Genomic DNA, 57,671 nt, shown 5'->3' on the forward strand with positions numbered 1-57,671 from the left:
CCACCACTCACAAGCTCCTGCCCAACAACCTGCTGGACCAGGACGTTCAAACGGTAGAAAACTTCCAAATACAGGAACTGCAAGTAACCAATTTGCTGGTCTTGGATTAGGAGTAGCTGCCTTGGCAACTGCCTCTCTTCTTGGCAAGAAGAAGAAATCAGCAGCTTCTGAAATGGATTTAGAAGACTAAGTCCCAAAAATCGACTAAAATGAAATTGTTGATATCATTTTAGCGATGAAAACAAGAACCCCAGATGGCCTAAGGCTATCTGGGGTTTTTGGCTCTTTGTCAACTGTAGAGGGCGAGATCTAACTAAGCATGAGAGAGAGTCAGATTGGTTCTCTCTTTTCTAACATTCAAAGTAACGAGAATTATCACTCTAAATTTTTGAAAATCAAATACCAGACATCTTATATTCTTGCTGATTGCTTCCAACTTAGTATTGAAATGAAGGGATTCAAGGATATTATTGATATAGGATTTAGATTTAAGAAAAGTTTGAAATAGCGTCTGAAAAGGAGTGGATGCCCCATCAATTTTATTTTTGATGGATTTCCATTTCTAAACCTCCCAAAGAACTTAATGATGTCTTACTGGTTATTAATCACTACCAAAGAGAATATCCGAATCACAAAACAGCTTTTAAAGCACTTAGGAATAAGAGGTAAAAATATTACACTACGCATTGCATATCCCTAACGAAATAGATAAAAATCTAAAATTTGTAGAGAAAATAATATAATTCCGACCTTTTGTGACAGGAATTGCTTGACTAAATAAAACCAAAGCTGTATAATAAGACAAAACTTTAAAACAGGAGGTTCTGGAAATGAAAAAGTCTAAGGCCAAGTATCTGACACTGGCAGGTGTCGTGTTAAGCGCAGGTATCCTATTGAGCGCATGTGGGAACTCAGCAAGTTCATCTAAAACATATAACTATGTCTATTCTAGTGATCCATCTAGTTTGAACTATCTAGCAGAGAACCGTGCAACAACCAATGATATTGTTACCAATTTGGTTGATGGTTTGATGGAAAATGACCAATACGGTAACTATGTTCCATCATTGGCAGAGGATTGGACCGTTTCTAAGGACGGTTTGACTTATACCTACAAACTTCGTAAAGATGCCAAGTGGTATACATACGAAGGTGAAGAATACGCCCCTGTAACTGCTCAAGACTTTGTGACAGGTTTGAAATATGCGGCAGATAAAAAATCTGAAGCCTTGTACTTGGTTCAAGATTCTGTAGCAGGTTTGGATGACTATATCAACGGAAAAACAACTGACTTTTCAACTGTCGGTGTTAAGGCGATTGATGACCAAACAGTTCAGTACACTTTGACTCGACCAGAACCGTATTGGAATTCTAAAACTACGTCCACTATTCTCTTCCCTGTCAATGCTGATTTCTTGAAATCAAAAGGAGATGACTTTGGTAAGGTGGATCCTTCTAGTATTTTGTACAGTGGACCTTTCTTGATGAAATCCTTTGTTTCAAAATCTGTTATCGAATACAAGAAAAATCCGAATTACTGGGATGCTAAAAATGTCTTTGTGGACGATGTGAAATTGACCTACTATGATGGAAGTGACCAAGATGCCCTAGCACGTAACTTTACAGAAGGAGTATACAGCTATGCACGTCTCTATCCAAATAGCTCAAGTTTTGAAGGGATTAAAGAGAAGAATAAAGACAATATCATCTACAGCATGCAAGATGCCACTTCTTTCTACTTGAATTTTAACCTGGATAGAAAATCTTATAATTTCACTTCTAAAACGACTGACATCGAAAAGAAATCAACCCAAGAAGCAGTTCTGAATAAAAACTTCCGCCAAGCTATCAATTTTGCCTATAACCGTACGGCCTATGGGGCACAATCTCAAGGGGAAGACGGAGCAACGAAGATTATTCGTAACCTGGTTGTACCTCCTACATTTGTAAGCATCAACGGAAAAGACTTTGGTGATGTTGTTTCAGAAAAGATGGTTAACTATGGCCAAGAATGGCAAGGAATCAACTTTGCGGATGCGCAAGACCCATACTACAATCCTGACAAGGCTAAAGCTAAGTTTGCGGAAGCTAAGAAAGAACTAGAAACCAAAGGTGTTCAGTTCCCGATTCACTTGGATAAGACTGTAGAAATGACCAATAAGACAGAAATTCAAGAAATTAGCTCAATGAAGCAATCCATCGAATCTGTTCTTGGAACTGAGAACGTGGTTATCGATATCCAACAACTGTCAACAGAGGATTATGATAGCTCTGGTTATTTAGCTCAGACAGCAGCCCAGAAGGATTTTGACCTTTACAATGGTGGTTGGAGTGCGGACTACTTGGATCCATCAAGCTATCTTGATATCTTAAATGTCAATAACGGTGGTATGTTGCAAAACCTTGGTCTAGAACCAGGTGAAGTCAATGACAAGGCCAAGGCAGTTGGACTTGATACCTACACTCAAATGTTGGAAGAAGCGAACAAGGAGCAAGATCCAGCAAAACGTTATGAAAAATATGCTGAAGTTCAAGCTTGGCTCGTTGATAGCGCCCTTGCAATTCCAAACGTTTCTAAGGGTGGAACACCTAGCCTGAGAAAGATAGTTCCATTCTCAGCACCATTCTCACAAGCCGGAAATAAGGGTGTCGAATCATACAAGTACCTCAAGTTGCAAGATAAGACTGTAACGACTGATGAGTATGAAAAAGCTAAAGAAAAATGGCTGAAAGAAAAAGAAGAATCCAGTAAAAAAGTCCAAGAAGAATTGGCAAAACACGTTAAATAATCAGTCTATTCAACAGGAAAAACGATAGTTTCTCAAGGAACTATCGTTTTTATATAGTTTGAAACTATAGCTAGCTCTTGAAAACAAGAAAATGAGTTAGTGAAAATAAGTGGTACAATAGTTACTATAGATTTGGAGGTATTGTATGAGTAAAGAACTACACATCAACACAATTTTGGCTCAGGCGGGAATCAAGTCAGATAAGGCAACAGGTGCCTTGGTAACGCCGCTTCATTTTTCAACAACTTATCAGCATCCAGAGTTCGGTCAGTCTACTGGATTTGACTACACGCGCACTAAAAACCCAACTCGCAGTAAAGCGGAGGAAGTCTTGGCAGCAATCGAATCAGCAGACTATGCCCTAGCGACGAGCTCAGGTATGGCTGCGATTGTACTGGCTTTTAGTGTTTTTCCAGTAGGAAGTAAAGTCTTGGCTGTGCGAGATCTTTATGGGGGTTCTTTCCGATGGTTCAACCAAGTGGAGCAAGAAGGCCGTTTCCATTTTACCTATGCCAATACGGAAGCAGAGTTGATTGCTGAGCTGGAAAATGATGTGGATGTTCTCTACATCGAAACGCCAACCAATCCTTTGATGTTGGAATTTGATATTGCAAAACTAGCCAAACTAGCTCATGACAAGGGTGCTAAAGTAGTCGTAGACAATACCTTCTACAGTCCGATTTACCAACGACCAATCGAAGATGGTGCGGATATTGTCCTTCATTCGGCAACCAAGTACCTTGCAGGGCACAATGATGTCTTAGCTGGGGTAGTTGTGACTAATAGTTTAGAACTATATGAACAACTATTCTACAATCTTAATACGACAGGGGCGGTCTTGTCACCGTTTGATAGTTATCAGTTGATTCGTGGTCTTAAGACCTTGTCTCTTCGTATGGAGCGTTCTACAGCCAATGCCCAAGAAGTGGTTGCCTTTTTGAAGGCTTCACCTGCTGTCAAGGAAGTGCTCTATACAGGACGTGGGGGTATGATTTCCTTTAAAGTAGTGGATGAGAAACGTATTCCTCACATATTGAACAGCCTCAAGGTCTTCTCTTTTGCAGAAAGTTTGGGTGGGGTAGAAAGTCTCATTACTTATCCAACGACGCAGACCCATGCGGATATTCCAGCAGAAGTGCGCCATTCTTATGGCTTAACAGATGACCTCCTGCGCTTGTCTATTGGGATTGAGGATGCTAGAGATTTGATTGCGGACTTGCGCCAAGCTTTGGAAGGATAAGATAGATATGGGAAAATATGATTTTACAAGCCTGCCCAATCGTTTTGGGCACCATACCTATAAATGGAAAGAATCAGAAGCTGATCGCGAAGTTCTACCAGCCTGGATAGCGGATATGGACTTTGTGGTTTTGCCTGAGGTTCGACAAGCTGTACAAGCCTACGCAGATCAGTTGGTCTATGGCTATACCTATGCTAGCGATGCTTTGATTGAATCGGTTCAGGAATGGGAAGCCAGTCAACACGAGTATCACTTTGACAAGGATGCCCTCGTATTTATCGAGGGAGTGGTACCAGCTATTTCAACAGCTATTCAAGCCTTTACAAAAGAAGGAGAGGCTGTTCTGATTAACACACCGGTCTATCCACCTTTTGCCCGCAGTGTCAAACTGAACAATCGCCGATTGATTACCAATCCTTTGGTGGAAAAGGATGGGCTGTTTGAGATTGACTTTGATCAGCTGGAGAAGGATATAGTAGAAGAGGATGTGAAACTTTATATCCTATGCAATCCCCACAATCCTGGGGGCCGTGTTTGGGAAAAGGAAGTATTGGAAAAGATTGGTTATCTCTGCCAAAAACATGGTGTATTGCTGGTTTCGGATGAGATTCACCAAGATTTGGCCCTCTTTGGTCACAAACACCAGTCTTTTAATACCGTAAATCCAGACTTCAAAAACTTTGCTCTTGTTTTGAGCAGTGCTACCAAGACTTTTAATATTGCTGGAACGAAAAATTCCTATGCAGTTATTGAAAATCCAAAGCTTCGTGTGGCTTTCCAAAAACGCCAGTTGGCCAATAACCAACATGAAATCTCAGGCTTGGGTTATTTGGCGACAGAAGCTGCCTACCGTTATGGCAAGGACTGGTTAGGAGAGTTAAAAGAAGTCATCGAAGACCATATTAACTATGTAGTGGATGTTTTGGGCAACGAAACCAAGATTAAGGTCATGAAACCGCAAGGTACCTACTTGATTTGGCTGGATTTTTCAGCCTATAACCTAACGGATGAGCGCTTGCAAGAGCTTTTGAGAAATGAAGCTAAGGTTATCTTGAACAGAGGTTTGGACTTTGGGGAGGAGGGAACTCTTCATGCCCGCCTCAATGTAGCCATGCCGAAGTCAGTGCTAGAAGAAGTTTGCCAACGCATCGTGACTACTTTTGCTACACTTTAAAAATCGAGCCTTCTAGGAGAAAAGTCTTCCTAGAAGGCTATTTTCGTAGGGGAAAATGTGGTATAATGAAAAGATAAGATAAAGGGGTAACTATGGCTAAATTGATTCCGGGAAAGTTGCGCATGGAGGGGGTTGCACTCTATGAAACAGGCAACATTGAGATTATCAAGGAAAAAGGGAATCGCCTCTATACTCGTGTGGCGGGAGAAGACTTGCGCTACAGTTTAGAGGATGATCTGGTTTTTTGTACTTGCGATTTTTTCCAAAAAAGAGGTTACTGTGTTCACCTCGCAGCGCTCGAGCATTATTTGAAGAACGACGAAGAAGGCCAGGTGATTTTACAAGCCTTAGAAAAAGGACATGAAGAGCAAGAAGAGGTCGAAACCAAGGTTGGTTTTGGTGGTAGTTTTTTGGAGCGTATCCAACCTCAGAAGAGAGAAAAAATCTACACTTTGTCGGCTCAAGGTCAGGTGGAAGCTGGAACCAATCGCCTCCTTTGGACTCTCCGAATCGGTTTAGTTAATAGTCAAAAATATTATGTCATTCGTGACATCCCACTCTTTTTGAAGGTCTTAGTCCATCGAAAACCATATATGATTGGGAAACACTATGAGAATGATTTGTCTTGGGATGCTTTTGATACAGCTAGTCAAGATGTTCTTACTTTTTTACGGGGCTTGATTGAGGAGGGACTGAGTCAAGACCTCTTTTTCCCCAATCAAGGTCGTCACCTCTTTTTCCCTCTGACCTTTTTTGAGCAGGGAGTGGAGTTGCTGATGAACTTGGAAGATTTTCATTTTGAGCACCAGATCGATAGTTATGAAAATCTTCTCTTTCATGATTTAGAACCTGATGCAGAATTGTTCTCTTTTTCCGTGCAGGAGTATCCCGATTATTTTGAGATGGAGATTTCTGAAAGTGAGCGAGTTAACGTATTCTATGGGGGAGCGGTTCTCTTTCGTAAGGGGAATCTTTATCTCTTAAAGCCTAAACAAATCAGCTTACTAAAGGAAATCAAGGAGCTTCCTCAGGAGGAAAGAGGGAGAAAATGCCTCCAGTTTGACAACAGTGATCGTGACCGTCTGGCTGCCTGTCTGCCTTTGTTTGGACTGCTAGGAACAGTGTCTGCCTCCGAGCGTTTGCAAATCAGACCCTTTTCACCAATCTTTTACTTTGATAGGGAGGATGACGGCCGCATCCGTTTGGATATCCAGTTTGACTATGGAGATGTTAAGGTGATTAGTCATCAACAGCTGGAACAATTACCATTTTCAAGCGATGCCGTCTTGGAAAACCAGCTATTTCAAGTCTGTTTAGGGGCTGGGTTTGAGGCTGATTTTCAGTCTTGGAGACAGGCTTTGAAGCCAGAAGCAGTTTATTCTTTCTTCCATCATACGATTCCAGCTTTTGAGAAGTTGGGTCAGGTTTTCTTGTCTGATGAGATGAATCAGCTCTACAGTGTCCAAGCTCCTCAGGTTCAGATTGAGTCCAAGAGAGGACTGTTGGAGATTCAGTTTGATTTCCAAGGGATTGCCCAAGAAGAGATTGATCAAGCTCTTAAAGCCCTGACCAGCAATCAGGATTTCTATATCAGTTCTTCTGACCAAGTGTACTTTTTTGATGAGGAAACCAAGCAGATTCGTCAAAATTTGCAGGAACTGGGGGTTGAGCTAAAAGATGGTTCTTTTCAAGCGCGAAAATCTCTGGCTTATAGCCTTTCTCAGCTTTTTGAAGGTCGAGACAGGATTTCCTTCTCGGAAGAATTTCAGCATTTAGCTCATGATTTGACCCATCCAGAGGATTTTCCTTTGGGAGATATACGGGTGCAGGCGAGTTTGAGGGACTATCAGGAAAAGGGTGTCCGTTGGCTCCAGATGCTTCATCACTATGGCTTTGGTGGCATCCTAGCCGATGATATGGGACTGGGAAAAACACTGCAAACTATCGCTTTTTTGACTAGTCAGGTGACCGAAGAAAGTCGGGTCTTGATTTTGGCTCCGTCAGGTTTGATCTACAATTGGGCAGATGAATTCAGGAAATTTGCCCCACAGTTGGATTTGGCTGTCGTGCATGGTTTGAAAGCGAATCGAGAAGCGATTCTTTCTGAAAATCACCAAATCTATGTAACCAGTTATGCTACCTTTCGTCAAGACAGCGAGCTTTATCAAGAGATGGCTTTTGATTTTCTCTTTTTAGATGAAGCCCAGGTCATGAAAAATGCTCAGACTAAGATTGCTCAGAGTTTGCGCCAGTTTGTGGTGCCTGCAGTCTTTGCTTTGTCAGGTACGCCTATCGAAAACCATTTAGGAGAGTTGTGGTCTATCTTCCAAATTGTGCTTCCGGGGCTCTTGCCAAGTAAAAAGGAATTTATGAAATTACCGGCTGACCGAGTAGCGCAATTTATCAAGCCCTTCGTCATGAGGCGTAAGAAAGAAGAAGTCCTAACAGAACTACCTGATCTAATCGAAGTCGTCTATAAAAATGAACTGGAAGACCAGCAGAAGGCCATCTATCTAGCCCAGTTGCAACAGATGCGAGACCGCCTAGCTCAAGTGACAGATCAAGAATTCCAGAGAAGTCGGGTAGAAATCTTATCTGGTCTCATGCGTTTGCGCCAGATCTGCGATACGCCAACCCTCTTCATGGACGATTACCAAGGATCCAGTGGTAAATTGGATAGTCTCCGAGATTTATTGCTACAAGTGGCTGCTGGTGGGCATCGGGTCTTGATTTTCTCCCAGTTTAAAGGAATGTTGGAAAAAATCGAGCAAGAACTACCAGACTTGGGCTTGACTTCCTTCAAAATCACGGGCTCAACTCCTGCTCAAGACAGACAAGAGATGACCAAGGCCTTTAATCAGGGAGAAAGAGACGCCTTTCTCATCTCTCTGAAGGCGGGTGGTGTTGGTCTCAATCTAACGGGAGCTGATACCGTTATCCTAGTGGACCTCTGGTGGAATCCTGCGGTTGAAGCCCAAGCTATCGGACGTGCCCATCGTATGGGACAGGAGCAGAAGGTAGAGGTTTATCGCTTGATTACCAAAGGAACCATTGAAGAGAAAATCCAAGAACTTCAAGAACAAAAGAAACATTTGGTTTCCCAAGTTTTAGATGGTACAGAGTCTCGTGCGAGTCTCAGTCTGGCAGAAATTCGTGAAATTTTGGGAATTTCTGAAGCCAGCACTTGAAAAATCAAGACAATACGTTATAATGAAGTGTTGAAAGGAAATACAAAATGAAACAAGATCGATTTCCATTGGTGTCAGATGATGAGATCATGCTGACCAAAATGCCAGTCATGGAATTGTACGATGAGTCAGACTTTATTAGCAATATCAAAGGTGATTACCGCGATAAGAACTATTTGGAATGGTCTCCTATCAATGAGGAAGAAACCGTAGTTTCTCCAGTGGTTAATAAGGAGTCAAAGCCGAGCCCAGAACCTAAAAAGGTTGAAAAAACGTATGCTGAATTGGCTCGAGAAGAGGCGCGTGCGGATCTGAAGAAGAAACGTTCAGCCAAGTATTTGACTCAGGATGTTAGTCATACCAGACGACACAATGGTTCAACACTTGTTCGTCAAGGAAACCAACCAACAGCACCATTTCAAAAGGAAAATCCTGGTGAGTTTACCAAATTTAGTAAAAACTTGAGCCAGTCTCACTATATCTTAGCTGAGGAGGTTGGCCAAGTGGCGAATCCAACTCCAAAAACCCAAACGGAGAAAACTAAAAAGAACAACTATGATTTTCTAAAGAAGAGTCAAATCTATAATAAAAAGAATAAGCAAACAGAACAGGAACGTCAGGTTGCCCAAGAGTTGAATCTGACAAGAATTACTGAGTAGGGGAGAAAAGCATGTCAAAAACATATCATTTTATTGGAATCAAGGGATCAGGGATGAGTGCCTTGGCCTTGATGTTGCACCAAATGGGACATAAGGTTCAAGGTTCAGACGTTGAAAAATACTACTTTACTCAACGTGGACTAGAGCAGGCAGGGATTGCGATTCTTCCTTTTGATGAAAAGAACCTACAAGGTGATGTGGAGATTATCGCTGGAAATGCCTTCCGTCCAGATAACAACGTTGAAATCGCCTATGCAGATCAAAATGGTATCAGCTACAAACGTTACCACGAATTCCTAGGTAGCTTTATGCGCGACTTTGTCAGCATAGGAGTGGCAGGAGCACATGGGAAAACTTCAACGACCGGTATGTTGTCACACGTCTTGTCTCACATCACAGACACCAGTTTCTTGATTGGTGACGGGACAGGTCGTGGTTCAGCCAATGCCAAATATTTTGTCTTTGAATCAGACGAATATGAGCGTCACTTCATGCCTTACCATCCAGAATACTCTATCATCACCAACATTGACTTTGACCATCCAGACTACTTTACAAGTCTAGAGGATGTTTTCAATGCCTTTAACGACTATGCCAAACAAATTACCAAAGGTTTGTTTGTATACGGTGAGGATGCTGAGTTGCGTAAGATCACAGCCAATGCGCCAATATATTACTATGGGTTTGAAGCTGAGGACAATGACTTTGTAGCTAGTGATCTCCTTCGATCTACGACTGGATCAACCTTTACAGTTCATTTCCGTGGACAAGAATTGGGTCAATTCCACATTCCAACCTTTGGTCGTCACAATATCATGAATGCGACAGCTGTTATTGGTCTTCTTTACGCAGCAGGTTTTGATTTGAACTTGGTTCGTGAACACTTGAAAACTTTTGCTGGTGTTAAGCGTCGTTTCACTGAGAAAATCGTCAATGATACAGTGATTATTGATGACTTTGCCCACCATCCAACAGAAATCATTGCGACCTTGGATGCGGCTCGTCAAAAATATCCAAGCAAGGAAATCGTGGCAGTCTTCCAACCGCATACCTTTACAAGAACCATTGCCTTGTTGGACGAATTTGCCCACGCTTTGAATCAAGCAGACGCCGTTTACCTAGCACAAATCTATGGATCGGCCCGTGAAGTGGACCATGGTGATGTCAAAGTAGAAGACTTAGCCAATAAAATCAACAAGAAACACCAGGTTATCACTGTTGAAAATGTTTCTCCACTCCTAGACCATGACAATGCTGTTTACGTCTTTATGGGTGCTGGAGACATCCAAACCTATGAATATTCATTTGAACGTCTCTTGTCTAACTTGACAAGCAACGTCCAATAAGGAAAGCCAGATGGAAATTCCAATCACTATAAGGCAAGCTACCCTATCAGATTTAGAAGAAATGTTGGCGATTGAAGAAGCCAATCCTTCATCAGAAGAGACACTTAGCCGCCAATCCTTAGAAGAGAGTATCCGCAAGTCTGCGGGTACCTTTCTTGTAGCTTGGGATGAAAATCAGCTCCTAGGCTATGTTTTGGGAGAAGCTCAGTATCTTCATCCCAAATGGATAGAAGTAAAATCATTGACTATTCATCCGAATCATTGGGGACAAGGTTTGGGAACTCTTCTTCTTGCAGCCTTGAAACAGGTGACAGTCGAATTAAATCACCAAGGTATTCTTTTGAAAAGTCCTGATGAACTACTATCATATTTTGAAATGAATGGCTTTGTTGAAGAAGAAGTGACCGAGAGTCATTATGGCAGTGGTTCTTGTTGGTATCTGACTTGGGCTAATCCTTTTTATCAGGAGGAAATATGAAAATCAGACAAGCAAGATTTTCGGATTTAGATCGGATTATAGAGATAGAGCTGGAGAATTTCTCCCTTGAGGAAGCCATTCCTCGTTCGGTCTTTGAGGCGCATTTACGTGAAATTCAGACCAGCTTTCTCGTCGCTGAAAAAGAGGGACGTATCCTTGGCTACATTGAAGGTCCGGTCGTCCCACATCGTCATCTACAAGATCAGTCCTTTACAGAAGAAATAAAAGACTATAGCCATCAACCTGGAGGTTATATTTCTGTGACCTGTCTCTCCATAGCTAAGGAAGCGCAAGCTTTGGGAGTGGGCAAAAAATTGCTGACTGCCCTAAAAGAAGTCGCTTTAGAACATGAACGAGAGGGCATTAACCTGACTTGTCATGATTATCTTATCTCATATTACGAGAAACATGGTTTTGTCAATGAAGGACTATCCCAATCTACCTATGCAGGTGAGACCTGGTATAACATGGTTTGGAAGCCTTGAAAACAAGAAATATAGTTGGAGAAAGGTATATTTTGTTGCTTTTCTGCGACTTTTAAGATATAATGTTATGGATTGCCAACAAGGAGGTAAAGCTTTTGAGCGAGAAATCAAGAGAAGAAACGTTAAGCTTTAAAGAACAGATTTTACGCGATTTAGAGAGAGTCAGAGAGAGAGAAAGAAAGGGGAAAGAAGAGGAAAGTCCGACCACCCCAACTCCATCTTCTCAAGTAACTCCACCCGCTCCTTCTGAACAAGAACCAAATCTTGCCACAGAAGGTTTAATGGTAGACTCTCTGTCAACTGTGGATGAAATCCTAAAAAATGCCCCAAGTGTACCATCACGTCCAAGTTTTGAATCAAGCGAAGTGACAGGACCAGAGCCAGAAGAGTCAAAACTAGAAGAGTCTGCACCAGCCAAGATTGATGCTGTAGAGCCTAAAAAGGAAGACAAAGAGTTTAACACTACTCCAACTAAAGTGGCTGTTTCCTATAAAACGGATGATAATAAAGAAGAATCAGTCCCTCCTGTTGTGGAGAATGTAGTCCCTGCTCCAGTTGAGAAAGTTGATAACCTAGCGGATGCTCCACGACGCAGTCGTCGTGAAGGAACAAAGCCAGCTAAGAAAAAGAAGAAATCAAAAGCTAAAGGCTGTTTGCTAACTTTCCTAGTTCTCCTAGTGCTCGTAAGTATTGGTGGCTTCTTTGGTTATGGATACGTTCAAGAATCCTTGAAACCTGTTGATGCAAGTTCTAAGGACTATGTAACGGTTCAAATCCCAGAAGGTTCAAATATTCAAGAAATTGGGAGCACTTTGGAAAAATTTGGTTTGGTTAAACATGGACTTATCTTTAGCTTTTATGCTAAATATAAGGGCGCAGACTTAAAATCAGGTTATTATAACTTGAAGAAGAGCATGAGTACGGATGAGTTGATTCAAGAATTGCAAAAAGGTGGGACTCCTGAAGCTCAGGCACCTGTTCTTGCAAACTTGACAATTCCAGAAGGTTATACATTGGAGCAAATTGCTCAAACAGTAGGACAACTTCAAGGTGACTTTAAAGAACCTCTTACTGCGGATGCCTTTTTAGAAAAAGTTCAAGACGAGACCTTTATCTCACAATTAGTGACGAAGTATCCAAACCTTCTTGGAAGCCTTCCAACAAAAGATAGTGGCGTTCGTTATCGTCTTGAAGGCTACCTTTTCCCAGCGACTTATACAATCAAAGATAGCACAACTGTTGAGAGTTTGATTGATGAGATGGTGGCTGCGATGGATAAGACCATGTCATCATATTACGCCTCAATTAAAGAAAAGAATCTGACAGTTAATGAATTGCTCAGCATTGCTTCTCTTGTCGAAAAAGAAGGTGCTAAGACCGAAGACCGCAAGAAGATTGCAGGTGTTTTCTATAACCGCTTGAATCTCGGTATGCCACTTCAAAGTAATATCGCTATCCTATATGCTCAAGGAAAACTTGGTCAAAAGATTAGTTTAGCAGATGACGCTGGAATTGATACAACGATTGATTCACCATACAACGTTTACACACACCTTGGGCTGATGCCTGGACCAGTTGATAGTCCAAGTTTAGATGCTATTGAAGCAAGTGTAAACCAGACAAAGAGTGACTACTTGTACTTTGTAGCCAATGTTGAAGATGGTAAAGTATACTTCGCAACGACCAAAGAAGAACACGATCAAAACGTTGCAGAACATATCAATAGCAAATTAACACAATCAAGTAGTTCAAACTAAAATTATGTGGTTTTCCACATAATTTTGTTTTAAAAACAAATTAAGAAAAGAAAGTTGAGAAAAATGGCAGAAAAAACTTACCCAATGACCCTTGAAGAAAAGGAAAAACTAGAAAAAGAATTAGAGGAGTTGAAACTCGTTCGTCGTCCTGAAGTGGTAGAACGTATCAAAATTGCTCGTTCATACGGAGACCTTTCAGAGAACAGCGAGTACGAAGCAGCCAAGGATGAGCAAGCTTTTGTTGAAGGACAAATTTCAAGTCTAGAAACAAAAATCCGCTATGCTGAAATAGTTAATAGCGATGCAGTTGCCCAAGATGAAGTGGCTATCGGTAAGACCGTAACCATCCAAGAAATCGGGGAAGATGACGAAGAAGTCTATATCATCGTCGGTTCTGCAGGTGCAGATGCTTTCGCTGGTAAAGTATCAAATGAAAGTCCGATTGGACAAGCCTTGATCGGTAAAAAGACTGGTGATACAGCGACCATCGAGACACCAGTTGGTAGCTACGATGTCAAAATCTTAAAGGTTGAAAAAACAGCCTAAATAGAATGAAAATGGAGTAGTGGAGGTCTTGACTTGCTCAACTCCTTTTTGGTTTTTTGGATAAAATAGGAGATTATATGAGTTCAAATAAGAAGAAAAATAAAATGGAGCGTGGTCTAACCAATCGCCATGTTCAGGTGATGGCCATTGCTGGAACAATCGGAACAGGACTTTTCCTAGGTGCTGGGCGTTCTATCAGCCTTACAGGACCTTCTATCATCCTGATTTATATGATTACAGGAGCCTTTATGTTTTTGATGATGAGGGCTGTTGGGGAGATGCTCTACCAGGATCCAGAACAACATACTTTTATCAACTTTATCACCCGTCATTTGGGGAAAGGCTGGGGTTATTTCTCAGTTTGGTCTTATTGGTTGTCTGTCGTCTTTATCGGTATGGCAGAAATCACTGCGATCTCGCATTATGTTCAGTTTTGGTTTCCTAGCTGGCCTAGTTGGCTGATTCAGATTGTCTTTTTAACGATTTTGGCCTTGGTCAATCTGATTGCGGTTAAGCTCTTTGGAGAAGTCGAGTTTTGGTTTGCTATGGTTAAAATTGTGGCTATTTTAGCTATGATTGCAACAGGGGTCTTTATGGTCTTAACTGGATTTGAGACACCGCATGGTGCTGCAAGTTTGGCAAATATCAGCAATCAGTTCTCTCTTTTCCCAAACGGTGTTATGAACTTTGTCATGGCCTTTCAAATGGTATTTTTTGCCTATCTGATGATTGAGTTTATCGGGGTGACAACTTCTGAAACAAAGAATCCTCGTCAGGTTTTGCCAAAAGCAGTTAAGGAAATTCCTCTCCGAATTGTCTTCTTCTATGGTGGAGCTCTATTGGCCATTATGTCTATCATTCCCTGGAGAGAACTTGCTTCTTCGGATTCACCATTTGTAACGGTTTTTGAACTGGCAGGTATCAAGTGGGCAGCGGCTTTGATTAACTTTGTCGTTTTGACGTCGGCAGCATCTGCTCTTAATTCAACCCTCTACTCAACAGGTCGGCATTTGTACCAGATTGCTCATGACTCGCCCAATCGCTTCTTAAAAGCTATTAAGGCAGATACCCTTTCTCGTCACAATGTTCCACAAAATGCCATCATTGCTTCAGCAATTTTAATTGCTCTGGCGGCCTTTATCAACGTTTTGCCAGGTGTTTCCGATGCTTTTGCTTTGATTACGGCGTCCTCGTCAGGTGTTTACATCGCGATTTATATTTTGATCATGGTGGCTCATCTCAAATACCGCAAGTCACAAGACTTCATGGCTGATGGCTACCTCATGCCTCAGTATCGCTTGCTTAATCCCCTAACCATGCTCTTCTTTATCTTTGTCTTTGTAACCCTCTTTTTACAAGAATCTACCTTCATGGGGGCGGTTGGTTCTGCCATCTGGATTATCGGTTTCGGAATTTATAGTCAGTGGAAATTTAGAAAATAACTCATGAACTCATCAACTCTGCTTGGTGAGTTTTTTCTAGTTTGACAGTCTATTGAAATAAGATTATAATCAAACTGTAGCAGTTTATTAGGAGGTTTGGATGCACGTTAGATTGGAAAATAAGGAATCTCATAAAGCGCAAGAAATAGGGGATTTGATTCGTGCTTATAATCGTTCTAAAAGAGAAGAGGCTGAAAGCGAGCCACTGAACCTTTATGTTGAAGATGAAAAGGGCAATCTCTTGGCGGGCTTAGTAGCAGAGACTTTCGGAAATTGGTTGGAAATTGAGTATTTGTTTGTAACAGAGGAACTGCGAGGGCAAGGAATCGGTTCAAAACTATTGGAGCAAGCTGAAAATGAAGCTAAGAAACGAAACTGTCAGTTTGCTTTCGTGAATACTTACCAGTTTCAAGCTCCAGATTTTTATAAAAGGCATGGCTACAAGGAAGTCTTTACCTTGCAAGACTATCCCTATACAGGACAAAGATATTATTACCAAAAGGATTTATAAGCTGAATATGAAAGTATAAAGCAAAGAGGGATTTTTCACATCACTATGGAGGCGGGCAAATGGACATAATATTGGATATGGGTAACGTTTTATTAGAATGGAACAAGGATAAGATTTTGCAAGGTATTTCGGAGATAAAGAAAGATTATCTGATTTTAGATAAGACTATTTTTCAGTCGGGGCTTTGGGAGAGATTAGATCTTGGTATCATGACGAGAGAAGAATTAGTGCTTAAAGTTGTCTCCATGATTGGAAGGACCTATCAAAAGAAGGTCGAAGAAGTTATCTGGAACTGGCCTAGCTACATTGACATTTATACGGAAGTCTTTCCTGTCTTGTCAGAACTAAAGAAAAAGGGGCATCGCATCTTTGTCTTGTCCAATACCTCAAAGGTATTTTATGACTTGCTGGAAGAGCAGCTATCTCCCATAAAAGAACTTTTAGATGGCTTTGTCCTATCCTGTGATATAAAAGCTATAAAGCCTGATTTGGCAATGTTTAAGGAGATTCTCGATAAATACCAGCTAGATCCTACAAATTGTGTCTTTCTAGATGATATTGAGGACAATACAATGGCAGCTGAGAAATTGGGCATCAAGGCCTATCAGGTCAAGAAAAGAAGCGATGTCGTCGATATTTTGAAATCCTATATTTAAATTCAAAACTCTCTATTTTTTGTGGTAGAGAGTTTTTTCGTTAACAAAATGTTACAAAATGACATTTATATGTTGCATTAAGTTAGATATATGGTATAATGTTTTTAAAAGAAGCGCAACTTTTTAAAAATGTGAAGGAGGACGCTAGTGGCTAAAAATTTAAAATTAAAATTAGCTCGGGTGGAGCGTGATTTAACACAAGGGGATTTGGCAGAGGCTGTAGGGGTTACGCGCCAGACTATAGGCTTGATTGAAGCTGGGAAATACAATCCTAGTCTCTCCCTCTGTCAGTCCATTTGCAGATGCTTAGGCAAAACTTTAGATCAATTATTTTGGGAGGAAGAAGATGAAAAATAGAAAAAAACTTGTGATCAAAGATGAACGTACGGAAAAATTGGATGGAAAGATTTCAGGAGAAATTCTCTTGGGAATGTGCCTATTTTTGGCACTGGAAATTTTTGCCAAAGTTTATATTTTTAATTTAACACTTCTGTCCTACTTGCCAGAATTACTTTTATTGATCGGAGTTGGTTTGTATGCCATTATTCGCCGCATGTATGTAGGAATTGATATTCGAGATATTGTTGAGGATACTGGAAAAGAAAGAATTTTATCTGCTTTGGGATTTTCTATAGTGATTTTACTGATTGATATCGTAGGTAATCGCGAGGAACTGGTCAGTCTATTGACTTGGAAGTACTCCCTAAAAGTGCTCCTAGCAGTTGTCATCTATCTCGTTGGGAGTTATTCTATGGATAGAGTTATCCTATACTTGAATCGCAGAAATCAGCAAGTTTGGGAGGAAGAAGATGAAAAATAGATTTTTTTATTATCAATTACTAGACGAAAGGGAAGAGCAACTGATTAACAAAGCTGGGACAGAGTCTTTTATTTGAAAAAAAGACAGTAAAAAAGCGCAAAAAATCACTTCCTGTGCGATACTGTAATTGAATTTTTTAAGTTTAGGCGTTAGAACTATTTCCTCAGTCCTAGCGCCTTTTCTTTTTGATAAGTCTGCTTGGTGGAGAGTAGTTTGTAAATGATTCTGAGAATCTTATGAGCACAAGCAATAATCGCCTTCATCTTGCTTCCTCTTTGGGAAATTTGATTGTAACAAGAAGAAAAAGCTGGATCCTTAGAATGTGCTGCGATCAATCCCGACGTGGTCAAAGCCTGTTTGATATATCGATTTCCTTGCGTGATGTGTGAGGATTTTTTAATGCCAGCACTTTCATAAGACCCTGGGCAGAGTCCAGTCCATGATGCTAAGTGTGCATCGGATGGAAAGGCTGTAACAGTTGGTCCAATCTCAGCTAAAATAGTTCAGCACAGTTTTCGTTCACACCAGGAATAGTTTGAAGCATCCTAAGAGCTAGGAATGTAAGATGGCTCAATCAGTCCACAACGACCAAGTTGAGCAATCCATTCAGCGTCCTTCACATCTGTCTTACGACCGGGTACATTCTTGATATGTTGAGGATTGGCAAGTACTAAGACTAGATTAGAATCTGAAAAGATATTCAAAAAAGGGAGCCAATATCGCCCAGTACTTTCAAAAAAGACATGTGTGACATGATTTTCTACCACCCAATCTAAGGCATTGTGAAGAGCTACAGTAGTTGTCTCAAATTTCTTCTGAATTTTCTTTGGTTTATTGCTATCTAGTGAGCCATCTAGAATACAATAAACAATGGATTTTGGGTGAACATCAATGCCACAACATGTTTCAATCATAACTTCCATTATAAAAACCTCTTGTTAACTATTTGAAAAATAGAACAAGAGGTTAATTGTAATTTTATTTTCACGTTCAAGACATATTCGAGTTATCTCATGACTCTTGTTCATCCAGTTTTATGTACAGGCTAGGAAAAGTCCTATTAAAGACCACGGATTAGCATTGTTCAGCTTAATTATAAGCTAAACTTCTTTTTCTGTCATGAGTTAGCAGGCTCTGCCTGCTTAGAGTTTTATGTTGAAATTCCTGAAAGTACTTTCTGGCGACTTAAAATATTAAATTATTCTTAAAAGTAAAATCTATTCTATATCAATTTAGCTATAAAGTTCAAAGTTTATTGTATAATGAGGGAAAGGTATTATGCGAAAGGAGGAAACTTTCCGCTGTTTGGTCAGAGAGTAAGAGCAGTGGACGTTTGAAGAATGGGAGGTCTCATTCAGTCGGTTACTTTCTTTTTACTTGTTTAGTTGGAGGAACTAAAAATTTTTAAAGAAAAAAGAAAGCGCTTTATTTATAGAGAATATGAAAGGTAAAAAAATGAAGTATAGGGATTTTGATCGAAAACGACGATATGGCATTAGAAAATTTGCAGTTGGAACAGCTTCTGTACTAATTGGTACAGTTGTATTTGGAGTTTCGCCAGTTTTAGCCCAAGAACAGGGAAATGTAGTAGCACCAAGTACTGAAAATGTGGAAAAAGGCAAAGACCAATCATCAGAAGAGGTGCCCAAAGAAGCTGTAGTAGCAAATGCATCCGATGCTGATAAGAATGTAGTTGGGACTGAACTTGATCAAGATAAGCTCAAGAAGCAAGTAGAAGAAAAGACAGAAAATGCAACGGAAACAACTTTAAAAGAAGAGGAAGAATCAGCAGATGAGAATGCTATTCCTCGTGATTATTATTCAAGAGATTTAAAAAATGCTAATCCTGTCCTTGAAAAAGAAGATGTTGAAACCAATGCGGCAAATGGTCAGAGAGTCGATTTATCAAGTGAACTAGACAAACTAAAGAAACTTCAAAATGCTACAGTTCACATGGAGTTCAAACCAGATGCATCAGCTCCACGCTTTTACAATCTCTTTTCGGTATCCAGTGACACCAAGGAAAATGAGTACTTTACTATGTCGGTCCTTGATAATACAGCTCTTATTGAAGGGCGTGGCGCTAACGGGGAGCAGTTCTATGATAAGTATACAGATGCTCCTTTGAAAGTTCGTCCTGGACAATGGAATTCTGTGACCTTTACTGTCGAACAACCGACAGCAGAGTTACCTCATGGTCGAGTTCGTCTCTATGTGAACGGTGTCTTATCTCGAACAAGTCTCAAATCTGGTAACTTCATTAAAGATATGCCAGATGTTAATCAAGCTCAACTTGGAGCAACCAAACGGGGCAATAAAACAGTTTGGGCATCAAACTTACAAGTACGAAACCTAACTGTTTACGATCGTGCTTTAAGCCCAGATGAAGTTCAAACACGAAGTCAATTATTTGAAAGAGGTGAATTGGAACAGAAACTTCCTGAGGGAGCAAAAGTCACTGAGAAAGAAGATGTCTTTGAAGGTGGTAGGAATAATCAACCAAATAAAGATGGTATCAAGAGTTATCGTATCCCAGCTCTTCTCAAGACAGATAAAGGAACACTGATTGCTGGAACGGATGAAAGACGTTTGCACCATTCTGACTGGGGAGATATTGGGATGGTTGTTCGTCGTAGCTCAGATAATGGAAAAACATGGGGAGATCGAATTGTAATCTCAAATCCTCGTGACAATGAGCACGCTAAACATGCAGATTGGCCATCTCCAGTTAATATTGATATGGCCTTGGTGCAAGACCCTGAAACAAAGAGAATTTTTGCAATTTATGACATGTTCCTTGAAAGTAAGGCAGTATTTTCATTGCCGGGACAAGCTCCGAAAGCTTATGAACAAGTGGGAGATAAAGTTTATCAAGTTTTATATAAGCAAGGAGAATCAGGTCGCTATACGATTCGAGAAAACGGAGAGGTTTTCGACCCTCAAAATAGAAAGACAGATTATCGCGTCGTCGTTGACCCTAAAAAACCAGCCTACAGCGATAAGGGGGATTTGTATAAAGGGAATGAGCTAATCGGAAATATTTATTTTGAGTATAGCGAGAAGAATATTTTTAGAGTTTCCAATACCAACTACCTATGGATGTCCTACAGTGATGACGATGGGAAGACTTGGTCTGCACCAAAAGATATTACTCATGGGATTCGGAAAGATTGGATGCACTTCCTAGGAACTGGACCTGGTACGGGGATTGCCTTGCGTACAGGACCTCATAAGGGAAGACTGGTGATTCCAGTTTATACAACAAACAACGTTTCCTACCTAAGTGGTTCTCAATCATCTCGTGTAATTTACTCGGATGATCATGGTGAAACATGGCAAGCAGGGGAAGCAGTTAATGATAACCGTCCAGTAGGCAACCAAACCATTCACTCTTCAACCATGAATAATCCAGGTGCCCAAAATACGGAGTCGACTGTTGTTCAGTTGAATAATGGGGATCTCAAGCTCTTTATGCGTGGGTTGACTGGTGATCTTCAGGTTGCGACCAGTCATGATGGGGGAGCAACGTGGGATAAGGAAATCAAACGTTATCCTCAAGTAAAAGACGTTTATGTTCAAATGTCCGCTATTCACACCATGCATGAAGGAAAGGAATACATTCTACTCAGCAATGCTGGTGGTCCTGGACGCAATAATGGTTTGGTTCACCTGGCTCGTGTTGAGGAGAATGGTGAGTTGACATGGCTGAAACACAATCCTATACAAAGTGGTAAGTTTGCTTACAACTCACTCCAAGAACTCGGAAATGGCGAATATGGTTTGCTTTATGAGCATGCGGATGGCAATCAAAACGATTATACTTTATCCTATAAAAAATTCAACTGGGATTTCTTGACCAAGGATTGGATTTCTCCTAAAGAAGCAAAAGTGAAATATGCGATTGAAAAATGGCCAGGCATCCTTGCTATGGAGTTTGATTCGGAAGTATTGGTCAACAAGGCACCAACCCTTCAATTGGCAAACGGTAAAACAGCACGCTTCATGACCCAGTATGACACAAAAACCCTCCTATTTACGGTGGATTCAGAGGATATGGGTCAAAAAGTTACAGGTCTGGCAGAAGGTGCTATTGAAAGTATGCATAATTTACCAGTCTCTGTAGCGGGCACTAAGCTTTCGAATGGAATGAACGGAAGTGAAGCTGCTGTTCATGAAGTGCCAGAATATACAGGTCCACTAGGGACAGCGGGTGAAGAGGCAACTCCGACAGTCGAGAAGCCAGAATATACAGGCCCACTAGGGACAGCGGGTGAGGAACCAGCACCAACAGTTGAAAAACCAGAATTTACAGGCGGTGTGAATGGTGAAGAGGCCGCAGTTCATGAAGTACCAGAGTACACAGGCCCACTAGGGACAGCGGGTGAGGAACCAGCACCAACAGTTGAAAAACCAGAATTTACAGGCGGTGTGAATGGTGAAGAGGCCGCAGTTCATGAAGTACCAGAGTACACAGGCCCACTAGGGACAGCGGGTGAGAAATCAGCACCAACAGTTGAAAAGCCAGAATTTACAGGCGGTGTGAATGCTGTCGAAGTAGCTGTCCATGAACTTCCAGAGTACACAGGCCCACTAGGTACAGCGGGCGAAGAGGCAGCTCCAACAGTCGAGAAACCAGAATTTACAGGCGGAGTTAATGCTGTTGAGGCCGCAGTTCATGAAGTACCAGAGTATACAGACACATTAGGTACAGCGGGTGAAGAGGTAGCTTCAACAGTTGAGAAGCCAGAGTTTACAGGCGGTGTGAATGCTGTTGAAGCAGCAGTCCATGAAGCCCCTGAGTACAAAGGTGGCGTGAATGCAGCCGATGCAGCTGTACATGAACTCGCAGAATATAAGGGAGCTAATTCGCTTGTGAATCTTGCTACAGAAGATTATACTTACAAAGCTCCTCTTGCTCAGCAGACACTTCCTAATACAGGGAACAAGGAGAGTGGAATCCTTGCCTCACTAGGACTCACAGCTTTCTTCCTTGGCTTGTTTGCAATGGGGAAAAAGAAAGAAGAATAAGAGAATAATTTTAATCATTTGGCTTTGTAAAAATAGAAGGAGATAGTAGGTTTTTCAGCCTGCTATCTTTTTCTTTCGGCTCAAGGTGTGCTAATAAGAAATTCTAAGATGTCTGAAACTACTTTCAGGATAGTCTGTTCTATAAAATAGTTTTGAAACTGAAATCTATTCTACCATAAACTATTGAAAGCGCTTAACAAATAATATATAATAAGCCCATAGAAGAAAGAAAGGGAGGAAAGAGGATGCCACAGATCAGCAAAGAAGCCTTGATTGAACAAATCAAAGATGGAATCATTGTCTCTTGCCAGGCACTTCCTCACGAACCGCTTTATACAGAAGCGGGAGGGGTTATCCCCTTGCTAGTCAAAGCGGCTGAGCAAGGTGGAGCAGTCGGTATCCGAGCAAACAGTGTTCGCGATATCAAGGAAATCAAGGAGGTTACGAAACTTCCAATTATCGGAATCATCAAACGTGACTATCCGCCACAGGAGCCCTTCATTACAGCTACGATGAGAGAAGTTGATGAACTGGCTGAACTAGACATAGAGGTCATTGCTCTGGATTGTACCAAACGTGAACGTTACGACGGTTTGGAAATCCAGGACTTTATCCGACAAGTCAAAGAAAAATATCCTCATCAACTCTTAATGGCTGATACCAGTACTTTTGAAGAAGGGCTAGCAGCAGTCGAAGCGGGAATTGATTTTGTTGGAACAACCTTATCAGGTTATACTTCTTACAGTCCAAAAGTAGATGGTCCAGACTTTGAACTGATCAAAAAACTTTGTGAAGCAGGGGTGGATGTCATCGCTGAAGGGAAAATTCATACACCAGAACAAGCCAAACAAATCCTTGAATATGGGGTGCGAGGCATCGTTGTCGGTGGAGCTATTACTAGACCAAAAGAGATTACGGAGCGCTTTGTTGCCGGTCTTAAATAACACAATCTCAAAAAAGAGGAGAGTGGTCGATGCGTCGGATAAAATGAAAACGTATACAAATAGAAGCTTACTCACTATCCAATATGGACACGCTTATTAATTAGGAGAATACAAATGAAATTTAGAAAACTAGCTTGTACAGTACTTGCAGGTGCTGCGATTCTTGGCCTTGCGGCTTGTGGGAATTCTGGTGGAAGTAAAGATGCTGGAAAATCTGGTAGCGATAGCGGAAAAACAGAAATCACTTGGTGGGCATTCCCAGTCTTCACACAAGAAAAAACTGGCGATGGTGTTGGAACTTATGAAAAATCAATCATCGAAGCTTTTGAAAAAGCAAATCCAGATGTAAAAGTGAAATTGGAAACCATTGACTTCAAGTCGGGTCCTGAAAAGATCACAACAGCCATCGAAGCAGGAACAGCGCCAGACGTACTCTTTGACGCACCAGGACGTATCATCCAATACGGCAAAAATGGTAAATTGGCTGAGTTGAACGACCTCTTCACAGACGAATTCGTCAAAGATGTCAATAATGAAAACATCGTACAAGCAAGTAAGGCTGGTGACAAAGCTTACATGTATCCAATCAGTTCAGCTCCATTCTACATGGCCATGAACAAGAAAATGTTGGAAGATGCAGGAGTTGCAAACCTTGTCAAAGAAGGTTGGACAACTGATGACTTTGAAAAAGTTTTGAAAGCGCTTAAAGATAAAGGATATACACCAGGTTCATTGTTCAGTTCTGGTCAAGGGGGAGACCAAGGAACACGTGCCTTCATCGCAAACCTTTATGGCGGTTCTGTAACAGACAAAGATGTAACTAAATATACAACTGACGATCCTAAATTCGTCAAAGGTCTTGAAAAAGCTGCTAGCTGGATTAAAGACGGTTTGTTGAACAATGGTTCACAATTTGACGGTGGAGCAGACATCCAAAACTTTGCGAATGGTCAAACTTCATACACAATCCTTTGGGCACCAGCTCAAAACGGTATCCAAGCGAAACTCTTGGAAGCAAGTAAGGTAGACGTGGTAGAAGTACCATTCCCATCAGACTCTGGTAAACCATCTCTTGAATACCTTGTAAATGGATTTGCAGTATTTAACAACAAGGACGACAAAAAAGTCGCAGCTGCTAAGAAATTCGTTCAATTCATCGCAGATGACAAAGAATGGGGTCCTAAAGACGTAGTTCGTACAGGTGCCTTCCCAGTTCGTACATCATTTGGCAAACTTTATGAAGACAAACGTATGGAAACAATCAGTGGCTGGACTAAATACTACTCACCATACTACAACACTATCGATGGATTTGCTGAAATGAGAACTCTTTGGTTCCCAATGTTGCAATCTGTATCAAATGGTGACGAAAAACCAGCGGATGCTTTGAAAGCCTTCACTGAAAAAGCTAACGAAACAATCAAAAAAGCTACAAAACAATAAGCACTAAGTCAGATTGATTCCCCCTTTTCCCTGAGCACTACGGTGTAAGAAAAGGGGGACTTTTGTTTGAAATGTAAGGAACTGTCACGAAATTAAAATGAAGTTCTTACATAAGCGAATCTTAAAAAATTTCATTTTGATTTTAAAACAGTTCAAGAAAATCAAAAACTATTCTATTTGAAAGAGAGGTGCCGACTGTGAAAGTTAATAAAATTCGTATGCGGGAAACAGTGATTTCCTACGCTTTCCTAGCACCAGTATTGTTCTTCTTTGTTATCTTTGTCTTGGCTCCTATGATTATGGGATTCATTACAAGTTTCTTTAACTACTCCATGACCAGCTTTGAGTTTGTTGGTTTGGATAACTACATTCGTATGTTTAAAGACCCTGTCTTTACCAAGTCTTTGATCAATACCGTTATCCTAGTTATTGGATCAGTACCGATTGTGGTTCTCTTCTCGCTCTTTGTAGCATCTCAAACCTATCATCAAAATGCGATTGCTCGTTCTTTCTATCGTTTCGTCTTCTTCCTTCCTGTAGTTACAGGTAGTGTTGCCGTAACGGTTGTATGGAAATGGATCTATGACCCCCTATCAGGGATTCTAAACTTTGTCCTTAAGTCAAGCCATATCATCAGCCAAAACATTTCTTGGCTGGGTGACAAAAACTGGGCTTTGCTAGCGATTATGATTATCCTTTTGACAACATCTGTTGGTCAACCGATTATCCTTTATATCGCTGCCATGGGGAATATTGATAACTCACTTGTTGAAGCAGCGCGTGTTGACGGTGCGACTGAATTTCAAGTCTTCTGGAAGATCAAATGGCCTAGCCTTCTTCCAACAACTCTTTACATCGCGATCATCACAACCATCAACTCATTCCAATGTTTTGCTTTGATTCAGCTCTTGACTTCTGGTGGTCCAAACTACTCAACAAGTACCTTGATGTACTACCTTTACGAAAAAGCCTTCCAATTGACAGAGTACGGCTATGCCAATACTATTGGTGTCTTCTTGGCAGTGATGATTGCCATTGTCAGCTTTGCTCAATTCAAGATCCTCGGAAACGATGTAGAATACTAAGGAAAGGAGACAGTTATGCAACCTACACAAAAGAAACCCTTAACAGCTTTCACTGTTATTTCAACGATTATCTTGCTCTTGTTGACCGTACTGTTCATCTTTCCATTCTACTGGATCTTGACAGGGGCCTTCAAATCACAGCCTGATACCATTATGATTCCGCCACAGTGGTTCCCTAAAATGCCAACCATGGAGAACTTCCAACAACTCATGGTGCAAAACCCTGCTATGCAGTGGATGTGGAACTCTGTATTTATCTCACTGGTAACCATGTTCCTAGTCTGTGCTACCTCTTCTCTAGCAGGTTATGTCTTGGCTAAAAAACGTTTCTATGGTCAACGCATCCTCTTTGCAGTTTTTATCGCTGCCATGGCACTTCCAAAACAAGTTGTCCTTGTACCATTGGTACGTATCGTCAACTTCATGGGAATTCACGATACTCTCTGGGCAGTTATCTTGCCTTTGATCGGATGGCCATTTGGGGTCTTCCTTATGAAACAATTTAGTGAAAATATCCCGACAGAATTGCTTGAATCAGCTAAAATCGACGGTTGTGGTGAGATCCGTACTTTCTGGAGCGTAGCCTTCCCTATCGTGAAACCAGGATTTGCAGCTCTTGCAATCTTTACCTTCATCAATACTTGGAACGACTACTTCATGCAGTTGGTTATGTTGACTTCACGTCAAAACTTGACTATCTCACTCGGGGTTGCGACCATGCAGGCCGAAATGGCAACCAACTACGGTTTGATCATGGCGGGTGCAGCTCTCGCAGCAGTGCCAATCGTAACCGTCTTCCTTGTCTTCCAAAAATCCTTCACTCAGGGTATCACTATGGGAGCTGTCAAAGGTTAAGACCTTGCGAAAATCGAATTTAAACTACGTCAGCGTTACCTTGCCATACTTAAGTTTTGCCAGCGGTTAGCTTCCTAGTTTGTTCTTCGATTTTCATTGAGTATAAGAGAATACAGAGTTATAAGTGTCTACAAAATGGAGAGTATGCAGTTACTTCGTGAAGTTTTGTCAGACACTTATAAACTTAATTTATGATTTTAGTTAACTATCAGAAACGAAGGAAACAGTATGATTTTTGACGATTTGAAAAACATCGCCTTTTACAAGGGGATTCATCCCAATCTAGACAAGGCTATCGACTATCTCTATCAGCACCGTAAGGATTCTTTCGAACTCGGTAAGTATGAGATTGACGGGGACAAGGTCTTTCTAGTTGTTCAGGAAAATGTCCTCAATCAAGCTGAAAATGATCAATTTGAACACCATAAACACTATGCAGACTTGCATTTGTTGGTAGAAGGACATGAATATTCGAGCTACGGTTCACGTATCAAAGACGAGGCGGTAGCATTCGATGAAGCGAGCGACATTGGTTTTGTATATTGTTATGAACGCTACCCACTATTGCTGGGCTATTACAATTTTGCGATTTTCTTCCCAGGAGAACCGCACCAGCCAAATGGCTATGCAGGTATGGAAGAGAAGGTTCGCAAATATCTCTTTAAAATTTTGATTGATTAGAAGAATCAGGAGGAGCAAACATGGCACAAAAAGGAGTAAGCCTAATCAAGGCAGCATTTGATACAGATAATTTTCTCATGCGTTTCAGTGAGAAGGTCTTGGATATCGTGGCAGCCAATCTTCTTTTTGTCGTCTCTTGTTTGCCTATCGTCACGATTGGAGTGGCGAAAATCAGCCTCTATGAGACTATGTTTGAGATTAAGAGAAGCAGACGGGTACCAGTCTTTAGAACTTATCTAAGAGCTTTCAAGCAAAATCTGAAACTGGGGCTTCAGTTAGGTCTGTTAGAGTTGGGCATTGTGTCATTAAGCCTTCTAGACCTCTATCTCTTCTGGGGACAGACTGCTTTGCCTTTCCAGATTGTGAAAGCTATATGTTTGGGGATTCTCATCTTCCTCACTCTGGTGATGTTGGCTAGTTATCCCATCGCTGCACGCTATGATTTGTCTTGGAAAGAAGTGCTGCAAAAAGGGCTTATCTTGGCAAGTTTTAACTTTCCTTGGTTCTTCCTCATGTTAGCCATTCTCTTTCTCATAGTGATGGTTCTTTATCTATCCGCCTTCACTCTCCTTTTGGGTGGGTCAGCTTTTATCCTCTTTGGTTTTGGTTTGCTAGTCTTTCTCCAAACAGGATTGATGGAGAAAATCTTCGCCAAATACCAGTAGGATGAGGTGTTTCTGAAACTACTTTCAATCGTTACAGTTTCTAAAATACAGGTAGAAACTAAAATCTAAGTGTATACAAGATATTGAAAGCGATTTTCACAAGGTGTATACTAAACTTGTAAAAAAATAGAACTGCTCTCAGCAGAAAAAAGAAATCTTAGGAGAAAATCTATGTCAGATTTGAAAAAATACGAAGGTGTCATTCCAGCCTTCTACGCATGTTATGATGATCAAGGAGAAGTCAGTCCAGAGCGTACGCGTGCCTTGGTCCAATACTTCATTGATAAAGGTGTTCAAGGTCTCTATGTCAATGGTTCTTCTGGTGAGTGTATCTACCAAAGTGTGGCAGACCGCAAGTTGATTTTGGAAGAAGTTATGGCCGTTGCCAAAGGAAAATTGACTATCATTGCTCACGTTGCTTGCAATAATACAAAGGATAGTATGGAACTTGCTCGCCACGCAGAAAGCTTGGGTGTAGATGCCATTGCAACCATTCCACCGATTTACTTCCGTTTGCCAGAATACTCAGTTGCCAAATACTGGAATGACATTAGTGCTGCAGCTCCAAACACGGACTACGTGATTTACAACATTCCTCAATTGGCAGGTGTTGCTTTGACTCCAAGTCTCTACACTGAAATGTTGAAGAATCCTCGTGTTATCGGTGTTAAGAACTCTTCTATGCCAGTTCAAGATATTCAAACTTTTGTGAGCCTCGGTGGAGAAGACCACATCGTATTCAATGGTCCAGATGAACAATTCCTTGGTGGTCGCCTCATGGGTGCCAAAGCTGGTATCGGTGGTACTTACGGTGCTATGCCAGAACTCTTCTTGAAACTCAATCAGTTGATTGCTGAGAAAGACTTGGAAACAGCGCGTGAATTGCAATACGCTATCAACGCAATCATTGGTAAATTGACTGCTGCACATGGAAATATGTACGGTGTCATCAAAGAAGTATTGAAAATCAATGAAGGTTTAAACATTGGTTCAGTTCGTTCACCATTGACGCCAGTAATCGAAGAAGATCGTCCAGTTGTAGAAGCAGCAGCAGCCTTGATTCGTGAAACCAAGGAGCGCTTCCTCTAATCCATAAGGAGGTATTTATGACACACTACGTTGCAATTGATATTGGTGGAACCAACATCAAATATGGTTTGATTGACCAAGAAGGCCAACTTGTTGAATCGCATGAAATGCCAACAGAGGCGCATAAGGGCGGCCCTCATATCTTACAAAAGACCAAAGATATCGTTTCCAGCTATTTAGAAAAAGGCCCAGTAGCAGGTGTTGCTATTTCTTCTGCAGGAATGGTAGATCCTGACAAAGGTGAGATTTTCTATGCCGGCCCGCAAATTCCTAACTACGCAGGAACCCAGTTCAAGAAGGAAATCGAGACGAACTTTTCTATTCCTTGCGAAATTGAAAATGATGTCAACTGTGCAGGTCTTGCTGAGGCAGTATCTGGTTCAGGAAAGGGAGCGAGTGTGACACTTTGCTTGACCATTGGAACAGGTATCGGTGGTTGCTTGATTATGGATGGGAAAGTCTTCCATGGTTTTAGCAATTCAGCCTGTGAAGTCGGTTATATGCACATGCAGGATGGAGCTTTCCAAGACTTAGCTTCTACGACAGCCTTGGTAGAATATGTGGCAGCAGCTCATAGAGATTCAGTTGACCAGTGGAATGGCCGACGCATCTTTAAGGAAGCTACTGAAGGAAACAAGATCTGTATGGCTGGCATTGACCGCATGGTAGATTACCTTGGGAAAGGTCTGGCAAATATTTGCTACGTTGCCAATCCAGAAGTAGTCATTCTCGGTGGTGGTATCATGGGACAAGAGGCTATTCTCAAACCAAAGATTCGCACAGCCTTGAAGGCGGCCTTGGAGCCAAGTCTAGCTGAAAAAACACGATTGGAATTTGCCCATCACCAAAATACAGCAGGGATGTTGGGAGCTTATTACCATTTTATACTCAATGAAAATCAAAGAGCAAAGTAGGAAGCTAGCCGTAGGCAGTACTTGAGTACGGAAAGGTGAAGCTGACGTGGTTTGAATTTGATTTTCGAAGAGTATTAAAACAAAACAATCCTAGTTTGGAACTATAGAATTAAGAAGAACACTTAATCACTACTTGAGTGAAAAATGTTTTCCTTAATTCTTTTTTTATTGAAAAATTTGAGCGAAAGGAGGTAATCGTGAGAAACTAGGAGAAAATAACCGCCTTGCATGAGAAGTTAAGCCGAGATGATGAACTACAAGGCGAGAGCAATTCTATCATCAATTGAAATGATATTTAGCTTGAGTAAATGAGAAAATGTGGAAAAATGATATAATGAAATGGACGAGAAATTGACAAATTAGAATTTGTAAAGGTGAGAAAAATGCAATGGCAACATATTCACCTTAAATCGAAATAATATAAAATTACGAGGAGATGATAAGATGGACAATTATATAAAATTAAATGAAGATAGGTGGAATAATGTAAAAAATGACTATACTGAGCCATTGACACATGAAGAATTAGAAGAAGTTAGAAAACATCCAATTTCTGTTGCCTTAACTGTTGGGAAAAAAGTTCCAAAAGAATGGTTTGAAAAAGCCAAGGGAAAAAAGATATTAGGTTTAGCTTGTGGAGGCGGACAGCAGGGTCCAGTTTTTGCTGCAAAAGGTTATGATGTCACCATAATGGATTTTTCTAAATCACAATTAGAAAGAGATGAGATGGTTGCTAAAAGAGAAGGCTTAAAAATCAATACAGTTCAAGGCGATATGACAAAACCATTTCCATTTGAAAATGAAACCTTTGATATTATTTTTAATCCGGTGTCAAATGTATATATAGAAGATTTAGAAAACATGTATAAAGAAGCCTCTCGAGTATTGAAAAAGGGCGGTTTGTTAATGGTCGGATTCATGAATCCTTGGATATACATGTATGATGCAGACACTGTATGGGACAAACCCGATGAGGAATTACTTTTAAAGTTTTCACTACCTTTTAATTCAAGAGAGCTTGAAGAGGAAGGCAAAATAACCATAAATCCAGAATATGGATATGAATTTAGCCATACCTTAGAAACTCAGATTAGAGGACAACTTAAAAATGGTCTCGCTATGATCGATTTTTATGAATCGTGTGATAAAAGACATCGATTATCACGTTATGGAAATGACTACATCGCTACACTCTGCATTAAACTATGATATTATAGAACGTACTTCTGAAGAATAGCTCATTTTATTTTACGATTAGAATTTCCCATACCCAAAATACCGCAGGGATGTTGGGTGCCTATTATCATTTTATACTCAATGAAAACCAAAGAGCAAAGTAGGGAGCGAGCCATAGGTTGCTCAAAGCACAGCTTTGAGGTTGTAGATAAGACTGACGAAGTCAGTTACCTATACGTACGGCAAGGTGAAGCTGACGTGGTTTGAAGAGATTTTTGAAGAGTATTAAAACAAAACAATCCTAGTTTGGTTCAACCAAACTAGGATTTTCTAACGCGTTTTTGTCTACGATAGCCATTGAGCTTTTTATTTTCCCAATAGCTGTTAAAGATTTTTTCCTTGCTCTCGCGATTGATTTCTAAAAAGTAGGCATAAATCAAATCTATTAAGATGAGCATAGGGAGCTGAGCGGAAATACGCTGGATGTAAGAAGATTGGCTATGATTTGCGACGAGGACTGTTTCGGTATAAGCCTGACTATTTTTGTTTGGAGCGCTGGTAAAGAGAATGGTCTTAGCCCCCATTTCTTTGGCATCCAACAAACTATCGAGGACGGATTGGGTAGTGCCTGATAGGGAAAAGCCAAGTACCAAACAGTTTTCATCCATGATACTGGTCGTCCATGCAAAGCCATCCTGATCGGTCAAAGCTTCACAGACAACACCTAGACGCATAAAACGGAGTTTCATCTCACGGGCAATCAGACCAGAACTTCCCGTTCCAAAAAAGTAAACTCGTTCAGCGTCATCGATTAGCTGGGCAACTCGTTCCAGTTGTTCTTCGTCAATTAAATCCTGTGTTTGTTCCCGTAGGTTGCTGTAGCTTCGAAGTACACGTTTGGTCAAAGGACTATGTTTGTGGGAATGGGTGTCCTGTTTATTGGCCTGGTGTTGGTATTGAAAAACAAATTCTCGATAGCCAGTAAAGCCACACTTTTTGGCAAAACGAGTAAGAGCAGCTTGGGAAACATGCAGTTTTTGAGTAACCTGTTGCGATGATAGATCATCCACGATTGTATCTACCTGCAAGAAATAACGAGCGATTTCCTGCTCTAACTCTGTTAATTCTTCAAAATGAAGATCAATAATAGTTGCGATATCCTGCTTTTTCATGGAGCTCCTTTTCATGAGTCAAAGTCTTAAAAGTTGACGATTGCCTGCTTATTAACATCATTATATCATAGAAGTTAGGATAACCAAATAAAAAGGCATTTTCAGTTAAAAGTCAAAAAATGCTTCGACTTTTCCAAGAGTTTCTCCGTAAAATATGGTACAATGAAAAGTACCGAGCTTCACCCGTTTGCTCTATTATTTTAGCTGAAAATGAAGGTGAAAATCGGGAATTTTTCTAGAAAAGAGTCTTAGTTGTATGAGAAAATTTAATAGCCATTCGATTCCGATTCGGCTTAATTTACTGTTTGCCATTGTTATCCTGCTCTTTATGGCCATTATTGGTCGACTCTTATACATGCAGGTACTGAATAAAGATTTCTATGAAACTAAGTTGGCTTCAGCCAGCCAGACTAGGGTGACAACCAGTTCAGCTCGAGGGCAGATTTATGATGCAACAGGGAAACCCTTGGTAGAAAACACACTCAAGCAAGTTGTTTCTTTCACACGAAATAATAAAATGACAGCAGCTGAATTGAAGGAGACGGCTAAAAAACTGCTGACTTACGTGAATGTCACTTCCCCTGAACTCACAGACCGTCAGATTGCAGACTACTACTTGGCGGACCAGGACGTATACAAAAAAACAGTCGAATCCTTACCAAGTGATAAACGCCTGGATTCAGATGGGAACCGCTTATCAGAAGCGACACTTTACAATAATGCGGTTGAAAGTGTTGACGTGAGTCAGCTTAACTATACAGATGATCAGAAAAAGGAAATCTATCTCTTTAGTCAGCTCAATGCAGTTGAAAATTTTGCGACGGGCACCATTTCAACAGATGCCTTGGATGATACTCAGGTCGCTCTTGTGGCTTCTGCATCCAAGGAATTACCGGGCATCAGTATCTCAACCTCATGGGACCGAAAAGTACTAGACACTTCTCTATCGTCTATCGTCGGTAGCGTTTCAAGTGAAAAGTCAGGTCTTCCAGCTGAGGAAGTTGACGCTTATCTCAAGAAAGGATACTCTCTCAATGACCGAGTGGGAACTTCTTATCTTGAAAAGCAATATGAAGATGTCCTCCAAGGCAAACGCTCCGTCAAGGAAATCCATCTCGACAAACATGGAAACATGGAAAGTGTGGAAAATGTCGAGGAAGGAAGCAAAGGAAACAATATCAAACTAACGATTGACCTAGCTTTCCAAAATGGAGTGGATGACCTGCTTAAGAGCTACTTCAACTCCGAGTTGAGTAATGGTGGCGCTAAATATTCGGAAGGAGTCTACGCAGTCGCTCTCAATCCTAAAACCGGTGCAGTTCTGGCGATGTCAGGTGTCAAGCATGATGTTGAATCTGGTAAATTAAGTTCAGATTCGCTTGGAACGATAACCAACGTCTTTGTGCCAGGATCTGTTGTTAAGGCAGCGACCATCAGCTCTGGTTGGGAAAATGGAGTCTTGTCAGGTAATCAAACCTTGACAGACCAGCCGATTGTTTTCCAGGGTTCGGCCCCTATCAATTCATGGTACACCTTGTCCTATGGCTCTTTCCCTATCACAGCAGTTGAGGCTCTAGAGTACTCTTCTAATACCTACATGGTTCAAACCGCGCTAGGAATCATGGGACAAACCTACACACCAAATATGACAGTCGCAACGGGACAGTTAGAGACTGCAATGGGCAAATTGCGATCAACCTTTGGGGAATATGGACTCGGAGCTTCAACAGGGATTGACCTCCCAGATGAATCTACAGGATTTACACCAAAAGAATTTGATTTGGCCAACTATCTAAATAATGCTTTTGGTCAGTTTGACAACTACACACCTATGCAGTTAGCCCAGTATGTCGCAACCATTGCAAACAATGGCGTACGTTTGGCTCCTCACATCGTTGAAGGCGTTTATGGAAACAATGACCAAGGTGGCTTAGGCAGTCTGGTTCAAGAAACAGCCACCAAGGAAATGAACAAGGTTAATATCTCAGAAGCAGATATGGCTATCTTGCAACAAGGTTTCTATCAAGTTTCGCATGGAACGAGCGCTCTGACAACTGGTCGTGCCTTTTCAAATGGCGCAGCCGTTTCCATAAGCGGGAAAACGGGAACGGCCGAAAGTTATGTTAATGGCGGTCAAAAGGCCAATAATACCAACGCAGTTGCTTATGCTCCGTCCGATAATCCTCAAATCGCGGTCGCAGTTGTCTTTCCTCATAACACCAACCTAACAAATGGTGTCGGACCTTCAATTGCGCGTGATATCATCAATCTTTATAACCAACAACATCCAATGAATTAGAAAGGAACTTATGCTGTATCCAACACCTATTGCCAAGTTAATTGATAGCTATTCGAAGCTTCCAGGTATCGGGATCAAAACGGCTACTCGTCTCGCCTTCTATACCATTGGAATGTCTGATGACGATGTCAATGAATTTGCAAAAAACCTTCTATCTGCCAAGCGGGAATTGACCTATTGTTCCATCTGTGGTCGCTTGACCGATGATGACCCTTGCTCGATCTGTACAGATCCAACTCGAGACCAGACAACCATCTTGGTGCTAGAGGATAGTCGCGATGTGGCTGCCATGGAAAATATCCAAGAATACCACGGACTCTATCATGTCTTGCACGGCCTCATTTCTCCGATGAATGGCATCAGTCCAGACGATATCAATCTCAAGAGTCTTATGACCCGTCTCATGGATAGTGAGGTTTTAGAGGTGATCGTGGCAACCAATGCGACGGCAGATGGGGAAGCGACCTCCATGTACCTATCTCGTCTCCTCAAACCAGCTGGTATCAAGGTCACTCGTCTAGCACGAGGCCTGGCCGTGGGAGCAGATATCGAGTATGCGGATGAAGTCACACTCTTACGAGCCATTGAAAATCGGACAGAGTTGTAGGAGTAAACAAATTTACGAACTCAATTCATTTATACAAGAACGGGGAGACCGAGTTTGTCGTTATCGGTCTCTTTTTATATTTCTTTACTACCAGTACCATGTTCAAGTTTCAAAAAAGAAGCAAATATGATATACTAAGGTGCGAGTATTCTATTAGAAAATAGGACAGTAATATGAAACAAACGATTATTCTTTTATACGGTGGGCGGAGTGCAGAGCGTGAAGTCTCTGTCCTATCAGCTGAGAGTGTCATGCGTGCGGTCAACTACGATCGTTTCACAGTCAAGACTTTCTTTATTAGTCAGTCAGGTGACTTTATCAAAACGCAAGAATTTAGCCAGACTCCAGGTCAAGAGGATCGTCTCATGACTAATGAGACCATTGACTGGGACAAGAAAATTGCGCCAAGTGCTATCTATGAAGAAGGTGCTGTAGTCTTTCCAGTTCTTCATGGTCCGATGGGTGAAGATGGCTCTGTCCAAGGATTTCTTGAAGTTTTGAAAATGCCTTATGTCGGTTGCAATATCTTGTCATCCAGCCTTGCCATGGATAAAATTACGACCAAGCGTGTTCTAGAATCTGTCGGGATTGCCCAAGTTCCTTATGTGGCCATAGTCGAAGGAGATGATGTGACTGCTAAAATCGCTGAAGTTGAAGAAAAATTGACTTATCCAGTCTTCACGAAGCCGTCAAACATGGGTTCAAGTGTCGGTATTTCTAAGTCTGAAAACCAAGAGGAACTCCGTCAAGCTCTAGAACTTGCCTTCCAATATGACAGCCGTGTCTTGGTAGAGCAAGGGGTGAATGCTCGTGAAATCGAGGTCGGTCTTTTGGGCAACTACGATGTGAAGAGCACGCTTCCTGGTGAAGTGGTCAAGGATGTTGCCTTTTATGACTATGATGCCAAGTATATCGATAACAAGATTACCATGGATATCCCAGCTAGAATCAGTGATGATGTGGTAGCTGTCATGCGTCAAAATGCAGAAACAGCCTTCCGTGCGATTGGTGGTCTCGGTCTGTCTCGTTGTGATTTCTTCTATACAGATAAGGGCGAGATTTTCCTAAACGAGCTCAATACCATGCCAGGTTTCACCCAGTGGTCCATGTATCCACTACTTTGGGACAATATGGGAATCAGCTACCCAGAACTAATCGAGCGTTTGGTTGACCTTGCCAAGGAAAGTTTTGACAAGCGCGAAGCGCATTTGCTATAAAAATGAAAGAGAGGGGTAGGAGCCAGAACTGTCACTGCTAGGTGATTAGAGTTCTCGGACTTCAACCCTTTTTAAAGGAGTAGAAATGAAATTAACGATCCATGAAGTTGCGCAAGCTGTTGGAGCTAAAAATGATGTTAGTCTTTTTGCGGACGCTCAGTTAGAAAAGGCTGAGTTTGACAGTCGTTTAATCACTGCTGGAGATTTGTTTGTTCCGCTCAAGGGTGCACGTGATGGTCACGACTTTATCGAAACAGCTTTTAAAAATGGTGCAGTAGTAACCTTATCCGAGAAAAAGGTTGCAAATCATCCCTACATTCTAGTAGACGACGTCTTGACTGCCTTTCAAACTCTCGCAGCCTACTATCTTGAAAAAACGGGTGTTGATGTCTTTGCTGTTACAGGTTCAAATGGCAAGACAACGACCAAGGATATGTTAGCGCACTTGCTATCAACAACCTACAAGACCTACAAGACACAAGGCAATTACAATAACGAAATTGGCCTTCCCTACACAGTTCTCCACATGCCTGAAGGGACAGAAAAGTTGGTCTTGGAGATGGGGCAGGATCACTTGGGAGATATTCATCTCTTGTCTGAATTGGCTCATCCAAAAACAGCCATCGTGACCTTGGTTGGAGAGGCTCATTTGGCCTTTTTCAAAGACCGTTCGGAGATTGCTAAAGGGAAGATGCAAATTGCTGATGGTATGGCACCAGGTTCTTTGCTTTTGGCACCAGCTGACCCGATTGTAGAGGACTACTTGCCTACAGATAAAAAAGTGGTCCGTTTTGGGCCAGGAGCTGAGTTAGAAGTCACAGACTTGATTGAGCGCAAGGATAGTCTGACCTTTAAGGCTAATTTTTTGGAACAAGCCCTCGATTTGCCAGTGACAGGTAAGTACAATGCCACCAATGCTATGATAGGTGCTTATGTGGCTCTTCAAGAAGGAGTGTCAGAGGAACAGATTCGTCAGGCTTTCCAACATCTTGAATTGACGCGTAACCGTACTGAGTGGAAGAAAGCAGCCAATGGAGCAGATATTCTGTCTGACGTATACAATGCCAATCCAACAGCTATGAAGTTGATTTTGGAGACATTCTCTGCCATCCCAGCCAACGAAGGAGGCAAGAAAATCGCTGTCTTGGCAGACATGAAGGAACTCGGCGACCAGTCTGTCCAACTCCATAACCAGATGATTTTGAGCCTATCGCCAGATGTGCTGGATACCGTTATTTTCTATGGAGAAGACATTGCCGAATTAAGCCAGCTGGCCAGTCAAATGTTCCCAATCGGCCACGTTTATTACTTCAAAAAAACAGCCGATGAGGACCAATTTGAAGACCTAGTCAAGCAGGTTAAGGAAAGCCTTGGAGCCAATGACCAAATTTTGCTCAAAGGCTCTAACTCCATGAATCTAGCCAAGTTGGTAGAAAGTTTAGAAAATGAATGCAAGTGATTTTGCCAAATATCTGCAAAGAATGCTAGCCATTACGGATACTGGATTAACCTTTACAAAAGATCCGTTTGACCGTGAGCGCTACGAAGACTTGCGAAGTCTGTTATCTGAAATGTTGAATCAGGTATCAGACCTCGATGCAGAAGAAGTGGCAGAAGTCATGAAACCGACTTCCGCTTATGCAACTCCTCTGATGGACGTCCGTGCTTGGATTGTTGAGGATGAAAAAGTATGTTTAGTTAGAGGAAAAGGAGAGGATAGTTGGGCTTTGCCAGGTGGTTTTGGTGAAGTCGGATATTCTCCAACCGAAAATATTCTTAAAGAAATTGAAGAAGAAACCGGTTTTAAAGCAAAAGCTGAAAGGTTACTTGCAGTTTTTGATACCAATCGTTTCCAACTGCAGAGCAAACAATATGCAAAGTTTGTCTTTGAATGCCAACTTCTTGACGGACAATTTCAAGAAAATCAAGAAATTGCTGAGCTTCAATTTTTTGCCATTGACCAATTGCCAGTCTTATCTGAAAAACGCATCACCAAGGAGCAAATGGAGATTCTTTGGCAGGTTTATCAGGGACAAAGAGAGCAATATATTGATTAGGTTATGCTAGAGAAGTTTTCAAATCAAAAAAGGTGTCTGTAAGGTGCATTTCTGCGACACAAATGATATAATAGGTTGCGAATTTAAGTCGCAAGTATTCTATGCTTAGTATAGAATCAAGCTTTTTCAAAAAAATTAAAAAGGTCGAGCAGTGACTTTTCTACTGCTCTGGCTAGATGAACGAGGAATAGAATATGAATTTGTGGGAACAATTATTTACCACACAGATATCAGAACCGCCCCAGTTTGAACTCCACTGGTATATTGGTTTGTTATGTTTATTGGCTCTTACTTTCTATACTTCTTATCGCTTTCGCGACAAGGTGGCTTACCAGCGCTTTATTCAGATCCTTCAGTCCCTTCAATTGATTGTTCTGTATAGCTGGTATTGGGGGAATCAAATGCCCTTATCAGAAAGTTTGCCCTTCTATCATTGTCGTATCGCAATGTTTGTCATGCTCTTGATTCCAGGTACTTCCAAGTACAAGCAATACTTTGCCCTTCTAGGAACCTTTGGAGCAACAGCAGCTCTGGCTTACCCACTCTTTGACCCTTATCCGTTTCCGCACGTGACCATCCTGTCCTTTATCATCGGGCACGTGGCACTTTTGGGGAATGCGCTCCTATACTTGTTTAAGAATTATGAAGCTTCCCTGCTCAATTTGAAAAATGTGACAGTGATTACATTTTCTCTAAATGCCTTGATAGGAGTTGTCAACTTGGTTGTAGGTGGAGATTATGGATTTTTAAATAAACCACCACTAGTGGGGAATCACGGACTATTGGCTAACTACCTCATCGTGTCCAGTGTGTTGGTAGCAGCTATCAGCTTGACTGCAAAAGTAGTAGAGGTCTTTTTGCAACAAAGAGCAGAAAAAATGATTCAAGAGAAAGCTTAAAAAGGCCTTCTCTTTTTTTGATTAAATATGCAAAATATAGCTGTAAGGATATAAAAATAATGATTGCTCCTGAGAAAATTGTTTAAAAGACTTTTACAAAAAACCTAGAGGAAATTTATGAAAAACTAAGCACGATTGGATTTTTTGTGTTATAATATTTTGTGAATAGCTGTGTCTCGTCACAGTTATTAAAAATAGAAGTGAGAAACTTGGAAGACAGAGAGGACGCAATGTAATGACTAGAGATGGTTTTTTTACAGGCTTAGATATCGGAACTAGCTCCATTAAAGTGCTGGTTGCCGAACATAGAGATGGTGAAGTAAATGTAATTGGCGTTAGCAATGCCAAGAGTAAAGGTGTCAAAGACGGGATTATCGTTGATATTGAAGCAGCTGCTTCAGCAATTAAATCCGCAATTTCCCAGGCAGAAGAGAAGGCAGGAATTTCAATCAAGTCTGTCAATGTTGGTTTACCAGCAAACCTCTTGCAGGTTGAACCAACTCAAGGAATGATTCCTGTAACATCAGATACAAAAGAAATTACAGATCAAGACGTAGAGAATGTTGTCAAATCAGCTTTGACTAAGAGCATGACGCCTGATCGTGAAGTGATTACTTTCATTCCAGAAGAATTTATCGTAGATGGCTTCCAAGGTATTCGTGACCCTCGTGGCATGATGGGGGTGCGTTTGGAAATGCGTGGTTTACTTTACACAGGACCTCGTACCATTCTTCATAACCTTCGTAAAACCGTGGAGCGCGTGGGAATTCATGTTGACAACGTCATCATCTCACCATTAGCGATTGTAAATTCAGTTCTCAATGAGGGGGAACGTGAGTTTGGCGCGACAGTGATTGATATGGGCGGTGGACAGACTACAGTTGCAACCATTCGCAATCAAGAATTGCAATTTACAAATATCTACCAAGAAGGTGGAGAATATGTCACTAAAGACATTTCCAAAGTCTTAAAGACTTCCCAAAAAATCGCAGAAAGTTTGAAACTCAACTATGGTGAAGCTTATGTTCCACTAGCAAGTAACGAGACTTTCCAAGTAGAAGTCATTGGTGAAGTAGAGCCTGTTGAAGTGACAGAAAGCTACTTGGCAGAAATTATTTCAGCACGTATCAAACATATTTTTGATCAAATTAAACAGGAGTTAGACAGAAGACACTTGTTGGATCTACCAGGTGGTATCGTTCTGATTGGCGGAAATGCGATTTTACCAGGAGTTGTCGAATTGGCGCAAGAAGTGTTTGGTGTTCGAGTGAAACTCTATGTGCCAAATCAAGTGGGAATTCGCAACCCTGCTTTTGCACATGTAATCAGCTTGTCTGAGTTTGCAGGTAAATTGACAGAAGTGAATCTTCTGGCTCAAAAGGCAGTCAGAGGAGATGAATTCCTTCGCCAAAAACCAATTAATTTTGGTGTTTCAAATCAAAGTGTAACACCGATTATACAATCAACTTCAGTGCAACCAGCTACTGCAGCAACTGAAATCACACCTGACAGTGGCCTTGCTCCAAGAGACGAATTCCAAGCAAGTTCTCAAGATAAACCTAAATTAACAGACCGTTTCCGCAGCTTGATCGGAAGCATGTTTGATGAATAAAAGAGGAAAAGAAATTATGACATTTTCATTTGATACAGCAGCTGCTCAAGGTGCAGTTATTAAAGTAATTGGTGTCGGTGGAGGCGGTGGTAATGCTATTAACCGCATGATCGACGAAGGTGTTTCAGGCGTAGAATTCATTGCAGCGAACACAGATGTACAAGCCTTAAGCAGTACAAAAGCTGAAACAGTTATCCAACTCGGACCAAAGTTGACTCGTGGCTTGGGTGCTGGAGGTCGACCTGAGGTTGGTCGTAAGGCTGCTGAAGAAAGCGAAGAAGCATTGACAGCAGCGATTAGCGGGGCAGACATGGTCTTTATCACTGCTGGTATGGGTGGTGGATCTGGTACAGGAGCTGCCCCTGTTATTGCACGTATTGCTAAAGATTTAGGTGCCCTTACAGTTGGTGTTGTGACACGTCCTTTTGGCTTTGAAGGAAGCAAACGTGGTCAGTACGCTGTAGAAGGAATCAACGAACTTCGCGAACATGTAGATACCCTATTGATCATTTCAAACAACAACTTGCTTGAAATTGTTGACAAGAAGACACCGCTTCTTGAAGCTCTTAGTGAAGCAGATAACGTCCTTCGCCAAGGTGTTCAAGGGATTACAGACTTGATTACCAACCCTGGATTGATCAACCTTGACTTTGCTGACGTGAAAACGGTTATGGCAAACAAAGGGAATGCCCTTATGGGTATCGGTATTGGCAGTGGAGAAGAGCGTGTCGTTGAAGCGGCTCGTAAAGCGATTTACTCACCACTTCTTGAAACAACCATTGACGGTGCTGAAGATGTCATTGTCAACGTTACTGGTGGTCTTGACTTGACCTTGATTGAAGCAGAAGAGGCTTCTGAAATCGTCAATCAAGCAGCAGGTCAAGGAGTGAATATCTGGCTTGGAACTTCTATTGACGAAAGCATGAAAGATGAAATTCGTGTAACAGTTGTAGCGACTGGTGTTCGTCAAGAACGTGTAGAAAAAGTTGTTGGTTCTTCAGTAAAACAAGCGGCTCGTCGTGAAGCTTCAAGACAACCGCACCCTCAAAATTTTGATCGTCATTTTGACCTAGAAGATACAGCAGAATTACCAAAACAAAGCCAACGACGCTTTGAAACAAGTCAATCTTCTGCTTTTGGTGATTGGGACTTGCGCCGTGAATCAATCGTTCGTCAAACTGATTCAGTCGTATCACCTGTAGAACGTTTCGAAGCACCGACTTATCAGGACGAAGATGAGTTGGACACACCTCCATTCTTCAAGAATCGTTAATCAATGGATTTGAAAAAAAATACAGAGTTCGTTTTTCAGCAGGTCGCTGAAGCTAGCCGAGAAGCCAATCGTGATCCAGCTTCTGTTTCAATTATTGCAGTGACAAAATATGTGGACGTAAAAACAGCGGAAGCCCTGCTTCCCCTGGGTGTTCATCATATTGGTGAAAATCGTGTTGATAAATTTTTAGAAAAATATCAGACGTTAAAAGAATTCCCTGTCACTTGGCATTTGATTGGAACGCTACAAAGACGGAAGGTCAAAGAAGTAATCCCTTTTGTGGATTACTTTCATGCTTTAGATTCCTTTAAATTGGCACAGGAGATTCAAAAGAGAACAGATCATGTTATCAAGTGTTTCCTACAGGTCAATATTTCAGGAGAAGAAAGCAAGCACGGTTTTTCAAAAGAAGAATTACTAGAACTTTTGCCGAACTTGGCTCAGCTAGATCAGATTGAGTATGTTGGTTTGATGACCATGGCTCCTTTTGAGGCAGATTCTGATGAATTGAAACAAATTTTCAAGAAAACTCAGGAACTGCAAGCAGAAATTAGGGAAAAACAAATTCCTAATATGCCGATGACAGAGTTAAGCATGGGCATGAGTCGTGACTATAAGGAAGCGATTCAATTTGGTTCGACCTTTGTTCGAATTGGCACAGCATTTTTTAAATAGGAGAGATCTATGTCTTTAAAAGATAGATTTGATAAATTTATAGATTATTTTACAGAAGATGGGGAAGAAACAACTGCGACTTATCAACCTCAGGATGAGCAGATGATTGCTTCATCGAGTTCAGCTTCTAAAGAACTGCCAGCGCAGTTTCAATCAACCACTTCAAAAGATGCCAACATCACTCGCTTACATGCTCGTCAACAAGAATTGGCTATGCAAAGTCATCGTACAGATGAAAAAGTAACGATTGATGTTCGTTATCCTAGAAAATATGAGGATGCAACAGAGATTGTGGATTTATTGGCTGGAAATGAAAGTATCTTGATTGACTTCCAGTACATGACAGAGGTTCAGGCTCGTCGTTGTCTAGACTATCTGGACGGTGCCCGTCATGTTTTGGCAGGTAATCTGAAAAAAGTTGCGAGTACAATGTATTTGTTGACACCAGTCAATGTGGTTGTGAATATTGAAGATATCAAGTTGCCTGATGATTCTCAAAGTGCAGAATTTGGTTTTGATATTAAACGAAGTAGAGCGAAATAATGATTTTTCTAATTCGTCTGATCCAAAATGCAGTGAATATCTATTCCCTGCTTTTGTTAATCTATGCACTCCTCTCTTGGTTTCCAAATTCTTACGGTAGTTCACTAGAACGTTTACTGGAAAAACTGATTAGACCGATTGTTGATCCACTTCGCCGTTTACCTTTACAATTTGGAGGTTTGGATTTATCCATTTGGCTGGCGATCTTAATCGTCCGTTTTTTGGGTGACAGCTTGATTCGTTTCTTGTTGATAATATGATGACAACTAAAGCGATTTACCAGCACTTTTCACTTGATGATGCTCCCTTTATTGATAAGGGATTAGAGTGGATCAAGCGGGTGGAAGATACTTATACTCCTGTCCTCACTGCTTTTGTCAACCCGCATCAGGAACATATATTGAAAGTTTTGGCTGGGACCTATGGACTGGGCTGTGTGAGTAGCGGAGAATATATCCATACGGAATTTGTCCGTGTCCTTCTATATCCAGACTATTTCAGTCCGACACTGTCAGATTTTGAAATGGCATTGCTAGAAATCCGTTATCCAAGTAGATTTGAACAGCTAACACATGCAAAGATTTTGGGGACAATCATCAATCAACTAGGAATTGATCGTAAGCTCTTTGGTGATATCTTGGTAGATGAAAAGAGAGCACAGATTTTTGTCAATCGTGATTTTATCCCTCTGTTTCAGGACGGGATACAACAGATTGCCAGACTACCTGTGTCGCTGGAGGAATGTCCTTTCACCGATAAAATCATATCTGAGATCAATTATCAAGAACAAGAGATTTTGATTTCCAGTTTTCGTTTGGATGCCCTCTTATCAAGTGCCTTGAAATTATCCAGAAAGCAGGCTAGTCAACTCATAGAGAAAAAATCTGTTCAGGTAAACTACCACCCCATTGAAAAATTAGATTATCTAGTAGCTGTAGGGGATTTGATTAGTGTGAGAAAGTTTGGTCGTCTGAAGATTGTCAAAGAAAATGGGCAAACTAAAAGGGATAAGATAAAACTGACTATCCAATTATTATTAAGTAAGTGAGGAAAAGTATGCCAATTACATCATTAGAAATTAAAGATAAAACCTTTTCTACGAAATTCAGAGGGTTTGATCCAGAAGAAGTAGATGAATTTCTTGATATTGTTGTTCGTGATTACGAGGACTTAGTTCGCAATAATCACGAAATGGAAAGACACATTAGAAGTTTAGAAGAGCGCTTGTCTTACTTTGATGAGATGAAGGATTCGTTGAGCCAGTCTGTTTTGATTGCTCAAGATACGGCTGAACGTGTAAAGCAAGCTGCTCAAGAGCGCTCAAACAATATTATTCAACAGGCTGAGCAAGATGCCCAGCGCCTCCTTGAAGAGGCAAAGTACAAGGCTAATGAAATCCTACGTCTGGCAACAGATAATGCTAAGAAAGTAGCTGTTGAGACAGAGGAATTGAAAAACAAAAGCCGTGTATTTCATCAACGTCTCAAATCTACGATTGAGAGCCAGTTGGCAATTGTCGAATCTTCAGATTGGGAAGACATTCTTCGTCCGACTGCGACTTATCTCCAAACAAGTGATGAAGCCTTTAAGGAAGTTGTAGGAGAGGTCTTGGGAGAAGCTGTTCCTTCGCAACCAGAAGAAGAGCCGATTGATGTGACTCGCCAATTTTCACCTGAAGAAATGGCTGAGTTACAAGCCCGCATCGAAGCAGGTAACAAAGAATTAGCTGAGTTTGAAGCTCAGCAGGCTAACAGTCAAGCGGAAAATCCTGTGTTAGACATCGATACGCTTGTAGAAGAGATACAGTCTCATTCAGTTGAGCCACAACATGAGGATTCAGAAATCGTGACAGAGTATTTCTCAGTATCGCCATCAGCAACTGGAACTGCTTCTTCAACTACTAGACATGAAGCACAACAAGAATCCGTTACAATATTATAAGAAATAAATGTGAGAACAAGATCTAACCAACTATATTTCCAGCGAGTAGGAGACGGTGTGAGTCCTGCAATCCCTAGTGGTGAGATTATCCTCTCAAGCAATCCAGTCTGAAATTAGTAAGGCTGGACGTTTCCCACGTTACGGGACAAGAGGGGAAAAGACAAAGTCTTTTTCCGAACAAAGGTGGTACCACGATTTTCGTCCTTTTTAGCGATTCGTGGTTTTTAATTTGTCTATATAATAAAGGAGATATAATGAAACTCAAAGATACCCTAAATCTTGGAAAAACTGAATTTCCAATGCGTGCTGGACTTCCTACTAAAGAACCAATCTGGCAAAAGGAATGGGAAGATGCAAAACTTTACCAACGCCGTCAAGAATTGAACCAGGGAAAACCGCATTTCACCTTGCATGATGGACCTCCTTATGCAAACGGAAATATCCACGTTGGACACGCTATGAACAAGATTTCTAAAGATATTATTGTTCGTTCTAAGTCTATGTCAGGTTTTTATGCGCCTTATATTCCAGGTTGGGATACACATGGTCTGCCAATCGAGCAAGTTTTGGCGAAACAAGGTGTCAAACGTAAAGAAATGGACTTGGTTGAGTACTTGAAACTTTGCCGTGACTATGCTCTTTCTCAAGTAGATAAGCAACGCGAAGACTTTAAACGTTTAGGTGTTTCTGGTGACTGGGAAAATCCTTATGTGACCTTGACTCCAGACTATGAAGCGGCTCAAATCCGTGTCTTTGGTGAAATGGCTAAAAAAGGCTATATCTACCGTGGTGCCAAGCCAGTTTACTGGTCATGGTCATCTGAGTCAGCCCTTGCAGAAGCGGAAATTGAATACCATGACTTGGTTTCAACTTCTCTTTACTATGCTAATAAGGTTAAAGATGGCAAAGGTGTTCTAGACACTGATACTTATATTGTTGTTTGGACAACAACTCCATTTACCATCACAGCTTCTCGTGGTTTGACAGTTGGAGCGGATATTGATTATGTATTGGTACAACCAGCTGGCGAAGCTCGTAAGTTTGTAGTTGCTTCAGAATTGTTGAATAGTTTGTCTGAAAAGTTTGGCTGGGCTGATGTTCAAGTTTTGGCGACTTATCGTGGTCAAGAATTGAACCACATCGTGACAGTTCACCCATGGGATACAGCAGTAGATGAACTGGTGATCCTTGGTGACCACGTTACAACAGACTCTGGTACTGGTATCGTCCATACAGCCCCTGGTTTTGGTGAGGATGACTACAATGTCGGTGTTGCCAACGGTCTTGAAGTTGCTGTAACGGTTAATGAACGCGGTATCATGATGGCAAATGCAGGTGCTGAGTTCGAAGGTCAATTTTACGACAAGGTGGTACCAACTGTTATCGAGAAACTTGGTAATCTTCTCCTTGCCCAAGAAGAAATCTCTCACTCCTATCCATTTGACTGGCGTACCAAGAAACCAATCATCTGGCGTGCAGTGCCACAATGGTTTGCTTCTGTATCAAAATTCCGCCAAGAAATCTTGGATGAAATTGAAAAAGTGAAATTCCATTCAGAATGGGGTAAAGTGCGTCTTTACAATATGATTCGTGACCGTGGCGACTGGGTTATCTCTCGTCAACGTGCTTGGGGAGTTCCACTTCCTATCTTCTATGCAGAAGACGGCACACCAATCATGACTGCTGAAACGATCGAGCACGTGGCTCGACTCTTTGAGGAACACGGTTCAATCATTTGGTGGGAACGTGATGCCAAAGACCTCTTGCCAGAAGGATTTACCCATCCAGGTTCACCAAATGGCGAGTTCAAGAAAGAAACAGACATCATGGACGTTTGGTTTGACTCAGGTTCATCATGGAATGGAGTGGTGGTCAACCGTCCAGAACTCAAATACCCAGCAGATCTTTACCTGGAAGGTTCTGACCAATACCGTGGTTGGTTCAACTCATCGCTTATCACATCTGTTGCCAACCATGGCGTGGCTCCTTACAAACAAATCTTATCACAAGGTTTTGCCCTTGATGGTAAAGGTGAGAAGATGTCTAAATCCCTTGGAAATACGATTGCTCCAAGCGATGTAGAAAAACAATTTGGTGCGGAAATCTTGCGCCTCTGGGTAACAAGTGTTGACTCAAGCAACGACGTGCGTATCTCTATGGATATCTTGAGCCAAGTCTCTGAAACCTACCGTAAGATTCGTAACACTCTTCGTTTCTTGATTGCCAACACTTCTGACTTTAACCCAGTTGAGGATACTGTAGCGTACCCAGAGCTTCGTTCTGTTGATAAGTACATGACTATCCGCTTTAACCAGCTTGTTAAGACTATTCGTGAAGCCTATGCTGACTTCGAATTCTTGACTATCTACAAGGCCTTGGTGAACTTTATCAATGTTGATTTGTCAGCCTTCTACCTTGACTTTGCTAAAGACGTTGTCTACATCGAAGGTGCAAAATCACTCGAACGCCGTCAAATGCAGACTGTCTTCTATGACATCCTTGTTAAAATCACCAAACTCTTGACACCAATCCTTCCTCATACTGCGGAAGAAATCTGGTCATATCTTGAGTTTGAAGCTGAAGACTTCGTTCAATTGTCAGAATTACCAGAAGCTCAAACCTTTGCTAACCAAGAAGAAATCTTGGATACATGGGCAGCTTTCATGGACTTCCGTGGACAAGCTCAAAAAGCCTTGGAAGAAGCTCGTAATGCAAAAGTTATCGGGAAATCACTCGAAGCTCACTTGACAGTTTATCCAAATGAAGTCGTGAAAACTCTTCTTGGAGCGGTGGATAGTAATGTAGCTCAACTCTTGATCGTGTCAGACTTGACTATTGCAGAAGGACCAGCTCCAGAAGGCGCAGTTAGCTTTGAGGATGTTGCCTTCACAGTTGAACGCGCTGCAGGTGAAGTTTGTGACCGTTGCCGTCGTATCGATCCAACTACTGCTGAACGCAGTTACCATGCAGTTATCTGTGACCACTGTGCAAGCATCGTAGAAGAAAACTTTGCGGATGCAGTCGCAGAAGGATTTGAAGCGAAATAATCAGAATAGACTGAGAAAGGTCGCTAAAATCATAAAAACGCGTAATATCAAGAGTTCAAGTGCTTTGATATTATGCGTTTTATCATGGGAAAATTTACTAGTCCATTTCCTCAAATGAAGTTCTTCCTGGCCTGTCCGTGTAGATAATTAACATAATCAACTATTCAGTTTTCTCATAATTTTATATTTCCACTAATTATAAAGAGACTATAGAACTTAAAATTATTTTTTGAAAATCAATATTTATTATAAAATTTTATAAGACTGTTTAATTTTTAGATAAATTATGATTGAATAATACCTATAAAAATTTTAAGGAGATTATTATGAAAACAAATACACTTGCTCGTGTAAACGCTATTTTTGGTCTTATTTCAGGAATTGTATTGCTTTTAGGGCCAGTCATCATGTTTATCATGGCTATTGGAGCTGCTGCGGCAACTGAAGACGCAGATGTAACGGTTGGGACATTGACAGGGCTCTCAATTATTTTGTCATTGGTTAAAATTGCTGTTTTAGTATTGGGAATTGTGGCTATAGTTTATTATAAAGATGATGAACGTGTTACGAATGCACCTTCTGTTTTGCTCATTGTAGGTGGTGCGGTCGGCTTGATTCCATTTTTGGGATGGGTAGGTGGAATTTTAACCATTATTGGTGGTTCACTTTACTTTGGAACATTGAAAAAATTTGTAATTGAAGAGTAGTAGTTTTCCAATTATTTGGACGGGACTATTTCATCGTCTATCGAGAACAATTATGATAGTGTGATAAAGAGAAGACTGATAAGCTCTTCTCTTTTTAGTTGATTTTGACTAGCTTTTTTGTGAAAAATTGTGTAAAATAGAATAGATAAACGAGGGGAAACCTCGAAAAATAAAAGGAGAATCCATCTAATGGTAAAATTGGTTTTTGCTCGCCACGGTGAGTCTGAATGGAACAAAGCTAACCTTTTCACTGGTTGGGCTGATGTTGATTTGTCTGAAAAAGGAACACAACAAGCGATTGACGCTGGTAAATTGATCAAAGAAGCTGGTATCGAATTTGACCAAGCTTACACTTCAGTATTGAAACGTGCGATCAAAACTACAAACTTGGCTCTTGAAGCTGCTGACCAATTGTGGGTTCCAGTTGAAAAATCATGGCGCTTGAACGAACGTCACTACGGTGGGTTGACTGGTAAAAACAAGGCTGAAGCTGCTGAACAATTTGGTGATGAGCAAGTACACATCTGGCGTCGTTCATACGATGTATTGCCTCCAAACATGGACCGTGACGATGAGCACTCAGCGCACACTGACCGTCGTTACGCTTCACTTGACGACTCAGTTATCCCAGATGCTGAAAACTTGAAAGTAACTTTGGAACGTGCCCTTCCATTCTGGGAAGATAAAATCGCTCCAGCTCTTAAAGATGGTAAAAACGTATTTGTAGGAGCTCACGGTAACTCAATCCGTGCCCTTGTAAAACACATCAAACGCTTGTCAGATGACGAAATCATGGACGTGGAAATCCCTAACTTCCCACCATTGGTATTCGAATTTGATGAAAAATTGAACGTAGTTGCTGAATACTACCTTGGAAAATAATCTATAAACAGAAAGCCTAGGAATTCCTAGGCTTTTTTGTGTTTGCTTCTAGTTTTCAACTAGTTAAAAAAGCGTTATAATGATAGTAAAGAGTGACTTGATTGTAAGAAAGAGGGAAGGACGATGGCCTATATTGAAATGAAACACAGCTACAAGCGTTACCAGGTTGGGGATACGGAGATTGTGGCTAATCGTGATGTGAATTTTGAAATTGAAAAGGGGGAGCTGGTTATTATCCTTGGTGCTTCTGGTGCTGGAAAGTCAACGGTTCTCAATCTCCTAGGAGGTATGGATACCAATGATGAGGGAGAGATTTGGATTGATGGTGCTAATATTGCTGACTACAATTCCCACCAACGAACAAACTATCGTCGAGATGATGTGGGCTTTGTTTTTCAGTTTTACAATCTAGTCTCCAATCTGACAGCTAAGGAAAACGTAGAGTTGGCCTCAGAAATTGTAGCTGATGCCTTGGATCCTGAGCAGGTCTTGACAGACGTAGGTCTGGCTCATCGGCTCAATAACTTTCCAGCCCAGCTTTCTGGAGGAGAGCAACAGCGAGTCTCCATCGCACGTGCTGTAGCCAAAAATCCTAAAATTCTCCTCTGTGATGAACCGACAGGTGCCTTGGATTACCAGACGGGGAAGCAAGTCTTGAAAATTCTCCAAGACATGTCTCGTCAAAAAGGAGCAACAGTGATTATCGTGACCCACAATAGCGCGCTAGCTCCTATTGCAGATCGCGTGATTCACATGCGTGATGCTACGGTTAAGAGCGTAACAATTAATGAGCGTCCACAGGATATCGAAATATTGGAGTATTAGCATGAAAAAAACATACCGAAAAGACTTGCTCCAGTCGGTGACTGCTTCCAAGGGACGCTTTGCTTCTATCCTGACCTTGATGATGCTGGGTTCTTTAGCTCTAGTAGGACTCAAAGTGACTAGTCCAAATATGGAACGTACGGCAGAAGATTATCTCCGTAAAGCCAATACCTTGGATCTGGCAGTGATAGCTGATTATGGCTTGGACAAAGAAGATCAGGACGAACTAAAGACTCTTCAAGGAGCAAGTGTTGAGTTTGGCTATATGGTAGACCTAACCGTTGAAAATAGTGAAGAAGCGGTTCGACTTTATTCCAAACCAGAGAGCATTTCAACCTTTCAAGTGACAGAAGGGCGATTGCCAGAGGCTGATGGGGAAATTGCTTTGGCTGATTTCTGGAAAGACCGCTATCAGATTGGAGAGACCATTACCTTTACTAAGAAAGAAGAAAAGTCCGTCCTAAAATCCCAAACTTTCACCATTTCAGGATTTGTTCAGTCGGGTGAGATGCTTTCTCAAGAAGACTTGGGAGGAGCTAGTAGTGGAAATGGAAGCTTGGCTGGCTATGGAGTGATTTTACCCAGTCAGTTTGACTCAGATGTTTATAGCATTGCGCGTGTGCGCTATGATGATTTAAAAAATCTGGGTGCTTTTTCATCAGACTATAAGACCAAACGAACCCAACATCAGGAAGACTTGCAAGACTTGCTAGCTGATAATGGTCAAAAACGATTGACCAGCATCAAATCAAATGGACAAAAGAGCTTGGAAGATGGGAAAGAGCAGCTCCAAACAGCAGAAGGTAACCTTCAAAATGGCAAGAGTCAGTTAGAGCAGGCTGAAATTCGCTTGAAAATGCAAGAAGAACAAGCTACCGCTTTGCCAGAGCCTCAAAAGAGTCAAGCCAAGGAGCAATTGACAAAAGCTAAGGAAGAACTGACGGCTAAAAAAGAAAAACTGGCTCAGACAGAGAGTGATCTAACTAAGGAAAAAGAGAAGCTAAAACAGCGTCAGAAAGAGCTTGATGAACTGGCAGAGCCGACTTACCATGTTTACAACCGTCAAACCATGCCAGGTGGTCAAGGCTATCTCATGTACAGTAACGCTTCAGCAAGCATTCGTTCTGTCGGGAATATCTTCCCCGTGGTACTTTATATGGTCGCTGCAATGGTGACCTTTACAACTATGACTCGCTTTGTGGATGAAGAGCGTACCAATGCCGGTATTTTTAAGGCTCTAGGTTACCGAAATCAAGATATTGTTGCCAAGTTTGTCCTCTATGGTTTTCTTGCAGGAACTGTGGGAACCATTTTAGGAACGCTTCTTGGACATTATCTCCTTGCAGGCGTGATTTCGGATGTTATAACAGCTGGGATGGTCGTTGGGAAAAGTCACGAGTATTTCTATTGGTCTTATAGCCTCCTTGCCCTAGCCTTAAGTTGGGTATCCAGTGTCTTGCCCGCTTATCTGGTGGCGCGGAGGGAATTACACGATGAAACAGCTCAACTTTTGCTTCCCAAACCTCCCGTTAAAGGATCAAAGATTTTGCTGGAGCGTCTGAGCTTTATTTGGAGTCGTTTGAGTTTTACTCATAAGGTTACGGCGCGAAATATTTTCCGATATAAGCAAAGGATGTTGATGACCATTTTTGGAGTTGCGGGTTCGGTTGCTCTCCTATTTGCAGGACTTGGCATTCAGTCTTCTGTGGGAGGAGTTGTGGAGCGTCAATTTGAACAAATCCAGCAATACCAGATGATTGTAGCGGAAAAGAGCAGTGCGACGGAGCAAGAAAAAGCAGATTTAGAAAGTGCCTTGCAAGCTGAATCGATCCACGCTTATCAAAAGATTTACTCTAAATCCATTGAAAAAGATTTTAAAGGAAAAGCAGGACTTCAGACCATTACCATAATGGTCACAAGCAGAGAAGACTTCAAGCCCTTTATCGCATTAGAGGAAAATGGGCAAGAGGTGGAGATCACTGATGGAGCGGTCGTGAGTCAAAAACTAGCCCAACTAGCAGGTGTTAAGGTTGGGGATAAGCTGGAGCTTGATGGGAAGGAAATCAGGGTCGCGGCTATTTCTGAAAATTATGTTGGACACTTTGTTTATCTCAACCGAGCGACATACGAACAAGTCTACGGCACCAGTCCAAAAGACAATACCTACCTAGTAAAATTAAAAGATCCAACACCTTCCAATACGGAGAAAGAAGCTGCTACCTTCATGGAAAAACCTGCTGTTTCTGGGGTCGTCCAAAATGCGACGGCCATCCATCTCTTTGAATCCGTGGCTAGTTCGCTCAATAAAACCATGGCAATCCTTGTACTTGTTTCCGTCTTGCTAGCCATTGTCATTCTTTACAATCTCACCAATATCAATGTCGCAGAGCGTATCCGTGAACTTTCCACTATCAAGGTTCTCGGTTTCCACAATAAAGAAGTGACCCTCTATATCTACCGTGAGACTATGGTGCTGTCCCTTGTGGGGATTGCTCTCGGTTTGGTAGCTGGGCACTATTTACATCAATTTTTGATCCAAATGATTTCTCCTACCACCATACTCTTTTATCCACAAGTCAGCTGGGAAGTCTATGCTCTTCCAATCGTCGCAGTGACTGTAATATTAGCCTTACTAGGTCTCCTTGTCAATCACCACTTGAGAAAAGTGGATATGCTCGAAGCCCTGAAATCAGTAGAGTAATTCACGGTTTTAAACAGTAAATCAGTTGACAAAATCTCTGCTTCTTGGTAGAATAAGAACTGTCGTAAAGACAAATAACTTCTTCTTGGTTACAGGCATGCCAACCTGTCACTCGGATGAAGCCAAATAAAAAGGAGAAATATCATGGCAATCTCAAAAGAGAAAAAAAATGAAATCATCGCACAATATGCACGTCACGAAGGTGATACAGGTTCAGTAGAGGTTCAAGTTGCTGTCCTTACTTGGGAAATCAACCACCTTAACGAACACATCAAACAACACAAAAAAGACCACGCTACTTACCGTGGATTGATGAAGAAAATCGGTCGCCGTCGTAACTTGCTTGCATACTTGCGTAAAAACGACGTTAACCGTTACCGTGAGTTAATCAACTCTCTAGGACTTCGTCGTTAATCTTGCGTCTAAAACGTTTCTATACTTCGTTGCCTTCGCCTCGATATACCATCAGTACAATCTTCGGCTTGTCGCCTAGTCTATAAACGTTTTATCCAGCAAGAATAAAGCTCTCTGATTTCAGAGGGCTTTTTGTTTTTATCCGCTTGCTTAGGCCGTGTTCAATTGAGCATATCTTGATAATGAAGCTACTCTAAATTGGGTAGCTTTTTTACTTTTGTCACTTTACCTCGATATACTCAAGTATAATCTTCGGTTACGGTTACTAGCACTGTAAGGTAAAATAAACCAGAATGATCTCCCTTCGGGGAGATTTTTTGTTTCACGAACATTTTTGTACAATCTTCGGCTTGTCGCCTAGTTTATAAACGTTTTATCCAGCAAGAATTATGATGCTAAAGGCGCCAAAAATCCGTATGAAAATAGGGAAACAACACAATGTTCGATGAACACAAGGAGTTTCATCTTTTTCACTAGGATTATAGCCCGAGCTCAAATCAAGCTCTCAGATTTCAGAGGGCTTTTTTATTGAGGTTTTATCGGTCACAATTTTGGAGACTACAAAAACAAGACGGAAAATTCCCACTATCTGCTGAGTGACTACAAAAACCTCAAATGTTATCAGCTAATTACACCATAAAGGTGCGCAGCTACTCGGCTTGAAAAGTCGAGTAGCTGTCTGCAAGCCCCCTCGGAGAGCCCACACTTTACGAAGTAAAGTATAGTATGTTATACTTTACATGGAAGTAGTCACCGAATTTCAGTTAGAAATTACTTTGTAACTACGTTTTGAGGAGGAGTAAAATGCTTTCCTACGTTCGACATTACCCACTAGCGATAGCTAAATTAATGTGTCTGTGCTCTCCTAAAATCTGCTGATTTATTACTGACTAATACAGGAGGTTTTTATGGGACAGACAATCATATCTGCTATTGGTGTTTATATTTCCACCAGTATCGATTATTTAATTATTTTAATTATTTTATTTGCACAGCTATCACAGAATAAACAGAAATGGCATATTTATGCGGGGCAATATCTAGGCACAGGCTTACTTGTAGGGGCGAGTTTAGTTGCTGCTTATGTCGTTAATTTCGTGCCTGAAGAATGGATGGTTGGATTGCTTGGTTTAATCCCTATCTATTTAGGGATTCGCTTTGCAATTGTTGGAGAAGGTGAGGAAGAAGAGGAAGAAATTATTGAAAGATTAGAACAAAGCAAGGCAAATCAACTGTTTTGGACAGTTACATTGCTGACAATTGCGTCTGGCGGAGATAATTTAGGTATCTATATACCTTATTTTGCTTCGTTAGATTGGTCACAGACCCTCGTGGCGTTGCTTGTGTTTGTAATCGGCATAATTATCTTTTGCGAGATTAGTCGGATGTTATCCTCTATTCCGTTAATATTCGAGACAATTGAAAAATACGAGCGAATCATTGTGCCCATAGTATTCATTCTACTTGGACTATACATCATGTATGAAAATGGCACGATAGAGACTTTTCTGATTGTGTAGATTTTTTTGTTTCACTAGGATTTTAGCCCGGGCTCAAATCAGCTCTCTAATTTTAGAGGGCTTTTTATGTTGTCACTTTACCTCGATATACCCAAGTATAATCTTCGGTTACGATTATTAGCACTGTAAGACCAACTATATTTATTTTTCTCATCTTGTTCCATTGTTGAAAATATGGTATACTTTTCATGAGAATTTTCTAAATTTTTAAGATTCTATCAAAGGAGGTTTGCATGCTTTCCAAATTTTCTGGAAGCCGACAAGACCAGCAATTTGTGTTACTTTTAGTTATTTTGCTAGGTATTTTAGGGATTTCTCTCTTTCTAGCAGTTTCAATGGGATCCGTTGCGATTGATCTAGGAGATACCTATCGAATTATTTTGAGCAGATTGGGGTTTCCTCTTGAGATAGGAGAGGTTTCCAAGTCTACTCTTGCCATTGTATGGAACATGAGATTCCCCCGAGTACTGTTAGGTCTGATAGTAGGGGCTGGTCTTTCTATGTGTGGTAGCGTGATGCAGTCTACAGTGAACAATCCCATCGCAGAGCCCTATGTCTTAGGAATTTCTGCGGGTGCAACTCTAGGGGCAACTTTGAGCATCATTCTTGGTTTAAAATTGGTGATTAGCCTTGGAGCTTTCCTTGGAGCTATTTTGGCAACAATCGCTGTCCTCATCATTGCCTCTATGCAGGGCAGGATGACGACTTCTAGTCTGATCTTATCAGGAACGGTGGTCAATGCTCTCTTTCTAGCCTTTTCCAACTTTATTATCTCAGTTGGCGCTAATGCAGATAGTGTGATGACCATAAAGTTTTGGACCATGGGTTCGCTTGCAGGGACTACTTGGTCTGACTTAGTCCTGCCAACTATAGTAGTAGGAATAGCCTTTCTATTTTTCGCTACTCAGTATCGTGTTTTTAATGCGATGATGATGGGAGATGAGGCTGCTTTAACTTTGGGGATTCCCTTACGCTTCTATTGGTATCTTTACGTGACCGTGGTGGCTGTGCTGACAGCTGTCTTAGTGGCTACTTGTGGGATTATTGGATTTGTCGGTCTCATTACTCCTCACTTAGCTCGAGGGTTAGTAGGAACGAATTACAGGAGACTTTTTCCCGTTGCGACCATACTTGGTGCCCTCTTTGTCATCTGGGCAGATGTACTCTCTCGTATCATCATTCCAAACGCAGAGCTTCCAATTGGTATTTTCACAGCCTTAGTAGGTGCTCCCTTCTTTATCTACATTGTTGGAGGTAGGCGAAGGGAGGTGAGGACCTGATATGGACTTGATTTGTCAGGATGTCCACTTTGGACTAGGAGAGAAAAAAATCTTAAAAGGAGTTTCTCTTAAGGTTGAGGGGCATCAATTTCACACGATACTAGGACCAAATGGAAGTGGAAAAACCAGCCTGCTTAAACTCCTCTATCGTCAGGAAAAGGCGGACAAAGGCTTGATAAGCCTAGATGGAAAGCCACTGGAGCATTGGTCACTCAAAGAAACAGCTAAGCAAATGGCAGTTGTCACCCAGTTTAATCAATTGCAGTTTGATTGTACAGTTGAGGAAATCGTCTTGCTGGGAAGAACTCCCCACCTCTCTTTTTTACAGAAGGAAAAGGAAAGGGATTATGCCCTCGTTCAAGATGCTCTCGTCAAGGTAGATATGCTCGAGAAGAAAACTCGTCTCTATTCGTCTCTGTCGGGGGGAGAGAAACAGCGAGTCTTATTAGCCCGTGCCTTGGCGCAAGAACCGACTCTCTTGCTTCTGGACGAACCAACCAATCACCTGGATATCAAGTACCAGCTAGACTTGTTGGCCATTGTGAAGAATCTCAAGGTCAATGTTTTAGCTGTCCTACATGATATTCAACTTGCTTGTCGCTATTCGGATTATCTCTATCTGATGAAAGAGGGGGAAATCCTTTACCAAGGGACTCCAAAGGAGACCATCACCCCTGAGTCATTGCAAACTGTATACGGAGTTCAAAGTCAGGTGACTTGGACCGAGGATCAGCAAGCTATGATTCACTATTTATAAGAATGAAAAGGAAATCAAAATGAAAAAAACACTCAGTATTTTACTCGTAACAGTAGCAACATTAACGATGGCAGCTTGTGGCAATACTACTACAGAAAAAGCAACCACACAGTCTAGCACAGAAACAAGTCAAAAGGCAAGCGCAGAAACGACTTATCCACTCACGATCAAAACCTATGATGCTAAGGGAAATGAAGTCGAACAAGTCTTTGACAAGGCACCTGAAAAGGTTATCACCAACAATCTTTCAACCACTGAAATCTTATTGGAGC

Annotated in this window: 52 protein-coding genes and 2 pseudogenes (1 of these 54 running past the window's edge); 51 read left to right on the top strand and 3 right to left on the bottom strand. The window is 41.3% G+C overall.

Annotated elements, in window-relative coordinates; translation table 11 throughout:
• The 17 genes and pseudogenes from D8801_RS00005 to D8801_RS10090 form a co-directional block, all read left to right on the top strand.
• On the top strand, nt 1–190 hold a 190-nt coding region (locus tag D8801_RS00005; protein ID WP_125846953.1), incomplete at its 5' end, for an LPXTG cell wall anchor domain-containing protein.
• Nucleotides 191–830: 640 nt separating this feature from the next.
• Nucleotides 831–2,789, top strand: a complete 1,959-nt coding sequence (locus D8801_RS00010) for a peptide ABC transporter substrate-binding protein (protein ID WP_125846955.1) — start codon at nt 831–833, stop codon at nt 2,787–2,789.
• A 145-nt stretch (nt 2,790–2,934) separates the two neighbouring features.
• Entirely contained in the window at nt 2,935–4,029 is a 1,095-nt protein-coding gene (locus tag D8801_RS00015) for a cystathionine gamma-synthase (RefSeq protein WP_125846957.1), read from the top strand.
• Between the two features lie 7 nt (nt 4,030–4,036).
• The gene (locus D8801_RS00020; protein WP_125846959.1) at nt 4,037–5,203 is read left to right on the top strand and encodes a MalY/PatB family protein; all 1,167 of its coding nucleotides are present in this window, start codon (nt 4,037–4,039) and stop codon (nt 5,201–5,203) included.
• A gap of 92 nt (nt 5,204–5,295) precedes the next feature.
• Nucleotides 5,296–8,391 (top strand): pilus expression-regulating Snf2 family helicase, encoded by a 3,096-nt coding sequence (locus D8801_RS00025; RefSeq protein ID WP_125846961.1) that lies wholly within the window; start codon nt 5,296–5,298, stop codon nt 8,389–8,391.
• Between the two features lie 47 nt (nt 8,392–8,438).
• Nucleotides 8,439–9,050, top strand: a complete 612-nt coding sequence (locus tag D8801_RS00030) for a divisome accessory protein ZapJ (RefSeq protein WP_125846963.1) — start codon at nt 8,439–8,441, stop codon at nt 9,048–9,050.
• 11 nt (nt 9,051–9,061) lie between these two features.
• Nucleotides 9,062–10,396, top strand: a complete 1,335-nt coding sequence (gene murC, locus D8801_RS00035) for a UDP-N-acetylmuramate--L-alanine ligase (protein WP_125846965.1) — start codon at nt 9,062–9,064, stop codon at nt 10,394–10,396.
• A gap of 10 nt (nt 10,397–10,406) precedes the next feature.
• Nucleotides 10,407–10,874, top strand: a complete 468-nt coding sequence (locus D8801_RS00040) for a GNAT family N-acetyltransferase (RefSeq protein WP_125846967.1) — start codon at nt 10,407–10,409, stop codon at nt 10,872–10,874.
• Nucleotides 10,871–11,359 carry a GNAT family N-acetyltransferase gene (locus D8801_RS00045; RefSeq protein ID WP_125846969.1) on the top strand — a complete coding sequence of 163 codons (489 nt, stop codon included), beginning with the start codon at nt 10,871–10,873 and terminating at the stop codon, nt 11,357–11,359. Before D8801_RS00040 ends, D8801_RS00045 begins: the two co-directional genes overlap by 4 nt.
• A 62-nt stretch (nt 11,360–11,421) precedes the next feature.
• Nucleotides 11,422–13,116, top strand: coding sequence for an endolytic transglycosylase MltG (mltG, locus tag D8801_RS00050; RefSeq protein WP_125846971.1), 1,695 nt, complete (start codon nt 11,422–11,424; stop codon nt 13,114–13,116).
• A gap of 63 nt (nt 13,117–13,179) precedes the next feature.
• A complete protein-coding gene (gene greA, locus D8801_RS00055) occupies nt 13,180–13,662 on the top strand; it encodes a transcription elongation factor GreA (protein WP_000818755.1) in 483 nt (160 codons plus the stop codon).
• 77 nt (nt 13,663–13,739) lie between these two features.
• Entirely contained in the window at nt 13,740–15,104 is a 1,365-nt protein-coding gene (locus tag D8801_RS00060) for an amino acid permease (RefSeq protein WP_185758473.1), read from the top strand.
• Between the two features lie 100 nt (nt 15,105–15,204).
• Nucleotides 15,205–15,615, top strand: coding sequence for a GNAT family N-acetyltransferase (locus tag D8801_RS00065; protein WP_125846973.1), 411 nt, complete (start codon nt 15,205–15,207; stop codon nt 15,613–15,615).
• 59 nt (nt 15,616–15,674) lie between these two features.
• Complete coding sequence (locus D8801_RS00070) at nt 15,675–16,271, top strand: HAD family hydrolase (RefSeq protein WP_125846975.1); 597 nt, start codon at nt 15,675–15,677, stop codon at nt 16,269–16,271.
• Between the two features lie 147 nt (nt 16,272–16,418).
• Complete coding sequence (locus D8801_RS00075; RefSeq protein ID WP_001107502.1) at nt 16,419–16,628, top strand: helix-turn-helix transcriptional regulator; 210 nt, start codon at nt 16,419–16,421, stop codon at nt 16,626–16,628.
• Complete coding sequence (locus tag D8801_RS00080) at nt 16,618–17,091, top strand: DUF6773 family protein (protein WP_125846977.1); 474 nt, start codon at nt 16,618–16,620, stop codon at nt 17,089–17,091. The genes D8801_RS00075 and D8801_RS00080 overlap by 11 nt, the downstream gene beginning before the upstream one ends.
• Nucleotides 17,081–17,161: pseudogene (locus D8801_RS10090) on the top strand (DUF6773 family protein); the annotation flags it as partial. The gene D8801_RS00080 and the pseudogene D8801_RS10090, both read left to right, overlap by 11 nt.
• Before the next feature lie 85 nt (nt 17,162–17,246).
• Here D8801_RS10090 and D8801_RS10035 read toward each other — a convergent pair.
• Nucleotides 17,247–17,591, bottom strand: a complete 345-nt coding sequence (locus D8801_RS10035) for a transposase (protein ID WP_125847644.1) — start codon at nt 17,589–17,591, stop codon at nt 17,247–17,249.
• A 45-nt stretch (nt 17,592–17,636) separates the two neighbouring features.
• Nucleotides 17,637–18,014: an IS110 family transposase gene (locus tag D8801_RS00090; protein ID WP_125846979.1), complete on the bottom strand. Its 378-nt coding sequence runs from the start codon at nt 18,012–18,014 to the stop codon at nt 17,637–17,639.
• A 532-nt stretch (nt 18,015–18,546) separates the two neighbouring features.
• Here D8801_RS00090 and D8801_RS00095 point away from each other — a divergent pair.
• The 11 genes and pseudogenes from D8801_RS00095 (at nt 18,547) to D8801_RS00140 (ending at nt 31,004) form a co-directional block, all read left to right on the top strand.
• Nucleotides 18,547–22,119: an SIALI-17 repeat-containing surface protein gene (locus D8801_RS00095; protein ID WP_125846981.1), complete on the top strand. Its 3,573-nt coding sequence runs from the start codon at nt 18,547–18,549 to the stop codon at nt 22,117–22,119.
• Between the two features lie 245 nt (nt 22,120–22,364).
• A complete protein-coding gene (locus tag D8801_RS00100) occupies nt 22,365–23,063 on the top strand; it encodes an N-acetylmannosamine-6-phosphate 2-epimerase (protein ID WP_125846983.1) in 699 nt (232 codons plus the stop codon).
• A gap of 114 nt (nt 23,064–23,177) precedes the next feature.
• Nucleotides 23,178–24,506: an ABC transporter substrate-binding protein gene (locus D8801_RS00105; RefSeq protein WP_084926108.1), complete on the top strand. Its 1,329-nt coding sequence runs from the start codon at nt 23,178–23,180 to the stop codon at nt 24,504–24,506.
• 218 nt (nt 24,507–24,724) lie between these two features.
• Nucleotides 24,725–25,591, top strand: coding sequence for a carbohydrate ABC transporter permease (locus D8801_RS00110; RefSeq protein ID WP_001209417.1), 867 nt, complete (start codon nt 24,725–24,727; stop codon nt 25,589–25,591).
• A 15-nt stretch (nt 25,592–25,606) separates the two neighbouring features.
• The gene (locus tag D8801_RS00115) at nt 25,607–26,446 is read left to right on the top strand and encodes a carbohydrate ABC transporter permease (RefSeq protein ID WP_001183243.1); all 840 of its coding nucleotides are present in this window, start codon (nt 25,607–25,609) and stop codon (nt 26,444–26,446) included.
• Between the two features lie 228 nt (nt 26,447–26,674).
• Nucleotides 26,675–27,127 carry a NanQ anomerase/TabA/YiaL family protein gene (locus D8801_RS00120; RefSeq protein WP_125846985.1) on the top strand — a complete coding sequence of 151 codons (453 nt, stop codon included), beginning with the start codon at nt 26,675–26,677 and terminating at the stop codon, nt 27,125–27,127.
• A gap of 20 nt (nt 27,128–27,147) precedes the next feature.
• Nucleotides 27,148–27,792, top strand: coding sequence for a YesL family protein (locus D8801_RS00125; protein ID WP_125846987.1), 645 nt, complete (start codon nt 27,148–27,150; stop codon nt 27,790–27,792).
• 171 nt (nt 27,793–27,963) lie between these two features.
• Nucleotides 27,964–28,881, top strand: coding sequence for a dihydrodipicolinate synthase family protein (locus D8801_RS00130; RefSeq protein ID WP_125846989.1), 918 nt, complete (start codon nt 27,964–27,966; stop codon nt 28,879–28,881).
• A gap of 17 nt (nt 28,882–28,898) precedes the next feature.
• Nucleotides 28,899–29,795, top strand: a complete 897-nt coding sequence (locus tag D8801_RS00135) for an ROK family protein (RefSeq protein WP_125846991.1) — start codon at nt 28,899–28,901, stop codon at nt 29,793–29,795.
• 215 nt (nt 29,796–30,010) lie between these two features.
• Nucleotides 30,011–30,079 (top strand): annotated as a pseudogene (locus D8801_RS10040) (recombinase family protein); the annotation flags it as partial.
• A 160-nt stretch (nt 30,080–30,239) separates the two neighbouring features.
• Complete coding sequence (locus D8801_RS00140; RefSeq protein WP_125846993.1) at nt 30,240–31,004, top strand: class I SAM-dependent methyltransferase; 765 nt, start codon at nt 30,240–30,242, stop codon at nt 31,002–31,004.
• 287 nt (nt 31,005–31,291) lie between these two features.
• Here the strand turns inward: D8801_RS00140 and D8801_RS00145 are convergent, their stop codons facing one another.
• Complete coding sequence (locus D8801_RS00145; RefSeq protein ID WP_125846995.1) at nt 31,292–32,143, bottom strand: MurR/RpiR family transcriptional regulator; 852 nt, start codon at nt 32,141–32,143, stop codon at nt 31,292–31,294.
• A 256-nt stretch (nt 32,144–32,399) separates the two neighbouring features.
• On the opposite strand from D8801_RS00145, the gene pbp2b reads away from it, so the two are divergent.
• From pbp2b to D8801_RS00260, 23 genes are all read left to right on the top strand, one after another.
• Entirely contained in the window at nt 32,400–34,442 is a 2,043-nt protein-coding gene (pbp2b, locus tag D8801_RS00150; RefSeq protein WP_125846997.1) for a penicillin-binding protein PBP2B, read from the top strand.
• A gap of 10 nt (nt 34,443–34,452) precedes the next feature.
• Nucleotides 34,453–35,049 carry a recombination mediator RecR gene (recR, locus tag D8801_RS00155; protein WP_050200888.1) on the top strand — a complete coding sequence of 199 codons (597 nt, stop codon included), beginning with the start codon at nt 34,453–34,455 and terminating at the stop codon, nt 35,047–35,049.
• A 173-nt stretch (nt 35,050–35,222) separates the two neighbouring features.
• Nucleotides 35,223–36,266 carry a D-alanine--D-alanine ligase gene (locus tag D8801_RS00160; protein WP_000814680.1) on the top strand — a complete coding sequence of 348 codons (1,044 nt, stop codon included), beginning with the start codon at nt 35,223–35,225 and terminating at the stop codon, nt 36,264–36,266.
• A gap of 85 nt (nt 36,267–36,351) precedes the next feature.
• Entirely contained in the window at nt 36,352–37,725 is a 1,374-nt protein-coding gene (locus D8801_RS00165; protein WP_125846999.1) for a UDP-N-acetylmuramoyl-tripeptide--D-alanyl-D-alanine ligase, read from the top strand.
• Nucleotides 37,712–38,323: an NUDIX hydrolase N-terminal domain-containing protein gene (locus D8801_RS00170; protein WP_125847001.1), complete on the top strand. Its 612-nt coding sequence runs from the start codon at nt 37,712–37,714 to the stop codon at nt 38,321–38,323. Before D8801_RS00165 ends, D8801_RS00170 begins: the two co-directional genes overlap by 14 nt.
• 194 nt (nt 38,324–38,517) lie before the next feature.
• On the top strand, nt 38,518–39,222 hold the full coding sequence (locus D8801_RS00175; protein ID WP_125847003.1) for a YwaF family protein: 705 nt from the start codon (nt 38,518–38,520) through the stop codon (nt 39,220–39,222).
• A gap of 235 nt (nt 39,223–39,457) precedes the next feature.
• Complete coding sequence (gene ftsA / locus D8801_RS00180; protein WP_125847005.1) at nt 39,458–40,834, top strand: cell division protein FtsA; 1,377 nt, start codon at nt 39,458–39,460, stop codon at nt 40,832–40,834.
• A gap of 16 nt (nt 40,835–40,850) precedes the next feature.
• Nucleotides 40,851–42,107 carry a cell division protein FtsZ gene (gene ftsZ, locus D8801_RS00185; protein ID WP_084976373.1) on the top strand — a complete coding sequence of 419 codons (1,257 nt, stop codon included), beginning with the start codon at nt 40,851–40,853 and terminating at the stop codon, nt 42,105–42,107.
• 3 nt (nt 42,108–42,110) lie between these two features.
• The gene (locus D8801_RS00190; protein ID WP_125424589.1) at nt 42,111–42,782 is read left to right on the top strand and encodes a YggS family pyridoxal phosphate-dependent enzyme; all 672 of its coding nucleotides are present in this window, start codon (nt 42,111–42,113) and stop codon (nt 42,780–42,782) included.
• Nucleotides 42,783–42,791: 9 nt separating this feature from the next.
• Nucleotides 42,792–43,325: a cell division protein SepF gene (locus tag D8801_RS00195; RefSeq protein ID WP_000053360.1), complete on the top strand. Its 534-nt coding sequence runs from the start codon at nt 42,792–42,794 to the stop codon at nt 43,323–43,325.
• Nucleotides 43,325–43,585, top strand: coding sequence for a YggT family protein (locus D8801_RS00200; RefSeq protein WP_125424590.1), 261 nt, complete (start codon nt 43,325–43,327; stop codon nt 43,583–43,585). The genes D8801_RS00195 and D8801_RS00200 overlap by 1 nt, the downstream gene beginning before the upstream one ends.
• A complete protein-coding gene (locus D8801_RS00205) occupies nt 43,582–44,373 on the top strand; it encodes a YlmH family RNA-binding protein (RefSeq protein WP_125424591.1) in 792 nt (263 codons plus the stop codon). Before D8801_RS00200 ends, D8801_RS00205 begins: the two co-directional genes overlap by 4 nt.
• A gap of 8 nt (nt 44,374–44,381) precedes the next feature.
• Nucleotides 44,382–45,266 carry a DivIVA domain-containing protein gene (locus D8801_RS00210; RefSeq protein WP_125847007.1) on the top strand — a complete coding sequence of 295 codons (885 nt, stop codon included), beginning with the start codon at nt 44,382–44,384 and terminating at the stop codon, nt 45,264–45,266.
• A gap of 254 nt (nt 45,267–45,520) precedes the next feature.
• Nucleotides 45,521–48,313 (top strand): isoleucine--tRNA ligase, encoded by a 2,793-nt coding sequence (gene ileS, locus D8801_RS00215; protein WP_125847010.1) that lies wholly within the window; start codon nt 45,521–45,523, stop codon nt 48,311–48,313.
• Nucleotides 48,314–48,639: 326 nt separating this feature from the next.
• Nucleotides 48,640–49,020, top strand: coding sequence for a hypothetical protein (locus tag D8801_RS00220; RefSeq protein ID WP_125847012.1), 381 nt, complete (start codon nt 48,640–48,642; stop codon nt 49,018–49,020).
• Between the two features lie 189 nt (nt 49,021–49,209).
• Nucleotides 49,210–49,902, top strand: coding sequence for a phosphoglycerate mutase (locus D8801_RS00225; protein WP_045498451.1), 693 nt, complete (start codon nt 49,210–49,212; stop codon nt 49,900–49,902).
• Between the two features lie 123 nt (nt 49,903–50,025).
• Entirely contained in the window at nt 50,026–50,727 is a 702-nt protein-coding gene (locus D8801_RS00230; protein ID WP_125847014.1) for an ABC transporter ATP-binding protein, read from the top strand.
• A complete protein-coding gene (locus D8801_RS00235; RefSeq protein ID WP_185758484.1) occupies nt 50,723–53,428 on the top strand; it encodes an FtsX-like permease family protein in 2,706 nt (901 codons plus the stop codon). Before D8801_RS00230 ends, D8801_RS00235 begins: the two co-directional genes overlap by 5 nt.
• Nucleotides 53,429–53,572: 144 nt before the next feature.
• Nucleotides 53,573–53,842: a 30S ribosomal protein S15 gene (rpsO, locus tag D8801_RS00240; RefSeq protein ID WP_001018251.1), complete on the top strand. Its 270-nt coding sequence runs from the start codon at nt 53,573–53,575 to the stop codon at nt 53,840–53,842.
• Between the two features lie 908 nt (nt 53,843–54,750).
• Nucleotides 54,751–55,362, top strand: a complete 612-nt coding sequence (locus tag D8801_RS00245; RefSeq protein WP_000531728.1) for a CadD family cadmium resistance transporter — start codon at nt 54,751–54,753, stop codon at nt 55,360–55,362.
• Nucleotides 55,363–55,595: 233 nt separating this feature from the next.
• Entirely contained in the window at nt 55,596–56,642 is a 1,047-nt protein-coding gene (locus D8801_RS00250) for a FecCD family ABC transporter permease (RefSeq protein WP_125847018.1), read from the top strand.
• Between the two features lies 1 nt (nt 56,643).
• Entirely contained in the window at nt 56,644–57,399 is a 756-nt protein-coding gene (locus D8801_RS00255; protein WP_000364120.1) for an ABC transporter ATP-binding protein, read from the top strand.
• A 19-nt stretch (nt 57,400–57,418) separates the two neighbouring features.
• Nucleotides 57,419–57,671, top strand: partial view of an ABC transporter substrate-binding protein gene (locus D8801_RS00260; RefSeq protein ID WP_125847020.1) — the 5' portion only. The gene runs 758 nt beyond the window's last position; only the first 253 of its 1,011 coding nucleotides appear in the window; its start codon is at nt 57,419–57,421; its stop codon lies off the right edge, out of view.

Source organism: Streptococcus oralis, from assembly GCF_003943415.1.
In the GTDB taxonomy this organism is placed as follows: Bacteria; Bacillota; Bacilli; order Lactobacillales; family Streptococcaceae; genus Streptococcus; species Streptococcus oralis_BJ.

Coding starts and splice junctions, on each gene's coding strand:
- D8801_RS00010 (WP_125846955.1), top strand. CDS start 831: ATGAAAAAGTCTAAGGCCAAGTATCTGACACTGGCAGGTGTCGTGTTA.
- D8801_RS00015 (WP_125846957.1), top strand. CDS start 2,935: ATGAGTAAAGAACTACACATCAACACAATTTTGGCTCAGGCGGGAATC.
- D8801_RS00020 (WP_125846959.1), top strand. CDS start 4,037: ATGGGAAAATATGATTTTACAAGCCTGCCCAATCGTTTTGGGCACCAT.
- D8801_RS00025 (WP_125846961.1), top strand. CDS start 5,296: ATGGCTAAATTGATTCCGGGAAAGTTGCGCATGGAGGGGGTTGCACTC.
- D8801_RS00030 (WP_125846963.1), top strand. CDS start 8,439: ATGAAACAAGATCGATTTCCATTGGTGTCAGATGATGAGATCATGCTG.
- murC (WP_125846965.1), top strand. CDS start 9,062: ATGTCAAAAACATATCATTTTATTGGAATCAAGGGATCAGGGATGAGT.
- D8801_RS00040 (WP_125846967.1), top strand. CDS start 10,407: ATGGAAATTCCAATCACTATAAGGCAAGCTACCCTATCAGATTTAGAA.
- D8801_RS00045 (WP_125846969.1), top strand. CDS start 10,871: ATGAAAATCAGACAAGCAAGATTTTCGGATTTAGATCGGATTATAGAG.
- mltG (WP_125846971.1), top strand. CDS start 11,422: ATGTTATGGATTGCCAACAAGGAGGTAAAGCTTTTGAGCGAGAAATCA.
- greA (WP_000818755.1), top strand. CDS start 13,180: ATGGCAGAAAAAACTTACCCAATGACCCTTGAAGAAAAGGAAAAACTA.
- D8801_RS00060 (WP_185758473.1), top strand. CDS start 13,740: ATGAGTTCAAATAAGAAGAAAAATAAAATGGAGCGTGGTCTAACCAAT.
- D8801_RS00065 (WP_125846973.1), top strand. CDS start 15,205: ATGCACGTTAGATTGGAAAATAAGGAATCTCATAAAGCGCAAGAAATA.
- D8801_RS00070 (WP_125846975.1), top strand. CDS start 15,675: ATGGACATAATATTGGATATGGGTAACGTTTTATTAGAATGGAACAAG.
- D8801_RS00080 (WP_125846977.1), top strand. CDS start 16,618: ATGAAAAATAGAAAAAAACTTGTGATCAAAGATGAACGTACGGAAAAA.
- D8801_RS00090 (WP_125846979.1), bottom strand. CDS start 18,014: ATGGAAGTTATGATTGAAACATGTTGTGGCATTGATGTTCACCCAAAA.
- D8801_RS00095 (WP_125846981.1), top strand. CDS start 18,547: ATGAAGTATAGGGATTTTGATCGAAAACGACGATATGGCATTAGAAAA.
- D8801_RS00100 (WP_125846983.1), top strand. CDS start 22,365: ATGCCACAGATCAGCAAAGAAGCCTTGATTGAACAAATCAAAGATGGA.
- D8801_RS00105 (WP_084926108.1), top strand. CDS start 23,178: ATGAAATTTAGAAAACTAGCTTGTACAGTACTTGCAGGTGCTGCGATT.
- D8801_RS00110 (WP_001209417.1), top strand. CDS start 24,725: ATGCGGGAAACAGTGATTTCCTACGCTTTCCTAGCACCAGTATTGTTC.
- D8801_RS00115 (WP_001183243.1), top strand. CDS start 25,607: ATGCAACCTACACAAAAGAAACCCTTAACAGCTTTCACTGTTATTTCA.
- D8801_RS00120 (WP_125846985.1), top strand. CDS start 26,675: ATGATTTTTGACGATTTGAAAAACATCGCCTTTTACAAGGGGATTCAT.
- D8801_RS00125 (WP_125846987.1), top strand. CDS start 27,148: ATGGCACAAAAAGGAGTAAGCCTAATCAAGGCAGCATTTGATACAGAT.
- D8801_RS00130 (WP_125846989.1), top strand. CDS start 27,964: ATGTCAGATTTGAAAAAATACGAAGGTGTCATTCCAGCCTTCTACGCA.
- D8801_RS00135 (WP_125846991.1), top strand. CDS start 28,899: ATGACACACTACGTTGCAATTGATATTGGTGGAACCAACATCAAATAT.
- D8801_RS00140 (WP_125846993.1), top strand. CDS start 30,240: ATGGACAATTATATAAAATTAAATGAAGATAGGTGGAATAATGTAAAA.
- D8801_RS00145 (WP_125846995.1), bottom strand. CDS start 32,143: ATGAAAAAGCAGGATATCGCAACTATTATTGATCTTCATTTTGAAGAA.
- pbp2b (WP_125846997.1), top strand. CDS start 32,400: ATGAGAAAATTTAATAGCCATTCGATTCCGATTCGGCTTAATTTACTG.
- recR (WP_050200888.1), top strand. CDS start 34,453: ATGCTGTATCCAACACCTATTGCCAAGTTAATTGATAGCTATTCGAAG.
- D8801_RS00160 (WP_000814680.1), top strand. CDS start 35,223: ATGAAACAAACGATTATTCTTTTATACGGTGGGCGGAGTGCAGAGCGT.
- D8801_RS00165 (WP_125846999.1), top strand. CDS start 36,352: ATGAAATTAACGATCCATGAAGTTGCGCAAGCTGTTGGAGCTAAAAAT.
- D8801_RS00170 (WP_125847001.1), top strand. CDS start 37,712: ATGAATGCAAGTGATTTTGCCAAATATCTGCAAAGAATGCTAGCCATT.
- D8801_RS00175 (WP_125847003.1), top strand. CDS start 38,518: ATGAATTTGTGGGAACAATTATTTACCACACAGATATCAGAACCGCCC.
- ftsA (WP_125847005.1), top strand. CDS start 39,458: ATGACTAGAGATGGTTTTTTTACAGGCTTAGATATCGGAACTAGCTCC.
- ftsZ (WP_084976373.1), top strand. CDS start 40,851: ATGACATTTTCATTTGATACAGCAGCTGCTCAAGGTGCAGTTATTAAA.
- D8801_RS00190 (WP_125424589.1), top strand. CDS start 42,111: ATGGATTTGAAAAAAAATACAGAGTTCGTTTTTCAGCAGGTCGCTGAA.
- D8801_RS00195 (WP_000053360.1), top strand. CDS start 42,792: ATGTCTTTAAAAGATAGATTTGATAAATTTATAGATTATTTTACAGAA.
- D8801_RS00200 (WP_125424590.1), top strand. CDS start 43,325: ATGATTTTTCTAATTCGTCTGATCCAAAATGCAGTGAATATCTATTCC.
- D8801_RS00205 (WP_125424591.1), top strand. CDS start 43,582: ATGATGACAACTAAAGCGATTTACCAGCACTTTTCACTTGATGATGCT.
- D8801_RS00210 (WP_125847007.1), top strand. CDS start 44,382: ATGCCAATTACATCATTAGAAATTAAAGATAAAACCTTTTCTACGAAA.
- ileS (WP_125847010.1), top strand. CDS start 45,521: ATGAAACTCAAAGATACCCTAAATCTTGGAAAAACTGAATTTCCAATG.
- D8801_RS00220 (WP_125847012.1), top strand. CDS start 48,640: ATGAAAACAAATACACTTGCTCGTGTAAACGCTATTTTTGGTCTTATT.
- D8801_RS00225 (WP_045498451.1), top strand. CDS start 49,210: ATGGTAAAATTGGTTTTTGCTCGCCACGGTGAGTCTGAATGGAACAAA.
- D8801_RS00230 (WP_125847014.1), top strand. CDS start 50,026: ATGGCCTATATTGAAATGAAACACAGCTACAAGCGTTACCAGGTTGGG.
- rpsO (WP_001018251.1), top strand. CDS start 53,573: ATGGCAATCTCAAAAGAGAAAAAAAATGAAATCATCGCACAATATGCA.
- D8801_RS00245 (WP_000531728.1), top strand. CDS start 54,751: ATGGGACAGACAATCATATCTGCTATTGGTGTTTATATTTCCACCAGT.
- D8801_RS00250 (WP_125847018.1), top strand. CDS start 55,596: ATGCTTTCCAAATTTTCTGGAAGCCGACAAGACCAGCAATTTGTGTTA.
- D8801_RS00255 (WP_000364120.1), top strand. CDS start 56,644: ATGGACTTGATTTGTCAGGATGTCCACTTTGGACTAGGAGAGAAAAAA.